Raw genomic sequence first — 50,247 nt, 5'->3', positions numbered from 1 at the left:
GGGCGAGATCGCCACGAACATCACCGGCGTCGCGTCGGCCACGGCGACCTCCTCGCAGACCCTCGGGCAGATGGGCGACTCGATCGGCGAGCTCGCGCGCATGTCCGAGGACCTGCGCGGCCGGGTGGCCCGCTTCACCTACTGAGGCCCCGGGCGCGGCCGGCCTGCGGGTCGGCCGCGCCGGCGGGCACCCGACACGTCGAGTGGGCATCCCCTGGGTGCCCACTCGACGTGTCGGGTGCCCACTCGGCGAGCGGCCGGCGAGCGGCCGCCGGCCGGCCGGCGGCCGGGCCGCGGGTGCGCCACCCGGGCGGTCGTCCCCCGTTCACCGCGCGTTCCACCCGCGGGAGCGCTCACATCCGCGCACCGGCGGTCGATCCGGTGGGCGACGTCGGGCGCCAGGGGGCGCCGGCCGGCACGGACGAGGGAGTCGAGATGAGGCACGGGAAGCGTCGCCGTGCGGGGAATGCGGTTGCCGCGTCCCTCGCCCTGGTGGCGGTCGGGGCGGTCGCGGGCTGCGGGTCCGTGGGCGCCGGCTCGGGCGCGGACGAGCGCCCCCTGGTCGGGGTGGCGATGCCCACCACGACGTCGGAGCGGTGGATCGGCGACGGCGAGAACGTGCAGGCCCAGCTGGAGGCCCTCGGCTACGACGTGGCGCTCGAGTACGCCGAGAACGACGTGCCGACCCAGGTCGAGCAGCTCGAGACGATGATCGCCGACGGCGCGGACGCGCTGGTGATCGGGTCGATCGACGGCGTCGCGCTCAAGGGCGTGCTCGCCGACGCGGCCGCCGCGGACATCCCGGTGATCGCCTACGACCGCCTGATCCGCGAGTCGCCGGACGTCGCCTACTACGCGACCTTCGACAACGCCCGGGTCGGCGTGCAGCAGGCCACCCAGCTGCTGCAGGGCCTCGGCGTGCTGGACGAGGCCGGCGAGGAGACCGGCGCGGCCGGCCCCTACAACGTCGAGCTGTTCGCCGGGTCGACCGACGACAACAACGCGACGGTGTTCTACGAGGGCGCGATGCAGGTGCTGAAGCCCTACCTGGACTCCGGCGTGCTGGTCGTCCCGTCCGGCGAGACGGACTTCGAGACCATCGCGATCGACGCCTGGGACCCGAAGAACGCCACCGCCCGGATGGAGACGCTGCTGCCGCGCTACGCGGACCAGCGGCTCGACGGGGTGCTGTCGCCGTACGACGGCATCTCGATCGCGATCCTCGACGCGGTGAAGGGCATCGGCTACGGCTCGGACGCGCAGCCGCTGCCGGTCGTCACCGGCCAGGACGCCGAGCTCGCCTCCGCCAAGTCGATCGCCGCGGGCGAGCAGTACGGGACCGTCTACAAGGACACCCGGCAGCTCGCCGAGGTCGCCGTGTCGATGGTGCGCGCGCTCCTCGACGGCGCCGAGCCGGAGACCAACGACAACGCCTCGTACGACAACGGCGTGAAGGTCGTGCCGTCGTACCTGCTGGCGCCGCAGGTGGTCACGGGCGAGAACTACCGCCAGGTCCTCGTGGACGGCGGCTACTACACCGCGGAGGAGCTGGGCTGATGACCACCACCGACCACACCCCGGCCGGCACCCGCCGGAGCCGCGCGTCCTGGTTCTGGGACCGCCCGATCGCGCTGAAGATCGCCGTCTCGCTGCTGGTGCTCGGCGGCACGTTCGCCCTCGTGGGCGGCGTCGGCGCCGTCGCGCTCTACCGCGCGGGCCAGAACCTCGAGGAGATGTCCGGCCTGACCGGCGACCTCCAGTCGGCCATGTCGGAGCTGCGCACCGCGCAGACCCGCAGCCACCTGCTCGTGCACCGCGCTGCGGAGGCGACCGACGAGTCCGTCCGCGCGCAGCTGCTCGAGTCCTCGGCGTGGAACGACCGCGACGTGGCCGCGCAGATCGACGCCATCGAGGTCTACCCGCAGTCCGACACCCGGCAGTGGGCCGACTTCGTGGACCGCTGGGCCGCCTGGACCGCGTACCGCGACGGCACGCTGCTGCCGTTCGTGCAGGAGGGCGACCTGCCCGGCCTGCGGACCGCGATCGCCGCCGACGCCGCGGCCGACCCCGACTGGGCGGGCCGCGCGCTCGCGCTGGCGCAGGGCCAGGTCGACGCGCAGGTCGACCAGATCCTCGCCGACAGCCGGGCCGAGGTGGACCGGACGATCGTGGCGCTGCTGGCGGCGTTCGTCGTCGGCGCCGCGCTGTCCGGGCTGCTGGCCGTGCTGGTCATCCGCCGGATCACCGGGGCGGTGCGCAGCGTGCAGGGCTCGCTCGAGGCGATGGCCGACGGCGACCTGACGGTGGCCACCGCGGTGCCGTGGCGGGACGAGACCGGCCGGATGGCCGAGGCGCTCGACCAGGCCCAGGCGTCCCTGCGCACGACGCTCGCGGGCGTCGTGCACGCGGCCGGCTCGGTCGAGACGACGGCCGCCAGCCTCACCGCGTCGAACGGCGACGTGGTCGCGGGCTCGCAGGAGACGTCGGCGCAGGCCGGCGTCGTCGCCGCGGCGGCCGAGCAGGTGTCCCGCAACGTCCAGGCGGTCGCCGCCGGCGCGGAGCAGATGGGCGCCAGCATCCGGGAGATCGCGCAGAACGCCTCGCACGCCGCCAAGGTCGCGAGCCAGGCGACGGACGTGGCCGCGTCGACCAACGAGCAGGTCGCCCGCCTCGGCGCGAGCAGCCAGGAGATCGGCAACGTCGTCAAGGTCATCACCTCGATCGCGGAGCAGACGAACCTGCTGGCGCTGAACGCGACGATCGAGGCCGCGCGCGCCGGGGAGGCCGGCAAGGGCTTCGCGGTCGTCGCCGGCGAGGTCAAGGAGCTCGCGCAGGAGACCGCCAAGGCCACGGAGGACATCGCGCGCCGGGTCGAGGCCATCCAGAACGACACCACCGCGGCGGTCACGGCGATCGGCGAGATCTCCTCGATCATCGCCAGCATCAACGACTACCAGCTCACGATCGCGAGCGCGGTCGAGGAGCAGACCGCCACCACCACGGAGATGTCCCGGTCCGTGCAGGAGGCGGCGACGGGGTCGGGCGAGATCGCCACGAACATCACCGGCGTCGCCGGCGCCGCGGCCCGCTCCGCGGACGTCCTGGGGGCCGTCTCGACCCAGGTGAACGACCTCGCGTCGCTGTCCGCGGACCTGCACGAGCGGGTCGCGCGTTTCACCTACTAGCAGCCCACCGGGCGGCCTCCGGCCGCTCAGGAACCGGCCGCACCGACCGATCAGAACCACGAACCCGGCCGGTGCGGCCGGTCCGCACGTGAGGGGAACTTCGTGACCAGGATCCGCGTGCTGGTGGTCGACGACTCGGTCGTCGTCCGCCGGCTGGTGACGGACTCGCTCTCGCGCGACCCCGACATCGAGGTGGTGGGTTTCGCCTCCAACGGGCGCATCGCGCTCGCCAAGGTGGACCAGCTGGCCCCCGACCTCGTCACCATGGACATCGAGATGCCGGAGATGAACGGCATCGAGGCGGTGCGCGCGCTGCGCCGCAACCGGCACACCATGCCGATCATCATGTTCTCCACGCTGACCGAGCGCGGGGCGTCCGCCACCCTGGACGCCCTCGTCGCCGGTGCGACGGACTACGTGACCAAGCCCGCGAACGTCGGCAGCGTCCAGGAGTCGCTGGACCGGGTCGCGAGCGAGCTCATCCCCAAGATCAAGGCGCTGGTCCCGCACCGCCCGGGCGCGGGCGCCGCGTCCGCCCCGGCGGCGACGGCCCCCGCCGTCGCCCGCCCGCGGATCGCGGCCGGCGCACCCGCCGCGGCCCCGCACGTCGCGTCCTCGGCGCACGCCCGCCGCCCGGTGGTCACCCGCCCGGCGCCCGCGCCGCACCCGGTCAGCGCGGTCATCATCGGCTCGTCGACCGGCGGCCCGGAGGCGCTGTCGAAGGTCATCGGCTCGCTGTCGGCGGCCCCGTCGGTCCCGGTGCTCGTGGTGCAGCACATGCCGCCGGTGTTCACCCGGCAGCTCGCGGCGCGGCTCGACCGGCTCGGCCCGGCCACGGTCGTGGAGGCCGCCGACGGCGACCTGCTCCGGCCCGGCACGGTCTACATCGCCCCCGGCGACCACCACCTCGAGCTCAGCCGGTCCGCGGGTTCGCTCCGCGTGAAGCTGACCGACGGCCCGCCGGTGAACTTCTGCCGCCCCGCCGTGGACGTGCTGTTCCGGTCCGCGGTGCGCGAGCTCGGCGGGCAGCTGCTCGCCCTCGTGCTCACCGGCATGGGCGCCGACGGCCGCACCGGCAGCGAGGACGTCGTGGGCGCCGGCGGCACCGTGCTGGTGCAGGACGAGCCCACCAGCGTCGTCTGGGGCATGCCCGGGGCGGTCGCCACCGCCGGGTTCGCCCACCGCGTGCTCCCCCTGGGCGAGGTCGCCCCCACCCTCGAGTCCGTGCTGGCCCGCGCCGGCTCCGGACGCCCCGCAGCAGCCCCGATCGGAGGTCGGCCATGAGCCTGACCCAGGACACCTTCGCCTTCGTCGCCGACGTCGTGCGGCGGCGCAGCGCCATCCAGCTCGAGGCCGGCAAGGAGTACCTGGTCGAGAGCCGGCTGCTGCCGATCGCCCGGGACGCCGGCCACCCCGGCGTCGACGCCTACATCCGCGACGTGCGCGCCGCGCGGCGCGAGTCCGACCTGGCCGAGATCGTCGAGGCGCTCACCACCAACGAGACCTCGTGGTTCCGGGACAACACGCCGTTCAGCGCGCTGCGCACGCACATCGTGCCCGGGCTGCGCGCCGACCGGCCGGTGCTGGACGGCGTGCGGGTCTGGTCGGCCGCCTGCTCGACCGGGCAGGAGCCGTACTCGATCGCGATGACGCTCACCGACGTGCTCGGCCCGGGCGCGCGGTTCGACATCACCGCCACCGACCTGTCCGACCAGGTGCTCGCCCAGGCCCGGTCCGGCCGGTACTCGCAGCTCGAGGTCAACCGCGGCCTGCCCGCGCCGATGATGGTCCGCTGGTTCCAGCGCAACGGCCACGACTGGCAGATCGCCGACGAGCTGCGCCGCGCGATCACGTTCACGAAGCACAACCTGCTGGACCCGCCCCCCGGCGGCCCGTTCGACATCGTGTTCCTGCGCAACGTGCTCATCTACTTCGACCTCGACACCAAGCGCTCGATCCTGGGCCGCGTGCACCGCGTGCTCAAGCCGGGCGGCTACCTGGTGCTCGGCGCCGCGGAGACGACCATCGGCGTCGACGGGGACTGGGAGCGGGTGCCCGTCGAGCGCGGGTCGGTGTACCGCCCGGTGCAGGCCGGCGCGCTGCCGAGCCCGCGCCCGGCGTCCGGCGCCCTCACCGGCGCGACCCCCGCGGTCCCGGCCGCGGCCGGCCCCGCGGCCCCCGCCCCCTTCGGGAGCCGGGCCCCCGCCACCAGCACGTCCTGGCCGCCGACCGCTCGGCCGGCCACCACCACCCTGCCCACCGCGCCGCGGCGGCCCGCCGGACCGGCATTCGAACAAGGAGTGACGCGATGAGAGCACTGGTCATCGACGACTCGCGGACGATGCGACGCATCGTCGCGGGCGCCCTGGAGAACCTGGGGTTCAGCACCGTCCAGGCCGGTGACGGGCAGCAGGCGCTGGACCTGCTCGAGTCGGGCGAGGAGGTCGACCTCGCCTGCATCGACTGGAACATGCCGGTGATGGACGGCCTGACGTTCGTCACGAAGGTCCGCGCCAACCCGGCGTGGCGCAACATCACGCTGATGATGGTCACCACCGAGAGCGAGCACGGCCAGATCGTGCGCGCGCTCGCGGCCGGCGCGCACGAGTACCTGATCAAGCCGTTCACGACCGACGCCATCCGCGACAAGCTCGACCTGCTCGGGCTCGTCCCTGCCGAGGAGACCGTATGACCGCCGCCGCCGTCGAGCAGGACCAGGTGTTCGCGATCGCCGAGGAGGTGTTCGCGGCGATGATCGACGGGGAGCCCGGCTACCTCCGCCCCTGGGAGGGCGAGGTGCCCGTCCCCGCCGAGCCGCTCGCCGCCTGGGTGGACGTGCACGGCGAGCTCGCCGGTCGCGCGGCCGTCGCGACCGACGTGCCCACCGCGCACGAGCTGACCCGGGCCCTGCTGGGCATGGGCGCCGACGAGCCGGTCGGCCCCGAGGACCTGCAGGACGCGTTCGGCGAGGTCGCCAACGTCGTCGGCGGCAACATCAAGGCCCTGCTGCCGACCCAGGGCACCCTCGGGCTGCCCGAGGTCGCGTCCGCGCTGCCGGCCGCCCCCGCCGGCGCGCTCACCCACGAGCTGCGCCTGGACTGGCGCGGCCGCCCCCTCGTCGTCGTGGTCTCGCTGTTCCAGTGACCCGCGGCTCCACCCAGACCCCCGCGACCACCGTCGCGGGACCCGCCACCGAAGGGAAGTGACGAGCATGATCCGCGTGCTCATCGCCGACGACAGCCGGGTGATGCGGCAGATCGTGATCCGCACGCTGCGCCAGGCCGGCTACGACTGGGACGTCCGCGAGGCGTCCGACGGCCAGGAGGCCCTCGAGGCCGTGCGGGCCGACGAGCCCGACGTCGTCCTGTCCGACTGGAACATGCCGAACATGACCGGGATCGACCTGCTGCGCGCGCTGCGCGCCGAGGGCTTCGGCACCCCGTTCGGGTTCGTGACCTCGGAGGGCTCCGAGGAGATGCGCACCATGGCCGAGGAGGCCGGTGCGCTGTTCCTCATCGCGAAGCCGTTCACCGCGGACACGTTCCGCGAGGCCATCGAGCCGGTGCTCGCATGAGCGACGCCACGCCGCTGCCCTCCGCGAAGGAGGTGCGCGAGCACTGGGAGGGCCTGATCGGCCGCGACGTCGACGTGGCCACCGGCGGCCCGATGGTCGACCCGGTGCTCAACGGGGGCGCCCTCGTCGGCGTCTACGTCGACAAGCTGATGAAGCTGTCGGCGCTGGTGCTGTTCGACCTGCCGCTCGCGGCGCACCTCGGTGCGTCGATCGCCCTGGTGCCGGCCGCCACGTCGCGGACCGCCGCCGAGGAGGAGCAGCTGCCCCCGGCCCTGGCCGAGAACGCCGCCGAGATCCTCAACGTCACCGCCGCGCTGTTCAACGTCGGCGACGCCCCGCACCTCAAGCTCGACGCCTGGTACGCCCCGCGCGAGCCGCTGCCCGCCGACGTGGCGCAGTGGGTGCTGGCGTACGTGCGCCGGCTCGACCTCGAGGTCGAGGTGGCCGGCTACGGCAAGGGCACCGCGTCGGTGCTGGTGATCTGAGGCGCCTCGCGCGCCGACGGCCCGGTGCCCCTCGGGGGTGCCGGGCCGTCGTGTTCCCGCCCGGTGAACGCTCGCCGGACGCCGCAGACCAGGCCCTCACCCGTCTGCCACACTTCCCCCCATGTCCACCACCTCCCCGGGGGCGACCGCTCCGGCGCCCACCGCGCCGAAGAACGCGGTCGACCGGTTCTTCAAGATCTCCGAGCGCGGGTCGACCATCGGCACCGAGATCCGCGGCGGCCTCGTCACGTTCTTCACGATGAGCTACATCATCGTGCTCAACCCGCTGATCATCGGAACCGTCGCGGACGGCACCGGCAGCTTCCTCGGGGGCGGCTCCGAGCCGAACATCCCGATGATCGCCGCGACCACCGCGCTCGTCGCCGGGATCATGTCGATCCTCATGGGGTTCGTCGCGAACTTCCCGCTGGCGCTCGCGGCCGGGCTCGGCCTGAACGCGGTCGTCACCTACTCGATCGCGTCGCTGCCCGACATGACCTGGGCCGACGCCATGGGCATCGTGGTGCTCGAGGGCCTGATCATCCTCGTGCTCGTGCTCACCGGGTTCCGGGAGGCCGTGTTCCGCGCGGTCCCCATGGAGCTGAAGACGGCGATCAGCGTCGGCATCGGCCTGTTCATCGCGTTCATCGGCCTGTTCGACGCCGGGTTCGTGCGGATCCCGTTCAGCCAGGCGACGCCGGTGGAGCTGGGCATCGGCGGCTCGCTCGGGTCCTGGCCGCTGCTGGTGTTCGTCGTCGGCCTGTTCCTCGCGATCATCCTGATGGCCCGCAAGGTGCACGGCGCGATCCTCATCGCCATCGTGACGTCCACCGTGCTCGCGGTCGTCCTCGAGGCGGTCACCTCCATCGGGGCGCGCTCCGCGGAGAACCCCGGCGGCTGGTCGCTGGCCGTCCCGTCGGTGCCCGACTCGGTCGTCGCCGCCCCCGACTTCTCGCTGCTCGGCCAGTTCTCGCTGTTCGGCTCGATCGAGAAGATCGGCGTCGTCGCGGTCGTCCTGCTGGTGTTCTCGGTGATGATCGCGGACTTCTTCGACACGATGGGCACGATGGTCGCCGTCGGCGGCGAGGCCGGCCTGCTCGACAAGGAGGGCAACCCGCCCCGCACGCGGCAGATCCTGGTCGTCGACTCGCTCGCCGCGGCCGCGGGCGGCGCCGCCTCGGTGTCGTCGAACACCTCCTACGTCGAGTCCGCCGCGGGCGTCGGCGACGGCGCGCGCACCGGCCTGGCGTCGATCACGACCGGCGTGGCGTTCCTGCTCGCGACCTTCCTCGCCCCGCTCGTCGGCATGGTGCCGTTCGAGGCGGCCACCCCGGCGCTGGTCGTCGTCGGCTTCCTCATGGTCATGCAGGTGTCCGGGATCGACTGGAAGAACTTCGAGGTCGCCGTGCCGGCGTTCCTCACGATCATCCTGATGCCGTTCTCGTACTCGATCACGGTGGGCATCGGCGCGGGCGTCATCTCGTTCGTCGTCATCAAGCTGGCGATGGGCAAGGCCCGCAGGGTGCACCCGCTGATGTGGGTCGCCGCGGCGCTGTTCGTCGTCTACTTCCTGCTCGAGCCGATCAAGTCCTGGTTCGGCGTCTGAGCCGAGCCTCGCACCGCACGACGGCGCCCGCCCGGACCCCCGCGTCCGGGCGGGCGCCGTCGTCTGCGCGGGCCGGCGTGCGGTGCGCGGGGAGCCGTGTGCCGGGGGTCGCCCGGCCGCGATAGGTTCGTCCGGTCCCCCGGCGTCCGGAAAGGTCCCCCATGCGCGTCTCCGTCATCGGCTGCGGCTACCTCGGCGCGGTGCACGCCGCGAGCATGGCCAAGCTCGGCCACACCGTCGTGGGCGTCGACGTCGACGCCGCCAAGGTCGCGCTGCTCGCCGCCGGCACGGCCCCGTTCTACGAGCCCGGCCTGCCGGAGCTGCTGAGCGAGGTCGGCGGGGAGGGGCGGCTGACGTTCGCGACCGACATGGCCGCCGCGGCCGGCGCGACCGTGCACTTCCTGTGCGTCGGCACCCCGCAGGTGCACGGCGAGTTCCGCGCCGACCTCACCTACGTCGAGGACGCGTTCGCGGCCGTGCTGCCGCACCTGCAGCCGGGCGACCTCGTCGTCGGCAAGTCGACCGTCCCCGTGGGCACCGCCGAGACGTTGGCGGCGCGGCTCGAGGGCACCGGCGCGACGCTCGTCTGGAACCCGGAGTTCCTGCGCGAGGGGTTCGCCGTCCAGGACACGCTGCACCCGGACCGCCTGGTCTACGGCCTGCCCACCGACGAGGACGGCGTCCCGACGGCCGACGGCGACCGGGCCCGGAAGATCCTCGACGAGGTGTACGCCGCGCCGCTCGCCGACGACACCCCGCTGGTCGTCACCGACTACGCGACCGCCCAGCTGGTGAAGGTCGCCGCGAACAGCTTCCTGGCGACCAAGATCAGCTTCATCAACGCGATGGCCGAGCTGTGCGAGGCGACCGGCGCGGACGTCACCCGGCTCGCCGACGCCATCGGCTACGACGACCGGATCGGCCGCAGGTTCCTCAACGCCGGCCTCGGGTTCGGCGGCGGCTGCCTGCCCAAGGACATCCGGGCGTTCATGGCGCGCGCCGGCGAGCTCGGCGTGGACCAGGCGCTGTCGTTCCTGCGCGAGGTCGACGCCATCAACATGCGCCGGCGCGTGCGCATGGTCGACCTGGCCCGCGAGGTGTGCGACGGCTCGATCGTCGGCCGCCGGGTCGCGGTGCTCGGCGCGGCGTTCAAGCCCGACAGCGACGACATCCGGGACAGCCCGGCGCTGTCCGTCGCGGCGCAGATGCAGCTGCAGGGCGCGCACGTCGTCGTGACCGACCCGCAGGCGATCGACAACGCCCGGAAGGCGTGGGCGGGCCTGGCGTTCGCGGACAGCGTCGAGGGGGCGGTGGCCGGCGCCGACGTCGTGCTGCTGGCGACGGAGTGGCCGGAGTACCGGTCCCTCGACCCGCACGCGCTGGCCCCGCTCGTGTCGAGGCCGGCGATCCTGGACGGCCGCAACGTCCTGGACCCCCGCGCCTGGCGGGCGGCGGGCTGGACCTACCGCGCCCTGGGCCGCCCGTAACCCGCGCGCGCCGCGCGCCCCGCCGCCGCGCCGCGCGCCTCGCCGAGATGGCAACTCTCGGCTGCGGCGCGCGACCCGCGCACAGCCGAGAGTTGCCATCTCGGCGAGCTCATCGCGCGCGGCGAAGTGCTCGACGCACCCAGGTGACCGGGCGTTCGGGGTGGCGGAGCACGTCGTCGGCCGTGCAGGCGATCACCGTCCAGCCGAGCGACTCGAGCTCGGCGCGCCGGGTCCGGTCGCGCTGCCAGGTGCGGCGCTCCGTGCGGTGCACGTCGTCGTCGTACTCGATCGCCACCTTCGCCTCGAGATAGGCCAGGTCGGGCATCGCGACCACCCGCCCGTCGGCATCGCGCACGAGCGCGTTCACCGCCGGGCAGGGCAGCCCGGCGTCGACGAGGAGCCACCTGAGGCGCGACTCCATGCAGGAGTCCGTCCCCGGCCGGGAGTGCTCCGCCGCCGCGCGGAGCCGGCGAACGCCTCGCGAACCGGCGGGCAGGGCGGCGACCGCTCCCAGCAGCTGCTCGTGCGAGCACAGCGGTCCTCTGCGCCTCATCAGGGCGTCGCCGGCCACGACGAGCTCGCACGGTGTGACCGCGGTCGCCAGCTGGAGCCAGGCGAGCTCGGGCACGAGCACGCGGACCCCGCCGGGCATGCGGAAGAACGGCACGGCGGTGGTGGCTCGACGGTGACCCACGAGCCCGCGGCGACGCGGTAGCGACCGGCCCGGGCCGACCTGCACGTGCAGGTCCCCGGACGCATCCACGCCGAACGGCAGCTCGGCGCCCTGGGCGGCAAGGGCGGTGACGTGGCAGAAGACGGCGTCGGGTGGCAGGACGGGTGCGAACTCCTGGCAGCGTGCGAGCACGTGGTTCGGATCCGGCGGGTCGCTCGTCGTCCGGACGGACGGGGTGGGTACGCGGAGGCCCGCTCGGCGGAGCGAGTCCTCCGGGAAGCCGGCGGCGAGCGCCTGCGAGGTCGTGAACGGGCCGCGACGCAGCGAGGCGGGCAGGGTGCGGTCGGGACGGATCATGCGGGACACCGTGCCGTCGACCCGCCGTCCGACGAGCACCTCGACTGCCTGACCTGTGGACGACGCCAGCCGGTCCTCCTGTGGATGGGTCGCTGCCCGGTGATCACGCCGCCGAGATGGCAACTCTCGGCTGTCGACGACTCAGGGCGCGCAGCCGAGAGTTGCCATCTCGGCGCCGGGTTTGGTTAGCGGGGGTAATGACGTAAGGTAACTGTTGTGCACACGGACCAGGTCGCCGAGCTCGCGGGGGAGCTGCGGGTCGCGCTCGCCACCTCGACCCGGCGGATCCGGAGCCGGCGCGGCGGCGCCGACCTGCCCGACCCGCAGTTCAACGTGCTGGCGATCCTGCTGCGCGAGGGGCCGCTGTCGCCCGGGGCGCTCGCCGACGCCGAGCACGTGCAGCCGCCCTCGATGACCCGGACCGTCAACGCGCTCGTCGAGCTCGGGCTCGTGCGCAAGTCCGAGCACCCGACCGACGGGCGGCAGGTCGTCGTCAGCCTCACGGACGCGGGGGAGGCCGAGGTCCGGGAGACCCGGCGCCGGCGCGACGCGTGGCTCGCCGCCCAGCTCGCGGTCCTCACGCCGGACGAGCGCCGCACCCTGGCGGACGCCGCCGGGCTGCTGCGTCGCATCGCCGCGGGGACGGCCGGATGAGCCAGACCTTCTCCTCGCTGCGGTTCTTCAACTACCGGCTGTGGTTCGCCGGCGCGCTGGTCGCGAACATCGGCACCTGGATGCAGCGCGTCGCGCAGGACTGGCTGGTCCTCACCGACCTGACGGACGAGTCGGGGCTCGCCGTCGGCATCACGACCGGGCTGCAGTTCGCGCCGACGCTGCTGCTGTCCGCGTGGGCGGGCGTGCTGGCCGACCGGGTCGACCGCCGCAAGCTGCTGATGATCACCCAGGGCGCCCAGGGGGTGCTGGCGTTCGGGCTCGGCGCGCTCGTGCTGTCCGGGCACGCGCAGCTGTGGCACGTGTACGCGTTCGCGCTGGCGCTCGGCGCGGTGGCGGCCCTCGACCAGCCCGTGCGGCAGACGTTCGTCGCGGAGCTCGTGCCGGCGAGCGGGCTGTCCAACGCGGTCGGCCTCAACAGCACGTCGTTCAACGCCGCCCGGCTGATCGGCCCGGGCATCGCCGGCCTGCTCATCGCCGCGGTCGGCACGGGGTGGGTGTTCGTGATCAACGGGGCGTCGTTCGTCGCGACGATCCTCGCGCTCGTGCTCATGCGCACCGGCGAGCTGCACACCATGCCGGTCGCCCCGCGCGCCAAGGGCCAGATCCGCGAGGGGGTCCGGTACGTCCGCGGGCGCAGCGACATCCTCGTGATCATGGCGGTCATCGGCGTGGTGTCGACGTTCGGCCTGAACTTCCAGATGACCAGCGCGCTCATGGCCCGCGCGGAGTTCGGCAAGGGCGCGGGGGAGTACGGGATCCTCGGCTCGGTGCTCGCGATCGGGTCGCTGGCCGGCGCCCTGCTGGCGGCGCGGCGCGAGCGGCCCCGCGTGCGGCTGGTCATCGGCGCGGCGTTCGCGTTCGGCGTCGCGACCGGCGTGCAGGCGCTGATGCCGACCTACGTGTCCTACGCGGTCGCGTGCATCCCGGTGGGGCTGGCGTCGCTGACGATGCTCACCGCCGCGAACACCACCATCCAGATGTCGACCGACCCCGTGGTGCGCGGCCGGGTGATGTCGCTCTACATGATCGTCATGCTCGGGGCGACGCCCGTCGGGTCGCCCATCGTCGGCTGGATCGGCGAGCACTTCGGACCGCGCTGGTCGATCGGCATCGGCTCGATCACGGCGCTGCTGGTCTCGGTCGCCGCGGCGCTGTGGGCCCGCAGGCGGTGGCACGTGCAGGTCCGGTACCGGCTGCTGAGCCGCCCGCACCTCGAGGTCGTGCACCCGGACGTGCCGGTGCCGCGCCGGTCGGCCGACGAGGTGGCGGCGCGCGAGGCGGCGGACGCGGCGCTCTGACCGACCCGGGGGGCGGGTGAATCCCGGCCCGCCATCTTGCCCGATTTGTCCGATCTGTGACGATCGACAGATGGCAGTCCGACGGCGGGTGCTCATCGCGGTGGCGGTCGTGCTCGCGGGGGCGCTGGTCGCCGGCGGCTGGCTCGCGTTCCGGGTCTACCAGGCCGGCACCGCGCTGCGGGACCTCCGGGCCGCGGCGGACGGAGCTCGCCCGGAGGTCGACGCGCTGGACGTGGGGGCGCTCGAGGCGCGGCTGCCGGCGCTGCAGGACGCCGCCGCCCGCGCCGCGGCCGCGTCCGACGACCCCGTCTGGCGGCTCGCGGAGCACCTGCCCCTGGTCGGCGACGACCTCACCGCCGTCGCCGTCGTCTCCTCTGCCGCGGACGGCCTCGTGCGCGACGCCGCCCCCGGCCTGCTCGCGGCGGTCGCCGCCGTCGTGGACGGGCGCGCCGAGCCCGCGACGAACGCCCCGTCCGGCTGGGTCGACCTCGCGGCGCTCGCGGACGCCGCCCCGGCCGCCGCGCGCGCCGCCGACGTGGTCGACCGCCTGCGTGCCGACCTGGCGGCGATCGACCCGGACGGGCTGGTCGGCCCGGTCGCGGGCCCGGTCGCTGACCTGCGCGGCGCGCTCGACGGCTCGGCGGGCTCGCTCGCCGCGGTCCAGGACGTCGCCGGCGTGCTCCCCGGCCTGCTCGGCGCGGACGGCCCGCGCACGTACCTGCTGCTGTCCCTCAACCCGGCCGAGCTGCGCGCGCAGGGCGGGATCGTCGGGGCGGTCGCCGTGCTGCAGGCCGCCGACGGCGCCGTCGGCCTGGTCGGCCAGCGGGGCACCGTCGACCTGCCGGAGCTCGCCGCGCCGAGCCTGCCGCTGACCGACGCGGAGCTGGGGCTGCACGGCGAGCGGCTCGGACGCTGGGTGCAGGACGCCGCGCTGACCCCGGACTTCCCGCGCGCCGCCGAGCTGGCGGCGGCGTTCTGGGAGGAGTCGACCGGCCAGCGGGCCGACGGGGTGCTCGCGGCGGACCCGGTGGTGGTCGCCGACCTGCTGGCCGCCACCGGCCGGACCGTGCAGGCCGACGGCGCGGAGCTCGGCGGGGACACGCTCCTGCGGGCGCTGCTGCGCGACGCGTACCTGGCCTACGGCGACCCGCGCTGGGGCGACGCGTTCTACGCACAGGTGGCCACCGCGGCGTTCGCCGTGCTGCGGGACGCCGCGGCCGACCCGGCGACCGCCCGCGCGGCGGCGGAGGTGCTGCTGCACGCGGTCGACCAGCGGCGGGTGCGCCTCTGGTCCGCCGACCCCGCGGAGCAGGCGCGCCTCGCCGCCGGCCCGCTCGGCGGCGCGTTCCTGTCCGGCGACGCGCCGACGCCCACCGGGCGGGTCGGCGGGGCGGTCGGGGTGTTCCTCGACGACGCGACGGCGGGCAAGCTCGGCTACGACCTCGCCGCCACGGTGACCGTCACGATGGAGGCCTGCGGCACGCCCGACGCCCGGGCCCGGGTCGACCTGGCGCTCGACTACCGCCCGCCCGCGGACGTCGCGGCGTACCCGGCGCAGGTGCTCGGCGACGGGCGGTCCGGCGTGCCCCCTGGCTGGCTGGCGACCAACGTGTCGTTCTGGTCGGCTCGCGACGGCCGGGTCGGGGAGGTCCGGCGGGACGGCCTCGTGGTCGGCGGCGGGCGCGCGACGGTGGCGCGGCGGGACGTCGCCGTGCTCACCTCGCGGCTGGCGCCGGGTACCGCCGAGACCTACTCCGTGAGCGTGCCGGCGCCCGGCGGGCGGGTGACGGTGTGGACGACGCCGACGCTGACGGGGCCGGGCGTCGTGACGGGGGAGTGCCCTGCCTGACGCGGTCGCGCAGGTCACGGCGGTGCCCGGCTCCGGCGCGCCGGGACACCCCCGGATCCGCGTGATCACGCAGCGGTTTTCACCCGCACCCCGGCCGTGCGGGCGCCGGACCGCGGACGTACCGTGGGCGAAATGTCCGGTTTGTACGAATCGGGCAGTCCGGCAACGACGCCGGGCGGCCAGGCGTCTGGGGGACTGACATGGCACGAGCGCGACGCATCATCGGCACCCTGGCCGCGGCGGCGGTCGTCGTCCTCGGGTCCGTCCTCCCGGCCCAGGCCGGCCCGCCGGCGGCCTCCGCGGTCGCGGCCCCGGCCCTCGCCGCGGCGGTCGTCGACCCGTGCGAGCAGCCGACCGACGGCTACGCCCCGCCGCCCGAGTGCGAGCTGCTCGTCGCCGAGGCCGCCGGCGTCTGCCTCGAGGCCGCGCCCGTGCTGCGGTACGCGGTCGAGGCCACCGGCACCACGGACGACACCCTGTCGATCACGTGGGTCGACCCGGAGGGCGCCGACATCACCCAGGACGGGCTGCCGCTGTCGGGCTGGGTGTACTGGCCCGGGACGGTGGTGAAGGACGGCGTCGTGGTCGACTGGCCGGGCTGGCACCTCACGCCCGAGGGCACCTGGTCCGAGCACGACGCCTACGACTTCACGCGGCCCGAGGTGCAGGTCGTGCTCGAGGTGAACCCGAGCGCCACCACCGTCGTCGCGTACCCGCCGGAGACCGCGGTGTGCGCGAACCCGCCGGGGGCGTCGGGCGGCCCCGGGGCGCCGGGCGGCGAGGTCGAGCAGGTCGCCGGCGTGGTCGTGACCTCCGACGTGCTGGCGGCGCCCGAGGACGTCCGGGCGGCGTCGGCGGTGCTCGCGGTCACCGGGTCGGACGCGACGCCGCTCGTGGTCGCGGCGGCGCTGCTGCTGCTGGTCGGCGGGGTGCTCGTCGCCCTGCCGGTGCGGCGCCGGCACCGCGAGGGCTGACGGGACGGCGGCCGCGAGGTCCCGCCCTCGCGTCCGCCGCGCCGCCCACCCGGGCGACCCGCCCGCGCCGCGCGCCTCAGCCCAGCCGGTCGACCACGTGGTCCAGGCACGCGGTGAGCGCGAGCACGTCGTCCGGCTCGACCGCGGGGAACATCGCCACCCGCAGCTGGTTCCGCCCGAGCTTCCGGTACGGCTCGACGTCGACGATCCCGTGCGCGCGCAGGATCCGCGCCACCGTCGGCGCCTCGATCCGCGGGTCCAGGTCGATGGTGCCGACGACGGGCGACCGCTGCCCGGGGTCGGCGACGAACGGCGACGCCCAGTCCCGCGCCTCCGCCCAGCCGTACAGGTGCCCGGCGGAGGTCGCGGTCCGCTCGGCGCACCAGGCCAGTCCGCCGTTCGCGAGCATCCAGTCGACCTGCTCGGCCAGCATGACCAGCGTCGCGAGCGCCGGGGTGTTGAGCGTCTGGTCGGCGCGCGAGTTCTGCACCGCGGTGGTCAGCGAGAGGAACTCCGGCACCCAGCGCCCGGACGACTCGATCCGCGCGGCGCGCTCGACGGCGGCGGGGGAGAGCAGCGCCAGCCACAGGCCGCCGTCCGAGGCGAACGACTTCTGCGGCGCGAAGTAGTAGGCGTCCGTCTGGGACACGTCGACGGCGAGCCCGCCCGCACCGGAGGTCGCGTCGACGAGCACCAGCGCGCCCTGGTCGGCGGACCCGGGCACCCGGCGCACGGGCGCGACGGCGCCGGTCGACGTCTCGTTGTGCGGCCAGGCGTAGGCGTCGACGCCGTCGGCGAGCGCCGGGACCGCCGACGTCCCGGGGGCGACCGAGGTCAGCACCGGCTCGTCGAGGAACGGGGCGCGGGCGGCCGCGGCGGCGAACTTCGACCCGAACTCCCCGAACACGGCGTGGGCGGACCGGCGCTCGACCAGGCAGAGCGTCGCGAGGTCCCAGAAGGCGGTCGACCCGCCGTTGCCGAGCGCGACCTCGTAGCCGGCGGGCAGCGCGAACAGCTCGGCGAGCCCGGCGCGCACCCGGCCGACGAGGTGCTTCACGGGCGCCTGGCGGTGCGAGGTGCCGAGCAGCGTGCGGCCGGCGGCGGCGAGCGCGCGCACCTGGGCGTCGCGGACCTTGGCGGGGCCGGAGCCGAACCGCCCGTCGGCGGGCAGCAGGTGCTCGGGGATGGTCACGGCGGCGGGCGGCGTGGGCGCGGTCACGCGTCGCACCCTAGCGACCCCGCTCCGGACCCCGCCGCGGCCGACTAGCCTGTGGGCGGACGTCCGCGCACGACAGGAGGGCACCGGCGTGAGTGACCTGATCGACACGACCGAGATGTATCTGAAGACGATCTACGAGCTCACCGAGGAGGGCATCACCCCGCTGCGCGCCCGCATCGCGGAGCGCCTGGGGCACAGCGGCCCGACGGTGTCGCAGACCGTCGCCCGGATGGAGCGCGACGGGCTCCTGGTCGTGTCCGGCGACCGCCACCTCGAGCTGACCGAGGTCGGCCAGAGCAAGGCCATGCGCGTCATGCGCAAGCACCGCCTGGCGGAGCGGCTGCTGGTCGACGTCATCGGGCTCGACTGGGAGTACGTGCACGAGGAGGCGTGCCGCTGGGAGCACGTCATGAGCGAGCGCGTCGAGCGGCGCCTGGCGGGCCTGCTGGACCACCCGCACTTCGACCCGTACGGCAACCCGATCCCGGGCCTGGACGAGATCGGCGAGGAGCGCACCCCGGTGGGCTTCCTCGATGGGGTCGCGCCGGTCGTGACGGTGGCCGTGGAGGCCGGCGGCTCGACCAAGGGCGTCGTGGCCCGGCTGGGCGAGCCTATCCAGACGGACGTCGAGCTGCTCGCGCGCCTCGCGCAGGCGGGCGTGCGCCCCGGCAGCGAGATCGCCGTGGAGAAGAACGGCAACACCGTGACGGTCGGCGCCCCGGGCGCCGAGACCGTGCTGGACCTGCCGCAGGAGGTCGCGCGGCACGTGTTCCTCCGCACCTCCTGACCGACGTCCGCGAGGGCCCCGCGGGCTGTGGCGAGCGCCACCCGCGGGGCCCTCGCGCGTCGGTGACCTGCTGCGCCGTGTGAGCGTTCTCGCGGCCCGGGAAACGGGCCGTGACCGGAACGTGACAATCGGCTCGGGGGTCGGGTACCTTCGGTCCTGCTCGTCGGAACCCTCCTCCGTGCGAGCCCTTGGACGGTACGCCGAGCCCTGCCGCCGCCCGAGGTTCCGTACACACTTCGCCGGCAGGGGCGGGGGAACCACATGCGGGCACCGGAGACGGTGTCCTTGGGGTGAAGCCGCGTGACGCGACCGGATCCGTCCGGGAGCGGAGCGCGGCCGGGTATCTCCAGCCCGAACCCGACAGCTCACCTCGTAGGCGCCAGGAGAGGCTGTACGTGACCGCTAGTGCTGTGCGCGCTCGACACCGTTCCGCGCGTCGCCCCGTCACCCCCCTGACCGACCTCGCCACCGCCGCCACGGGCACCCTCGCCCAGGCCGGTCGCCGCACCGCCGTCGTCGCGGCCACCACGGGGCTCATGGTCTCCGCGGTCGCCGTCCCGGCCGCCAGCGCCGCGACCACCTCCGGCGACCAGGCCGCGCTGCCGTCGGTCGACACCGCCGCCCTGACGGCCTCGGCGAAGACGGTCCTCGAGACCGCGCCGGTCGTCACGGCCCCCGCCGACGCCGCGTGGACCTTCGAGACCCCGGCCGTCACGGCCGTCGTCCCGGAGCCCGAGCCGGAGCCGGAGCCCGAGCCGGTCGTCTCCCGGTCCGCCGCCCGCGCCGCGACCGCCGAGACCGCCGCCGCCGCGACCGAGGTCGCCGCCGCCGCGGTGCCGCAGTCGGTGAGCGACAACGCCGTGCTCGAGATCGCCGCCCGCTACGTCGGCACGCCGTACGTCTCCGGCGGCACCACGCCGGCCGGCTTCGACTGCTCCGGCTTCACCTCGTACGTGTACGCGCAGCTCGGCATCACCCTGCCGCGCACGTCGTCCGCGCAGAAGGCGGCGGGCACCGTCGTCTCGGCCGCCGACGCGCAGCCCGGCGACCTGATCTGGAGCCCCGGCCACATCGCGATCTACGCCGGCGGCGACCAGCAGATCGACGCGCCCCGCCCGGGCAAGTCGGTCGAGTTCCGCAGCATCTGGCAGAGCAACCCGGTGTTCATCCGCGTCGGCTGACCTGCCCCGCAGCCCTCCCGATCCGACCCCCACGGCCCGCGCGGCCGTGGGGGTCGCGTCGTCCCGGGGGTGCCCACGGGCCGGATCGCGCCGTCGACGGTGTGACCTGCGGCACAAAGGGGAGGTCGGAATCGCCCGGGTGCGCGTACCCTGCTTGTGCTTGCCTCCCCCAGCGGGCCCGCCAGCCAGGCGGGTCCCCGAGGACCCAGGAGTGACGCCGTGCTGCTGCCCGCCCCACCCAGGACGCTGCTCCTGAACGCCAGCCTCGAGCCCCTCTGCGTCGTCGCGCTGCCCCGCGCCGTGACCCTCGTGATGTCCGGCAAGGCCACCGTGCTCGAGTCCGACGGCCGCGTGCTGCACTCCGAGCACGTCGTCGTGCCGCTCCCGGTCGTGCTGTCGCTGACCCGGTACGTGCACGTGCCGATGCGCCGGCCCCTGCCGCCGACCCGCCGCACCGTCCTGCAGCGGGACGACCACCGGTGCGCCTACTGCGGCTCGCACGCCGACACCGTCGACCACGTGCACCCGCGGTCCCGCGGGGGCCGCCACGAGTGGGGCAACGTCGTCGCGGCCTGCCGGCGGTGCAACCACCGCAAGGCCGACCACCTCCTGCATGAGATCGGCTGGGAGCTGCGCTGGACGCCGTCCGCCCCCCGGGGCGCGACGGCGTTCCTGCACGGGGCGGCGGTCGACGAGCCGGCCTGGTCGCCGTACCTCGCCGCCTGACCGCCCCAGGGCGTCCCACCCCAAGGCCGCGTCAAGCCCACGCCACGCCGAACCCCGGAGTAGGTGCGGACCAGGCATGATGCGAGGCACACTAGGGGGTGTACCGGAGGAGGTCGCAGCGATGAAGCGGGACGCGGAGATCCTGGTCGGGGTGGACGGGTCGGCGGCGAGCATGCACGCCCTCGACTGGGCGGCGGCGGAGGCCCGCACGCGGGGCCGGACGCTGCACGTGGTGTGCTCCTACACGCTGCCGTCGTTCACGGCGGCCTCCCTGGACGGCGGGTACGCCGCCCTCGACGACACCGCCATCCAGCAGGGCGCCCGGGCCGTGCTGGCCGAGGCCCGGCAGCGCGTGCAGGCGCCGGGGCTCGACGTCGTCACGACGGTCGCCACGGGCGACGCCGCGGCCGTCCTCGTCGAGATGTCGCGGGACGCGTCGCTCGCCGTCGTCGGGACCCGCGGCAAGGGCGGGTTCGCCGACCGGCTGCTCGGCACGGTGTCGTCGACCCTGCCCGCGCACGCCTACTGCCCGACGGTCGTCGTCCCGCTGCGCGACCAGCGCCGCGGCGGCGTGGTCCCCGCCGACGAGTCGACCCCCGTGGTCCGGCCCGTGCGGCGGCTGATCGTCGGCGTCGACGGCAGCCCGCAGGCAGACCTGGCGCTGCGGTACGCGATCGACGAGGCGCAGGCCTGGGACGCCGAGCTCACGGCCGTCGCCGGCGTGCCCGTCGGCAGCGGCTCGGGCGTGATGGCCTGGCTGCCCGCGACGATCGACCAGACGCAGGTGCTCGCCGACGTCACCGAGGGGCTGAACGTGGTCGTCGACCGCGCGCTCGCGGACAAGCCCGGGGTGACGGTCAAGCGGCACGTGCTCGACGGGACCGGCGCGGAGCTGCTGACCGAGTTCTCGACGGCGACGGACCTGATCGTCGTCGGCTCGCGGGGGCGCGGCGGGTTCGCCGGCCTGCTGCTCGGGTCGACCAGCCAGGCGGTGCTGCACCACGCGGCCTGCCCGGTGATGGTCGTGACGAACCGCTGCCAGGAGCGCCTCGCGGCGGCCGGCGGCGGCGCGGAGCAGGCCGCGGGCTGACGCGGCGCCCGCGCGGCGCCCGCGCGGCGCTCACGCGGCGCCCGCGCGGCGCCGAGAGGTCGCAGAACGGGTGCGTCGTGCCGTCGGAGCGCCCGGTTCGCGACCTCTCGGCGCGCCCGCGCGGGCTACGGCGCGGGCGGCGGGACGTCCGGGCGGCGGACCAGCGCGGACAGCACGATCGTCGAGCGGGTGCGGGCGACGAACGGCTCCGCCGCGAGACGCTCGACGACCTGCTCGAGGTGCCGCATGTCGCGGGCCCGCACCTGCACCACCACGTCGACGTCTCCGGTGACGGTGCTCGCGGCGACGACCTCCGGGTACCGGTCGACGGCGGCGCGCATCGTCGCGGGGCTGGTCGAGCCGTGGCAGAACAGCTCGATGAACGCCTCGGTCTCCCAGCCGAGCGCGGCCGGGTCGAGCAGCACCGTGAACCCGCGGACCACGCCGCGCTCGCGCAGCCGGTCCACCCGCCGCTTCACCGCCGGCGCGGACAGGGCGACGACCGCGCCGATGTCGGCGTAGGAGGCGCGCGCGTCGGCGGCGAGCTCGCGGAGGATCGCCTCGTCGATGGGGTCCAGGTCGCCGGGACGGGTCGGGGTCACGGCGCCATCCTCCCGCACCCGGGTCCGTGACCGCGGCGTCCGCGCCCCGGAGCGCGGGGCGCGGCGGACGGGTGCGCGGCCGGATGAGCGCGGTGGCACGCGGGGGGCTGCCACCCGGGTGGCGGGTTCACCCCTCCGGGGGACGCGGATCCGCTGACCTGCGGCTTCATCACCCCGGCGGGTGAACGCCCTGGTCGGCCGTTCAGCGCCTCCGCGGCGCCGTCGATGGGCACGGGGACAGGGGGCCCGTCGACGACAACGAGGAAGGACCGGACATGCCGGCATCCGGCAGCCAGCCGAGCGACCCCACGACCCCGAGCACCGGGCCGTCGCCGCACGAGGACCCCGCCCGCGGGAGCAGCACGCGCACGCCCGGGCCGCGTCGTGCGGCCGCTCCGGGGACCATCCCGACGCAGCGCGGGCGCGCGGCGACGGCCGTGCTCGACGCCCCGGCCGCGGCGCCGGCACCGGCGCGGACGCTGGTCGACTCGCTGGTCGACGGGAGCGTGCACGACGCGCCCGCCGTGGTCCCGGCGCCCCGCCCGCGCGTCGACGCGCCCGTGGCGTCCCCGGACGTCGCGCCCGCACCCGCCGAGGCCGGTGCGCCCGCCCCCGCCGAGGCCGGCGCGCCCGCTCCCGCCGAGGCCGGCGTGACCGCTCCCGCCGAGGCCGGCGCGCCTGCCCCCGCCGAAGCCGGCGCGCCCGCTCTCGCCGAGGCCGGCGAGACCACCCGCGCCGTGGCCGGCGCGACCACCCCTGCCGAGGCCGACGAGACCGCCCCCGCCCGGGCGACCCCCGCCGCCACCCCGGCCCCCGCAGCGCCCGCGCCGGCCCTCGCCGCCCGCCGCCCGGCCCGCCCCGGCCGCCGCCGCGCGGTAGCCGCCGCCGTGCTCTCCGCCGCCCTCGTCGGCGCGGTCGCGGCGGGCGTCGTGGTGCAGCTGCGCGCCGACGCCCGCGCCGCCGCCTGGGCGCACGCGCAGGAGCGGGTCGCCGCCGAGCACGCCGCGCAGCGCGCCGACGAGGCGTTCTTCGCCGACGCGCGCGCCGCCGTCGCCGCCGCCCGGTACGACGCCCTGGTGGCCGAGGCCGTGCGCCGCGCGGGCTCCGTCGTGACCGCCGCGCGCTCGGCCGCCGACGCCTCGCCGCACGCCGGCGACGCGAACCTCGCCGCGCTGCGGACCGCCGCGGACGCCGCCCAGCGCGCCGCGGACGGGGTCGGCTCCGGGACCAGCCCGGCTGAGCTGCGCACGGCCACCGCCGCGGTCGCCGGCCCGCAGCAGGCCACGGTCGACGCGGAGGCCGCCTGGCAGGCCGCGGAGGCCGCGCGGATCGCGGCGGAGCGCGCCGCCGCCGAGCGGGCCGCCGCCGAGGCCGCCCGGCGCGCCGCCGCGTCCGCCCCGCGGAGCACGGCCACCGCCGCCCGGTCGAACCGCGCCGGCGCGCCCGCGGCGTCGGGCGGCGGGGGTGCGGCCGCGCCGGCGGCGTCCGCGACCTCCTGGGCCGCCGGCGTCTCGTCCTACGGGGTCGGCGGGCTCGGCGCGGCGATCAACGCCGCGCGGGCGGAGAACGGCCTGCCCGCCCTGGCGGTGACGGGGTCGTCGTCCCTGGCGGACCACGCCGCCGCGATGGCCGCGGCCGGCAGCATCTGGCACTCCGGGAGCGACCACATCGTCGGCTGGGTCCAGCCGGCGAGCGACAGCGCGATGATCCGGGCGTACCTGAACTCGCCGGGCCACCGCGCGTGGGTGCTGAAGTCCGGGAAGTCCACCGTGTCCATCGGCGCCGTCACGCTAGACGGCCGCCTGTACACCGCGATGCGCTTCTCCTGAGGGCTCCGCCGGTCCCCGGTCGCGGGGGCCGGCGCAGGGCGCGCTCAGGACGCGGGCGCGCCGACGGCGCGCGGCCCCTGGAGCAGGGGAGGGGCCGCGCGCTGTCTCAGCGCAGCGCCTGCGTCAGCCGGTCGAGCGCCAGGTCCAGGTCGTCCGCCTCGATCACCAGCGGCGGCGCCAGCCGGATCGTCGACCCGTGCGTGTCCTTCGCCAGCACCCCGAGCCGCAGCAGCCGCTCGCACAGCTCCCGGCCGGTCATCCGCGCGGGGTCGACGTCGAGCCCGGCCCACAGCCCGGCGCCCCGGCTGCCGACCAGGAGCCCGGTGTCGACCAGCGTCGCCAGCCGCGCGTGCAGGTGGGCGCCCAGCGTGCGCGCGCGCTCCTGGAACGTGCCCGGCCGCAGCAGGCCGACGACCGCGATCCCGACCGCGCACGCGAGCGGGTTGCCGCCGAACGTCGACCCGTGGGTGCCGGCCGTCAGCACGCCGAGCACGTCCGGCCGCCCGACGACGGCGGACACCGGGAGGACCCCGCCGCCGAGCGCCTTCCCGAGTGTGACCAGGTCGGCCCGCACGCCCCACAGCTCCAGGGCGAACGTGGTGCCGGTGCGCCCGAGCCCGGACTGGATCTCGTCGGCGACGAGCAGCACGCCGGCCTCGTCGCAGATCGCGCGGACCGCGGGCCAGTACCCGTCCGCCGGGACGACGACGCCCTGCTCGCCCTGGATCGGCTCGAGCAGCACGGCGACGGTGGTGTCGTCGATGGCGTCCCGCAGCGCCTCGGCGTCGCCGAACGGCACCACCCGGAACCCGGGGGTGTGCGGGGCGAAGCCGTCGCGGGCCTCGGGGTCGGTGGAGAACGACACGATCGTCGTCGTCCGGCCGTGGAAGTTGCCGGCCGCCACGACGATCGTCGCCCGCTCGGGCGGCACGCCGCGCACGTCGTAGCCCCACTTGCGGGCGGCCTTGATCGCGGTCTCGACCGCCTCGGCGCCGGTGTTCATCGGCAGCACCATCGGCTGCGGGCCGTCGGCGCCCGCGCCGGCGACGACCGGGCGCGCGAGCTCGGACAGCGCCTCCGCGAACGGGTGGAGCAGGTCGTGGTCGAAGGCCCGGGACGACAGCGTGAGCCGGCCGAGCTGCTCCGTCGCGGCGGCCACCAGCGCCGGGTGCCGGTGCCCGAAGTTCAGCGCGGAGTACCCGGCGAGCAGGTCGAGGTACGTGCGGCCGGCGTCGTCGCGGACCCAGGCCCCCTCTCCGGTCGTCAGCGTGACCGGCAGCGGGTGGTAGTTCGGCGCGAGGGGGCCGGCCGCGGCGCCCTCGGCGCTCCGGCTCGGGATCGTGGCGGTCATGGGTGTCACCTTCCGGGCCGGGGCGGGTGGCCGGCCGGGGCGCCCCGGCCGGCCGAGGGGGTCAGCGGGCGGGGCGGATCTCCAGCGTGCAGCACTTCGCGCCGCCGCCGCCCTTGAGCAGCTCGCTCGTGTCGACGGGGACCGGGCGGAAGCCGCGGTCGCTGAGCTGGGCGGCGAGCGCGGTGGCGCCGGGCGCGACCACGACGTTCAGGCCGTCGCTCACGGCGTTCAGGCCGAGGCAGGCGGCGTCGGCCTCGGTCGCGAGGACCGCGTCGGGGTAGCGGCGCTCGAGCTCGGCGCGCGAGGCGTCCGAGAAGGCCGGCGGGTAGTACGCGACCTGCTCGCGGCCGGCGGTCGAGTCGAGCACGGCCAGCGCGGTGTCCAGGTGGTAGTAGTGCGGGTCGACCAGCTCGAGCGTGACGACCTCGCGCCCGGTGACCTTCGCGATCTCGTCGTGGGAGGCGCGGTCGGTGCGGAAGCCGGTGCCGGCGAGCAGCACGTCGCCGACGCCGAGGATGTCGCCCTCGCCCTCGTTGACCTGCTCCGCGGTGTGCGTGACGTAGCCGTGGTCGGCGAACCACTTCTCGTAGGCCGGGCCCTCGGGCTGGCGCTCCGGGTAGCGGAACTTCGCGGAGTACACGACGCCGTCGACGATCGTCGCGCCGTTGGCGGCGTAGACCATGTCCGGGAGGCCCGGGATCGGGTCGATGGTCTCGACCGTGTGGCCGAGCTGCTCGAACGTGTCCTTCAGCACCTGCCACTGCTGCACCGCGAGGCCCGCGTCGGTGTACCGCGTCGAGTCCATCCACGGGTTGATCTCGTAGGAGACCGTGTAGAACGTCGGCTCGCACATCAGGTAGTGGCGACGGGTCTGCTGCGGGGTCGCGGGCATGGTGCTCCTCGAGGTGTCCGGGGACGGCGGTATCGGACGTCGGGCCGCCTCGTCGGGGCGCGTCCGGCCCAGCCTACGGTTCACCCGCGCGGCACATCATGGCGCGACGTTGCGGGGGCACCACCGCTTCGTTGCGCGATCGCGGGCTCAGGCGGCGGTTCGTTGCGTGCCGTGCGCCGCCTCGCGCACCGCGCGGGCCAGGACGAGCTGCAGCATGCCCTCGACCAGCAGCGCGCCGAGCCACCGGGTCGCGGCCGGCGGCAGCCCGCGCAGGTGCACCGTCTCGGTCCAGGTCACGCGCGCCGACGACCCGGCCGCCTCGACCTCGATCCGCGCGGTGCCGAGCAGCACCGGGCCGAGCTTCTGGAACACCGCGACGCCGGGGACGGCGCCGAGCGGGCGCTCGTACCGCTCGATGCGCATCCGGTCGACCAGGCCCGGGGCGCCGCGGCGGGCGAACGGGCCGCTGACCGCGCGGATCTCGTCGCCGACCTGCGGGGACGTGCCGCCGGGCCAGCGCTCCCAGCCCGGGCCGGCGGCCTCCGCCCCGGGGCGCGTCAGGTCGACCCGGGTCAGCGGCACCCACCGGGTGTGGTGCCGCGCGTCGGCGACCAGGTCCCAGGCGCGCTCGGCGTCCAGGGGGAGCAGCCGCGAGACGCGCGCCCACGGCGTGCGGTCCCGGTCTCGCGTGATCATCGTCGCCCTCGTCCCCGGTCGGTGCGGCGTGCCCGGGGTGGGGCGGTCCGCCCCGCGTCGGCCCCGGGCGCGTCGGTGACCATCTTCCCCTCTGGCATCGTCCGCGGTCGCCCCGAATCGCGTCCGCCGAGGTCGGTGCTGGGTGCAGGCACCCAGGCGCGCCGGGGTGAATCGCGCGGGGTAGCCTCGGCCCGTGCAGACGAGGACGCTGGGCAGGACAGGACGGGACGTCTCGGTGGTGGGGCTGGGCTGCTGGCAGCTCGGCGCCGACTGGGGCGAGGTGGCCGAGGACGACGCGCTGGCGGTGCTCGCCGCCGCGGCCGACGCGGGGGTGACGTTCTTCGACACCGCCGACGTCTACGGCGACGGCCGGAGCGAGACGCTGATCGGGCGGTTCCTGCGGGAGCGGCCCGCGGACGCCGCGCCGATCACGGTCGCCACCAAGATGGGCCGGCGGGCCGACCCGCACGTCGCCGCGGCGTACACGCTCGACGCGTTCCGGGCCTGGACGGACCGGTCGCGGACGAACCTCGGGGTCGACACGCTCGACCTCGTGCAGCTGCACTGCCCGCCGAGCGCCGTGCTGAGCACGGACGCCACGTACGACGCCCTGGACACGCTCGTGGACGAGGGCCGGATCGCCGCGTACGGCGTGTCGGTCGAGACGGTCGACGAGGCGCTCGCCGCGATCGCCCGCCCGCACGTGGCGTCGATCCAGATCATCCTCAACGCGTTCCGCCGCAAGCCGCTCGAGCGCGTGCTGCCCGCGGCCGCCGAGGCCGGCGTGGGCATCATCGCCCGCGTGCCGCTGGCGTCCGGGCTGCTGTCCGGGAAGTACGACGAGCACACCGAGTTCGCCGCGACGGACCACCGGTCGTTCAACCGGCACGGCGAGGCGTTCGACGTCGGCGAGACGTTCTCCGGCGTGCCGTTCGAGGTCGGCGTGGCCGCGGCCCGGGAGGTCGCGGCGCTGACGCCTGCCGGCGCGACGACGGCGCAGCTCGCGCTGCGGTGGATCGTCGACCAGCCGGGCGTCTCGACGGTGATCCCCGGCGCGCGCAACGCCGAGCAGGCCCGCGGCAACGCGGACGCCGCGCTGATCCCGGCGCTGGACGAGTTCACGCTGGACCGGTTCCGTGCGATCTACGACGAGCGCATCAGGTCCCACGTCCACGACCGCTGGTGACCCGCTGACGCCGGGTTCCCCGCGGGGGACCCGGCGTCGTCAGGTCCGCCGAGGTGGCAACTCTCGGCTGTCGTGCGGCGCGCGCGCACAGCCGAGAGTTGCCATCTCGGCGCGCCAGGGCCGCGCGGTCAGCGGCGCGGGAGGTGCTTGCGGGGCTGCTCGATGACGCGCGGGGCGCCCTCCGTGGCCTCGACCACCAGGACGCTGTCGCTCCAGCGGTCCGGCGGCGGACCGAACGCCTTGCGGGCGCCCTGGATGACCGTGCGGCCCAGCGCGCGGCCGCCGGTGATGCCGATGACCGCGCCGACGCCGAACGGCACCATCCGGCCGAGCGCGAGCCCGCCCTGACGCGCGAGCTGCTTGCGGAACAGCTGCCGGGTGAGCCGCGCGTTGACCCGGCGGATCGTGCCCGTCGGCATCCGCGTGAGGATCGCGCGGGCGACGTTCAGGCCCCGCAGCCCGGTGAGCTCGCCGACGTCCGTGACCGCCTTCGCGCCGGACTCGCCGAGGATCGTCGCGAGCAGCAGCGCGCGGCGGCGCTCGGCGTCCTCGACGTCGATGCCGTGCACGCTGGCGACGGCGAGCGAGAACGCGGCGGACGCGCCGAAGAACGTCGCCACGTCGCCGACGGTCAGCGCCATCGCGACGCCGGTGCCGACCGCCGGGGCCGCCGCGGCCGCGCCCACGGCGCCGCCCGTGCCCTGGACGACCAGCAGGTACTCCCGCTCGAGCAGGCCGATGATCTCCGCGGGCGTGCCCTCGGGGTTCCGGCGCCGGACGGAGTCGACGTGGGCGTGGATGGTGGCGGACGGGATCGTCACGGCGCGGTCGAGGGCCGCGTCGACGATCGGGGTCCGGCGGAGCGCCATCACTCGCCCGTGATCTCGAGGTCGACGGTCGCCCCGGCCTTGAGCGTGTTGCCGACCGTGCAGTGCTGCTCGACGGCGCGGTGCACCACGCGCAGCAGCCGCTCCTTGGTGGCCTCGTCGAGGCCGGACAGGTCGACGACCATCCGCTCGTGCAGCGCGGGGTACCGGTCCTCGGGCTTGTAGTTGTCGCCGCTGACCTCGACGGTGACCTCGACGTCGTCGCCCAGCCGGTGGCTCAGCGCGGTGTCGGCGGACATCCCGGAGCAGCCGGCGAGCGCGATCTTCAGCAGCTCGCCGGGCGTGAACACGGCGCCGGCCTCGACGGGGCCCATGCGGACCTCGGCGCCGCGCTCGTTGCGCCCGGTGTAGGTGCGGGTGCCGGTGCGCTCGACCCAGAGCCGGGACGGCTGCGCGGCGGCGGGGGAGGCAGGGGGGACGGGCACGTCGGTCTCCGGCGCGAGCCCGGTGTTCGGGGACTCCATGCGCCGATCCTGTCACGCGGTCCCGGATGCGGCAGGGGGATCCGCCGTGGGCGGACGGAGCGGGCGACTCGCCCGGTCGGGTGGTTCCGCGGCAGACCGGCTGCGGCCCGGTCGCGGCCCGGTGGGGGCTCACTAGGCTGGCTCGGGTTCGGCCGGGTCGAGCGGAGGCCCGGCGGGTGCGAGCGGGGGCCGCATGAGCGTGGACGAGGACCGGGGCACGACGCCGACGGCGAGCGTGCGCGTCGACCCGGACGTCCAGCAGGTCCTGGACCGCGTGCGCGAGCACCTCGGCATGGACATCGCGTTCCTCTCGGGTCTCACCGCGTCCGCCGAGGTGGTGCTCGCGACCAGCTCCGAGACCGGCCCGATGCAGATGGCGGTCGGCGACGAGCGCGACCTCGACGACACCTACTGCGTGCGCGTGCTGTCCGGGGTCCTCCCGCCCGTGCTGCCCGACGCGCGCCGGCACCCCGTGGCGCGCGAGCTCGCCGCGACCGCGGAGCTCGGCATCGGCGCGTACCTCGGCGCCCCGCTGCGCGGCCCGGACGGGTCGCCGGTCGGGATGCTGTGCTGCCTGGCGCGCGGGGCGAACCCCATGCTCGACGAGGACGCGCTGCGGGTGCTCGGCCTGGCGGCCGCGCTGGTCGAGGACCGCATGGGCGCGTACGGCCTGCCGCACCGGCCCGCGGTCAGCGAGCGGGTGCGGTGGATCCGCGCCGTGCTCGCCGAGCGCGACGTGCGCAGCGTCTTCCAGCCGGTCGTGCACCTGGGCACCGGCGAGGTGGTCGCGGTCGAGGCGCTGTCCCGGTTCGACCCCGCGCGGTTCCCGACGCCGGTGCACGCGTTCGCCGCCGCAGCCGCGGCCGGCGAGGCGGTCGAGCTCGAGCTGCTGGCGGCCGAGTGCGCGCTGGCCCGGCTCGCCGACCTGCCGCCGGGGATGCGGATGTCGATCAACCTGTCGGCCGAGGCGCTCGCGGACCCGCGCACCGCGGACCTGGTGCTCGGCCTCGGGCCCGCGGTCGCGGTGGAGGTCACCGAGCACACGCCGGTCCACGACTACGAGGCGCTGACCGCGGTGACGAACCGGCTGCGCGCCGCCGGGCACCAGGTGGCCGTCGACGACGCCGGCGCCGGGTTCGCCAGCCTCCGACACGTGCTGCAGCTGCGGCCGTCGGCGATCAAGCTCGACCTGGCGCTGGTCCGCGGCTGCGACCTCGACCCGGTGCGCCGGGCGCTGATCCGGGCGGTCGCTGAGTTCGCCCGCGGGATCGACTCGTGGCTGGTGGCCGAGGGCGTCGAGACGGAGCACGAGCGGGCGACGCTGCGCGAGCTCGGGGTCGACTACGGGCAGGGGTACCTGCTCGGGCGGCCGGCGCCGCTCGACGTGGCGCTGCGCGGCGTCGGGGGCTGAGCCCGCGCGGGCCGCGCCGGGTCCACCTTTGGGCGGAGCGGGTCGAGCCCGCCGGTCGATCCGCCGCCGCGCGGCCCGCTCCTAGGCTCGGGGCATGCCCACCGCTCCTCCCGCGACCGCCCCGGTGGCCGCTCCGCCCCCGCCGCCGCGGCTCGGGCCGTGGTCGCGCACGTGGCGCTACCTGGCCGCCGTCGGGTTCGGCCTCGTGCTGTGGCTCGTCGTGGTCTCCGACCTGACGGCGACCGAGCCCGTCGACGAGGCCCGGGTCGGCGGGGTCATCCTGCTCGACCTCGCGGTCGGCGTGGCGACGATCGGCCTGCTGCCGCTGCGCCGGCGGTACCCGCTGCTGATCGCGGTGCTCACCTCGGCGGCGACGGCGTTCTCCGGGTTCGCGGTGGGGCCCGCGGTGCTGGCGACCGTCTCGCTCAGCACGCGCCGCCGGTGGCGCGAGGTGCTGGTCGTCGGCGGCGTGTGGGTGGCGTCGGGCATCGTCTACGAGTTCTGGCAGCTCGACGCCGGCAGCGTGGCCGAGCTCGGCCCGGTATTCACGCTCATCGCGTTCGGGGCGAGCCTGCTGCTGCTCGCGCTGGTCGTCGCGACCGGCTTCTACATCGGTGCGCGCCGCGAGCTGCTGCACACCCTGCGGCAGCGCGCGGAGGCCGCCGAGCGGGCCCAGGAGTCGCGGGCCGCCGAGGCGCGGCATGCCGAGCGCACCCGGATCGCCCGCGAGATGCACGACGTGCTCGCGCACCGCATCTCGCTGGTCGCCATGCAGGCGGGCGGGCTCGCCTACCGGGAGGACCTGACCCGGGCGCAGATCACCGCGTCCGCCGAGACGATCCGCGACAGCGCGCACCGGGCGCTCGGCGAGCTCCGCGAGGTGCTGGGCGTCCTGCGCGCCGACGACGAGACGGTGGTGCCGACCGAGCACGAGGCGCCCCAGCCCACGCTCGCCGAGCTGCCCGCGCTGCTGGCCGACGCCGACGAGGCGGGGACGCCCGCGCGGCTCGACGTGGCGGGGCTGCCCGGCGGCGACCGCGCGGCGCTCGCGGGCCTGCCGGAGACGGCCTCGCGCACGGCGTTCCGGGTGCTGCAGGAGGCGCTGACGAACGCGCGCAAGCACGCACCCGGCCAGGAGGTGCGGGTGCGGCTGGCCGGGGCACCGGGGGAGCGGCTGCTCGTCGAGGCGCGCAACGCCGTGCCGGTCGGGGTCGCCGCGGCGTCGCCGGCGCCGGGGGCCGGGCTCGGGCTGATCGGGGCGGCCGAGCGCGCGGAGCTGCTGGGCGGGTCGCTGGAGCACGGCGTCGAGCGGGACGGGCGGTTCGCCGTGAGAGTGTGGCTGCCGTGGCCGAGCTGACCCCGACCGAGCCCGCCCGCGCCGCGGCGGACGCCGTGCGCGTGGTGGTCGTCGACGACGACGCCCTGGTCCGCGCCAGCCTCCGGATGATCCTGGGCGGCGACCCGCGCCTCGAGGTGGTCGCCGAGTGCGCCGACGGCGCGGAGGCCGTCACGGTCGTGCAGCGGCTCCGCCCCGACGTCGTGCTGATGGACGTCCGGATGCCGCGGGTCGACGGGCTGACCGCGCTGCGGTCGCTGGCCGCCGCCGGGTCGCCGGCCCGGGTCATCGTGCTGACGACCTTCGACGCCGACGAGCTCGTGCTGCGCGCGCTCCGCGAGGGCGCCGCCGGGTTCCTGCTCAAGGACACCCCGCCCGCGCAGCTCGTCGACGGCATCCACCGGGTCGCCGCCGGCGAGCCGATCCTGTCGCCGACCGTGACCGCGCAGCTCATCGCGTCCGTGGCGAAGCCCGAGGACGCGGAGCGCCGGGCGGCGGCGCTGCGGGCGCTCGAGCCGCTGACCCCGCGCGAGCGGGACGTCGCGATCGCGGTGGCCGAGGGGCTGTCGAACCAGGAGATCGGCGAGCGGCTCTACCTCGGCGTCGCGACGGTGAAGACGCACGTGGCGCACCTGTTCGCGAAGCTCGGGGTGGCGAACCGGGTGCAGATCGCCCGCCTGGTGCACGACGCCGGCCTGGGCTGACGCGGCGCCGCGGTGCGCCGGCTCCCGGCGGCGCCCGCCCGCTGCGCCGCTCGGGCCGCGAGTGGGCATGAGACGCGTCGAGTGGGCATCCCGTGGTTGCCCACTCGACGTGTCCGGTGCCCACTCGGGTCCGCCGGCCGCGGCGAGCGCGGAGGGCGCGGGCGTCAGACGCCGGCGCCCGCGCGGAGCGCCAGGGCCCGGTCGAGCGCGGCGTCGCGGTCGGCTAGCGCCGCCGCCGTGGCCCGGGCGCGGGCGGCGGCGATCGGGTCGGCCGTCGGCGCGGGCACGGCGGCGCGCGCGGCCCGGCGGCGGCGGACGGACAGGTAGGGCAGGCGCAGCGGCACGGCGCGGGTGCCGTAGCTGACGTCGAAGGTCACCGTGGTCATGGCTCAGTCCTCCTGCTGCGGTGCGGGGGCGGCCTCGGCGGTGGGCTCGAAGGCCATGTCGGGGTTGATCGCGGTGAACAGCCGCATCATGCGGGCGCCGCCGGGGCGGCGTGCCGGGTCGGCGGTGCGGCCGTCGAACCGCTTCATGAGCGCGTGCAGGCCCTCGATCAGCTCGGCGGTCTCCTCCGGGGTGGCCCAGAACGCCGACGTGGTCAGCTGGGTCAGCGGGATGAGACCCGGGTCGACGACGCCGTCGTGGTCGACGTGCCGGAGGTGGTCGATGTACCGCTCGGCCTCGCGACGGACCGAGATCTCGCCCAGCTCGAGGACCGCGCGCCGGGACGCCGGGTCGAGCGGATCGGGCGTGATGTTGCGCTCGCGGGCGACGACGCGCCACGGGCGCTCGCGGCCGCGCGGCTCCGCCGGCTCGATGTAGCCGGCCTTGGCGAGCGTGCGCAGGTGGAACGAGCAGTTCGCGACGGTCTGGCCGAGGTGCTCGGCGCACTCGGTGGCCGTGGCCTCCCCGACGTCGTCGAGGAACTGCAGGAGGTCCATCCGGACCGGGTGCGCGAGCGCCCGGACGCGGGTGGGGTCGCTGACGCGCAGGGACGGGCCGGAGGTGACGCCGCGCGGGGCGTCGGTGCCGGAGGCGTCGTCCGCGGCGTGCTCGGTGGTGGTCATGGGGACGACGATAGACCCGCAACAACCCTTGCGCAAGAATCGTTGCGAAAGAACTCTTGCGATTGCCCCCGGCCGCGTCAGAGCGAGGTTGCCACCACCACCGCGTTGTCGGTGTAGCGCCCGTCGACGAACGCCCCGCTGCACGTGATGAGCACGAGCCGCGGCGGGCCGTCGACCGCGAACAGGTCGGGCGGAAGGCCGCCCTGCTTCGGGTACGACCGGACCTCCGTCACGGCGTAGCGCACGGTCGACCCGTCGGTGGTGGCCACCTCGACGGTGGTGCCGACGGGGGCCCGCAGCACCTCCGCGAGGGGGCCGGCACCAACCCCCGCCGCGTCCACGTGCGCGGCGAGCACGGTCGAGCCCTGCGGCGCGCCCGGAACCGCCCCGCTCGACCACCAGCCGACGACGCGCGGGTCGGCGGGCACCTCGAGCGCCCCGCCGTCGTCGACGCCGACCGGCACGACGTCGGCGGCGAGGTCGAGGTCGGGGACGGCCAGCCGCGCCGGGGCGGCGACGGCGGATCGCCCGAGGGCCGGGGCGGGCTGGGCCACGGGGGACGCGCCCGGCGCGACGGGTCGCGCGTCGACCGGTGCCGTCGGCTCGCCAGCCGGCGTGGCGGCCGGGGTCGGCGACCCCGCACCCGGCGCGTCCGGCTCGTCGACCACCGGCGCCGCCGCGGCCACCCGCAGCGCCGGCGGCGACGCCAGCACCGCGACCCCGGCGCCCGCGGACAGCACGCCCGCGACCGCGAGCGCCGCGACCGGCGCCCACCGGCGGGCGCGACCGTGGCCCCGGGCGCGCTCGCGCCCGGGGCCACGGTCGAGGTCCGGCAGGGTCACACCCGGCGCCGGCGCAGCACCAGGCCGCCGGCGACGGCCACGGCGAGCACGCCGGTGCCGAGCAGCGCGAGTCCGAGCGCGTCCGAGGACGCCGCGGCCTGCCCGCCGGACCCGGCCGGGACCGAGGTCGGCACGCCGAGCTCCTGTGCCGTCGCGAGCAGCCCGTCGAGGTGCTTCTGCACCACCGGGGCGGCGGCCGCGGCGAGGTCTTTGACCGTCTGCTCGGACCCCTGCGCGAGCTCCTGCTCGCCGGCCGCGAGCGTGGCGCGGTGGCCGGCGATCTGGGCCTCGACCCAGGCCCGGTCGAACGCCTCGCCGGACTGCGCGCTGACCTCGGCGAGCGTCGCCTGCTGCTCGGGCGTCGGCTCGGCGGGGAGCTCGACGCCGAGCTGCTGCGCGACCGGGGTGAGGGCGGCGTCGAGCGCGGTGTGGTCGTCGATCAGCATCTGGCCGTGCATCCGCACGTCCTCGGTGGTCGCCTTCTGGAGGGCGGCCTGGCCCGCGGCGATCTCCGCGAGGTTGCTCTGGTGGGCGGCGACCAGCCAGGTCCGGTCCTGCTCGTTCGGCTGGGCGGCGGCGCTGCCGGCGGCGAGGCCGAGCGCGGCGGTGGTGGCGACGAGTGCCAGGGTGGCGCGGCGGAGCAGTGACGTCATGACGGTCCCCCTCGGATGCCGAGGCCCGACTCTGGACCGCTGCGCTCATCGTGGGTGCGCCCGGGCGGGACCGCATCTGGGCGGCGACCGCCCGACCCGCCGGCCGCCCGGCCCGCCGGCCGCCCGACCGGCTGGCCGCCCGGCCCGCCGACCGCCCGACCCGCCCCCGGGCGCCTCACCCCCGCCCGGCGTACCGCTGCAGGAACAGCGCCTCCGCCGTCGCCAGGTGCTCGATCTCCGCCGGGTCCACGCTCTCGTTCGGCGCGTGGATCAGCGCCTGAGGCTCCTCCACCCCCATCAGCAGGATCTCCGCCTCCGGATACGTCTCCGCGAACACCGTGCACAGCGGGATCGACCCGCCCTGGCCGAGCAGGACCATGTCCCGGCCGAACGCCTCCCGCATCGAGGCGCGCATCGCGTCGTACGCCGGCCCGTCGGTCGCGGCGAGGAACGGCGACCCGGTCGCCTCGGTCTCCACCGTCACGCGGACGCCCCACGGCGCCGCGCCGGTGAGGTGCGCGGTGAGCGCCGCGAGGGCGTCGTCGGGCCGCGTGCCGGGCGGGATGCGCAGGTTGAGCCGGGCCGCGGCGCGCGGCACGATCGCGGCCGTCGACCCCACGACCGGCGGGCAGTCGATCCCGAGCACGGTGAGCGCCGGCCGCGCCCAGAGCATGTCGGCGACCGAGCCGGAGCCGAGCAGCGCGCCCCCGCCCGGGACCTGCGCGTCTGCGCGGAAGGTGTCCGGGTCGTACGGCGCGCCGCGCCAGGTCTGCGACGCGTCGAGCCCCTCGACGGTCGTGTTCCCGTCGGAGTCCCGCAGCGACGCGAGGATCTCGACGAGCGCCGCCAGGGCGTCCGGCGCGGGCCCGCCGAACATGCCGGAGTGCAGCTCGGTCGGCAGCGCCTCGACGCGCACCACCACGTTGACCATCCCGCGCAGGCTGACCGTCACCGCGGGCACCCCGACGGCCGCGTTCCCGGTGTCGCAGACCAGGATCGCGTCGGCCCGCAGCAGGTCGGCGTGCCGGGGCACGAAGTCCTCGAGCCCGCCGGTGCCCTGCTCCTCCGAGCCCTCGACGACCAGGCGTAGCGTGACCGGGACGTCGTCCCCGAGCGCCCGGAGCGCCGCGAGGTGCATGACGATGTTGCCCTTGCAGTCGGCGGCGCCGCGGCCGTACCAGCGTCCGCCCGTCTCGGTCAGCTCGAACGGCGGCGTGCGCCACGCCGCGTCGTCCAGCGGCGGCTGCACGTCGTAGTGCGCGTACAGCAGGACGGTCGGCGCGCCCTCGGGCCCCGGCCGGGAGCCGACGACCGCCTGGCTGCCGTCGGCGGTCGGGTGCAGGCCGACGTCCGCGAACCCGACCTCCCGGAACGCGTCGGCTACCCAGTGGGCGGCCTTCGCGCAGCCCTCGGGCGGGAACTGGCGGGGGTCGGCCACGGAGGGCAGCGCGACCAGGGCGGCGAGGTCGTCGCGCACCCGGGGCATCTGCGCGGCGACGCGCGCGGCGACGTCCACCGGTCAGCCCCCCACCACGTCGGCGGTGCGGAGCTCGTCCAGCTGCGCGCGGACGGCGTCCAGCTCGTCGGGGCAGTACACCTCCATGATCGCGAGCTGCCCCTGCAGCAGCCGGCTGTCGGTGATGACGGGCCGCATGCCGGGGCCGCTCGCCCCGTTCATCAGCATCGAGTGCAGGGTCGCCTGGCGCAGCCCGTGCGCGGGGTCCTGGCAGGCGGCCCCGCCGTCCTCGCCGAGCACCCGGACCACGTTCTCCCGCGACGGCAGCCGCTCGACCCCCGCCTCCTCCAGGACGGCGATGAGCTCGTCCGCCCGGTCCTCCGCCCGGGCCGTCTGCCGCGCCTCGCGGAACGTGAGCAGGGCGACGAGGACCAGCAGGATCAGCAGCCCCGCCGCGACGGCGTACACGACCGTGTTTTTCGGCGTCCGCGTGGTGTCGCCGGCGCTCATCACGCCACCTCCTCGTCGACCGCGTCGGGCTGCCGCCAGGACGGCTTGCGCATCCGGTAGAACAGGAACGGCACGAGCAGGCCGAGCCCGAGCGCCCCGCCGCCGACGATCAGCAGGTAGGTCCAGGTGCTGCCGCCGCCGAACTGCGAGGGCGGGATGAAGCCGACGAGCAGGGCTGCGAGCGACGCCGCGAAGCCCACGCCGCACAGCCCGACCAGCATCGGCGCCCGGTAGCCGCGCGGGTGGTCCGGCTCGAGCCGCCGCAGGCGCACGGCCGCGACGAACATCAGCAGGTACATGATCAGGTACACCTGCGTGGTGATCACCGAGAAGATCCAGTACGCGCTCGACACGTCGGGGATGAGCGCGTAGCCCAGCGCGATGACGGTGGTGACGACGCCCTGGGTGACCAGGATGTTCTGCTGCACGCCGTGCTTGTTCAGCCGCTGCAGGAACGGCGGCAGGTAGCCCTCCTGGCGGGAGATGAGCAGCAGGCCCTTCGACGGACCGGCGAGCCAGGTGAGCATGCCGCCGAGCGAGGCGGCGACGAGCATGATCCCGAGCACCGGCGTGAGCGCCTGCATGCCGAACACCGCGAGCACCCGGTCGAACGCCTGCATGACGCCGGCCGTCAGCGAGAGCTCCTCCGCCGGGACGATCCAGCTGATCACCAGGGCGGGCAGGATGAAGATCACCAGCACCATCGCCATGGCCAGGAACATCGCCCGCGGGAACTCCCGTGCCGGGTTCTTGAGCGACCCCACGTGCACCGCGTTCATCTCCATGCCGGAGTACGACAGGAAGTTGTTGACGATCAGGACCAGGGAGGCGAGCCCGGCCCACGCGGGCAGCAGGTGGTCGGCGTCCATCGGCGCGGCGGACTCGTTGCCCTGCCCGAGGAACACCACGCCCAGCAGCACGAGCAGCGCGCCCGGGATGAGGGTGCCGATGATCAGCCCGCCGGAGGCGAGCCCGGCGACGCCGGAGGTGCCGCGCGACGACACCCACACCCCGGACCAGTAGACGACGACGATCACGCACGCGGTCCACACGCCGCTGGTCGCCAGCGCCGGGTTGATGACGTAGGCGAGCGTGCTGGCGACGAAGCCGAGCAGGCTCGGGTAGTAGAAGATCGTCATCGCGAACTGGCACCAGACGGCCAGGAAGCCCATGGGCTTCGAGATGCCGCGGGACACCCAGTTGAAGATGCCGCCCTTGTAGCCCGAGGCCAGCTCCGCGGACACCAGCGACGTCGGCAGCAGGAACACGATCGCCGGCACGAGGTAGAGGAACACGCAGGCCAGGCCGTACACGGCCATCGTCGGGGCGGCGCGCAGGCTCGCCACCGAGCTCGTCGTCATCATCGCCAGCGCGACCCACGAGATCCACTGGGTCGCCGGGACCGCCGTCCGCCCCGTGGGCGGCCCCTCGGCGGGCGGTGCGTCGACGGGCGCGTTCACGTCCGCGTGCCGCCCGGCGGGAACATCCATCGCGCTCATCGACGCCTCCTCGGATCCGGTCCGGCCCCGCCACGGTGCCGCGCCCGCGCGGGGCCGCACCTCACCTCCGCGGGGTACATCACGACACGACCCGCAGGTCGCGCGGGCTGGTGTTGAGCCGCCGGACGCCGTCGGCCGTGACCGTGACGATGTCCTCGATGCGGACGCCGAACCGGCCGGGCAGGTACACGCCGGGCTCCACCGAGAAGCACATGCCCGGCACCAGCGGCAGCTCCTCGCCCGCGACCACGTACGGCGGCTCGTGCGTCGTCACGCCGATGCCGTGCCCGGTGCGGTGGATGAACCGCTCGCCGTACCCCGCGTCCTCGATCACGGCGCGCGCGGCGCGGTCGACGTCCTGGCACGCGACGCCGGGGCGGACCGCGTCGACCCCCGCCCGCTGGGCCAGCCGGACCACGTCGTGCACCTCGCGGACCTCTGCGGACGGCTCGCCGACGCTGACGGTCCGGCTGGTGTCCGACCCGTAGCCGGCCAGCAGCCCGCCGAAGTCGAGCACCACGCAGTCGCCGTCCCGCATGATCCGGTCGCCGGCCTCGTGGTGCGGGTTCGCGCCGTTCGGCCCCGAGCCGACGACCGTGAAGTCGACCTGCTCGTGCCCGTGCGCGCGCAGCAGCTCGGCGAGGTCGTGCGCGACGTCCGTCTCGCGCCGCCCCGCGAACCGGACGCCGAGGATCTCGGCGTAGGCTGCGTCGGCGGCCGCACCGGCGGCGGCGAGCCGGGCCAGCTCGTCGGCGTCCTTCACCGCGCGGAGCATCGGCAGCCGGTCGGTGACGGCGTGGAACGCGGCGCCGGGCAGCGCCGCCTGCAGGCCCAGCAGGTGCAGCGCCCACGCGCTGTCGGACACGGCGTACCGCGCGCCGTCCCGGAGCAGCGCGGCCGCGGCGGCGTAGGGGTCCGCGCCGTCCGACCAGTCGACCAGCGTGGTCGCGCCGGTCCCGGCGGCCGCCTCGGCGTCGGGGCGCTCGAGCGCCGGCACGACCAGGGTCGGCTCGCGGTCCGCGCCCACCGCCAGGAGGGTCAGGCGCTCGGTGATCGCGGTCGGGCGGTAGCCGGTCAGCCACACGAGGTCCGGGCCGGGGGTCACGAGCACGCCGTCCAGCCCGGCGGTGCGGGCGTCGGCGGCGACCCGCGCCATGCGCGCGGCGTAGTCGTCGCGGGTGAACGGGGCGGGGGCGGCGGTCACGAGGGGGCTCCCGGGGTGCTCGACGCCGGCGGGCGCGGGCGGTCGCCGCGGGCGCGGCGGGGCGGCGCCGTCCCGGCCGGTGCGCCGGGCGCCCCGGTCCTGCCCGGCCCGCCCGACCCGGCCGCCGACGTCGGCAGCGTGTGCAGGTGCGCCGAGGCGGACGCGGCGGCGTCGAGCACGGTGCCCTGGGCCGCGCGGTGCCGCCGGATCGCGACGACCGCCAGCACGATGCCGAGCGCGCTGAGCGCGGCCATCACCCAGGCCGCGGCGGCGAGCCCGGACGCGAGCGCGTCGGACGGCGACGCCCCGGCCGCGGTCCGGTCCGCGCCCACCGACGCGTACACGGTGGCCGCGATGGCCGTCGCCACGGCGGCGCCGACGTACCGGGCCATGTTCGACACGCCCGAGGCGGACCCGACCTGCTCCTCCGGCACGGCGGCGGTCGCCGCCGACGACGACGGCCCGTTCGACAGGCCCATCCCCACGGCGATCGCGACCAGCGGCAGCAGGAACGCCCCGTACCCCCAGCCGGCCTGCACGAACCCGACGACCACGAACCCCGCCGTGGTCAGCAGGAACCCGACGCCGATCACCTGCCGGCCGCCGGCCCGCTTGGTCAGCCGCGGCACCAGCGGCGCGATGAGCACGAGCCCGACGGTCGCCGGCAGCGTCGCGAGCCCCGCCTCCAGCGAGCTGAACCCGAGCGCCGCCGGGTCCTGGAAGTACAGGCTGAGCAGGTACATCAGGCCGTTGATCGTGCCGGCGCCGATGAGGATCGCCAGGGTCGCGCCGACCAGGATCCGGTTCCGCAGCAGCGCGAGGTCGAGCAGCGGCACGGCGACCCGCTTCTCGACGACGACGAACAGCCAGCCGGCGACGACGCTGACCGCGAGGCAGCCGATCGTCGCCGCGGACAGCCAGCCCCAGTCGCCGCTCTTGCTCACGCCGAGGATCAGCGGCGCCAGCGTCAGCGCGACCAGGACGGTGCCGAGGTAGTCGATCGACCGCGGCCGGTCCGGGTCCTTCGACTCGGCGACCGTGACGTAGGTCATGAGCATGCAGACGACCCCGACGCCGGCGTCGATCCAGAACAGCCCCTGCCACCCGGTGAGGTCGACGAGGACGCCGCCCAGCAGCGGTCCCGCCGCGGCGCCGACCGCGGCGGCCGCGCCCCACAGCGACACCGCCCGCAGCTGGTCCTCGCCGTCGCTCGCGACCGACAGCAGGCTCAGCCCGCACGCCAGGATCGTCGACCCGGCGGCGCCCTGGATCAGCCGGCCCACGATCACGCCCGTCCCGTCGGTCGACAGCGCGATCAGCACGCAGGACAGCACGAACAGCAGCAGCCCGAGCTGGAACACCCGCTTGCGGCCGAACACGTCGCCGAGCGACCCGGCCGTGATGATCACGGCCGCCCCCACCAGCGAGTACCCGGTCACCGCCCACTGCAGGGTGTCGACGGACGTCCCGGTGTCGGCGCTGATCGCCGGGAGCAGGATGCTCACCGCCGAGGTGTTGGCGTTGACCACCAGCGTGGACAGGCACGTGGCCGCCAGGACGGCTCCGGCGCCCCTCGCCGTGGTGCGCGCGTCGCTCATGTCCGCCCCCCTCGTGCGCCCTGCCGGGACGTGGCCCCGGTCCGCCCGGCTGGCTCGACGGTAGGCCGCGGGACCCCTCGTGCCGATCACCCCGCGGGGGTGAGCGATGTCCCGGGCGTCGTCGACATCCTGGTCAGGTGGCCGAACCGGGGCGTCGCGGCATCGCGCGGGCGCGGTCCGCCCTGGTCGGGCTGCTGTCCCGCCCGGCCGTCGAGGCGCCCCGCGTGGCCGAGCAGCCGCCCGAGGCCGTCCTCGACCTGCTGCGCCGGCTGGGCGTCGCGATGCAGCGGGCGGGTGATGCCGCCGACCGGGTCGCGCTGATCCTCGACGACGTCGCGTCGGTGTACGGGGCGGCGGGGGTGCGGTTCTTCGTGCTGCCGACGGGCGTGTTCGTCCGGATCGAGACCGGCGACGCCACCCGGGTCGACTTCGCGCCGGCGCCGAACGCGGCGCTGCGGCTGGACCAGGTCGACGCGCTCTACCGGCTGATCGACGACATCCGGCACGCGCGGCTGGCGGTCGCGGACGCCGTGGCGCGGCTGCGCGCGCTGCTGGCCGCGCGGCCGCGGCTGCCGTCCTGGCTGCGGGTGGTCGGGACGAGCGTCATGGTGCTCGGCCTGGGCCTGCTGCTGAACCCCACGGCCGCGGCGCTCCCGGCGTACGTGGTCCTCGGCCTGCTGGTCGGGGTGCTGACGCTCTGGGGCGAGCGGTCGCACGCGATCGCGGTCGTGCTGCCGATGCTGACGGCGGCCCTGGTGACGTGGCTGGTGTTCCGGCTGTCGGAGCCCGTCGTGGGGTCGGCACCGCTCGACATCGTGATCCCGACCCTGGTGACGCTGCTGCCCGGCGCCGCGCTGACGATGGCGACGATCGAGCTGGCGTCGGGGTCGATGCTGTCGGGCTCGGCGCGGCTGGTCTACGGGCTCGAGCGGCTGCTGCTGCTGACGTTCGGCATCGCGCTCGGCGTGGAGTTCGCCGGGCCGCCGGGTCCGCCCCCGCCCGCGGAGCCGCTGGGGCCGTGGGCGCCGTGGGTGGGCGTGGCGGTGTTCGGGATCGGGGTGCTCCTGTCCTCCGCGGTGCCCTGGCGCGCGCTGCCCTGGCTGCTCGTGGTCCTCGGCGTCGCGTACGGCGTGCAGGCCGGGGCCGGCCTGGTGCTGAACCCGCTGGGCGCGTCGTTCGCCGCCGGGGCGGTCGTGCTGCCGGTGGCGTACGCCATCCAGCAGCGCCCGAGCGGGCCCCCGGTGCCGGTGACGTTCCTGCCGGCGTTCTGGTTGCTCGTGCCCGGGGCGCTCGGTCTCGAGGGCGTGACCGAGATCGTCGGGGCGGACGCCGCCGCGGGGCTCGGGGACTTCCTGAACGCGCTGCTGACGATCGTGGCGATCGCCGCGGGCGTGCTCGTGGGGAGCGGGATCTCGGAGCGGGTCGGGCGGGCGACCGGCGGGTGGCGGGGGCTGTAGCGGGCGGGCGGGCACCCGGTGCGCCGACGACGGCCCCGGGCACGCCTCACCGCGGCGAGTACGCGGTGTACCTGGGACGGAGACGGGTACGTCCCGGTCGTGCGTCCACCGGGTACACCCGAGCGGAGGGCCCGAGCGCCTACCCCGCGGGACGCCGCGGGCACGCGTGCGCGGCACGCGTGCCGACGCCGACGAGCAGGAGGCCGAGCCCGAGGAGCAGCACGGGTCCGGCCGCGGCGCCGGTGCGGGCCAGCTCGGCGCCGCGCGCGGGTCCCGCGGCCGCGGCCACCGGCACGGCACCGGCCGGTGCGGCCGACCGGCGGACGCCGCCGCCGGTGCACGCGACACGTCGGGCGAGCATCCGCTGGACGCTCGCTCGACGTGTCGGTTGCCCGCTCGCGGGCGCGGGGTGCGGCGACGGAGCCCCGCCGCCGCACCCCGCGCCCGTTCTCGGAGGTCAGTCCTCCTGGGCCTCGGTCGTCGCCCGGCGCCGCAGCGCCACGCCGCCCGCGCCGAGCGCCAGCAGGGCGAGCGCCGCCGCGACGGCGGCCGACACCTGGGCGCCGGTCGTCGCGAGCGCGCCGCGGCCGCCCGCGGCGGTGCTGCCCGAGCCCGAGCCGGTGCCGCCCGTACCCGCGGCCGCACCCGCACCCGCACCCGCGCCGCCGCCGGCGCCCGTCCCGCCGCCGGTGCCGCCACCCGTGCCGCCGTCGACCGGCGGGTCGACCGGGTCGGGAGCCGGCGCCGCGGCGAGCGAGAACGCCACGCCGAGCGGCGCGGACGTGCGCGCGCCGAGGGCCTGCACGACGGACCCGGCGTAGTCGCCCGCGGGCAGGGCCCCGGCGTAGGCCAGGGTCCACCGGCCGTCGGTGCCGACCACGGTCTCGCCCGCGAGCGACGCCGGGGCGGCGGCCGCGGCCAGCGCGGCCGTCCGGACCTCGGCGCCGGTCGCGCCGGCGGCGGCACCCGCCACGGCACCCTCCACCGTCTGAGTCGCCGCGCCGTCCGCCACGCGCACCACGGCGCCCGGGAACCCGGTGCCGGACAGCGCGGTGACCTGCGTGCCGGCCGGCAGCGCGCCGGCGGGCGCGTCGACCGTCAGGCCGGTGAGGTCGGCGCGCTGCGTCAGCCACTCCGACGGCCCGGTCGGCCGGTCGATGACGCGGGTCTCGCCGATGCAGCCGTTCCAGCCGTTGCGGGCGGCGCCGTCGACCCAGTCGGAGCCGAGCAGCCAGGGCATGTCCGCCTGGATCGAGTGGCCGAGCGTGTCGGTGGCGTTGCGCAGCACCGGGGCGCCGTCGATGTACATCGTGGTGGTGGACGTCGCCGGGTCGTTGACGAGCGCGACGTGCGACCAGCTGTCGACCATGATCTCGCCGGACCACGCGGTGCGGTCGCCCTTGGTCGTGATCGCGGGGACCTCGGTGTACTGGAACTCGCGCAGGTTGGAGATGCCGAGCGCGACCGGGGACGCGGTGTAGTCCCACTGCGACCACGGCATGCCCGGGAGCTGCGAGCGGTCGCCGGAGCGGACGACGGCCTTGGACCAGCCGTTGGCGTCGGCGGTCCAGGACGGGTCGAGCTGGAGGAACGTCTCGATCGTGTAGCCCTCGGGGAACGTCTCGGCGTTCGCCGGCGCGTCGGCGGCGGTCGTCAGGTAGCTGAACCGCGCCGCGGAGGAGTTGGCGAAGCACACCGCCGCGCCGTCGGACGAGTAGCCGTGCACGTCGTCGCGGACGACCGTCACGTCGCCGGGCTGGGCCTCGGCGGAGCCGGACGCGGCGATGGTCGCGCGGGTCAGGTCGTTGTCCCCGGCGACGTCGGGGATGGTGCCGCCCTCGGGCAGGACGCCCGCGGGGAGCTCGTTCATGCGCCAGTGCGCGACGGTGCCCTCGGCCTCGGGGAAGTCGAGCGCGTTGCCCGGCGCCTCCGTGGTGACCGGGTCGGGGCCGACGAAGCCGTCGAGCAGCACGTCCCGCGCCTTCTGGGTCAGGGACGGCCAGACGCCGGCGCCGGGGCCGAAGTCCGGGTCGAAGCCGGCGAACCGCGCCGAGAAGTCGAGGTCGAGCGTGAACTGCTGGTTCGGACCCTCGAGGAACGGCTGGTCGTAGCTGGTCAGCGTCTCCTGCGGCTTGGCCGTGACCCACGGCGACGCGGTCTGCATCGTCAGCGTGTCGTGCGCGAGGTCGAACTCGACCAGGCCGAGGTAGCCGTTCCCGCCCTCGTAGGCCATCTGGTAGTCGATCAGCACGTTGGTGACCGAGTGCCCGAAGTCGTTCGTGCGGGTCTGCTGGGTCGCGCCGTGGAAGTGGCCGTTGAACGTGAGGAAGATCTGGTCGCTGCCCCTGATCAGCTTGTTCCAGAGCTCCTCGCCGTACTCGGTGTCCCGGGGCGAGGTCTGGTCGGCGTCGATGTTGAGCAGCGAGTGCGTCGTCAGGATGACCGGCACGTCGGGGTGCGCGGCCATCGCGTCCTTGGCCCACTGCATCGTCTGGTCCGACACCCGCCACGCGAGCGCGAGCACCATGAACTCCTGGCCCTCGGCCTCGAACACGTGGTACTGGCTCATCCCGGTCGGGTCGCTGCCGCCGTAGGTCGCCTGGGTCGCCGCGCGCGCCGGGCCGAAGTACTGCAGGAACGGCTCGTTCGCGAGGTCGTAGTCGGTGTCGTCGAGCTGGTCGTCCGAGTTCCGCACGTCGTGGTTGCCCGGGAGGATCGAGTAGGGCAGCCCGCCCTCCTCGAGCGTGCGCATCGCCGCGTCCGCCGCCTCCCACTCCCGGGTCTGCCCGACGCGGTCGACGACGTCGCCGAGGTGCGTGACGAACGGGATGTTGAGCTCGTCGGCGTGCTCGACCAGGAACCGGGTCTGCTCGCGGAACGGGTCGGTGCCGTAGCGGGGGAGGAACTGGTCCGCCGAGTAGCGCGAGTAGAACTGCGTGTCCGGCAGCACGGCGAGCGTGAAGCGCGAGCCGGGCTCGTCGGACGCGGCGGCCGGTAGGACGGGCGCCGCGGGGGCGGGCCCGGCGGCGGTCGCGGCCAGCGGCGCCGCCGCGAGCAGGGTGCCGGCCAGGGCCGTGGCGGCGACGGCCGCGAGGGCGCGGGCGGGGGCGCGCCGCGACGCGCGCGGGGGCGTCGGGGCAGGGTGAGGTCGCACGGGAGCGTCTCCGGTGGGGTGGTGGTCATGCGCCGGGTTCGGGCGCGCCGCACCACCCTGGCCAGCGGTTCTGAACACCGCGTGACGTCGCGTGGGCCCGTGCGTGACCCGCGGGTGAAAGCGGCTGCTGGGTACAGGCTGTGCGTCGCCGGAGCAGCCCGCAGCCGCGAGCCGACGCCGCCGAGGGCGTCAGCCCGCCGGCGTCGCCCCCGCGTCCTCGCCGCCGGCCCCGGCCGTCATCCGCGCGGCCCGCACCGCGCGCCGCCGGTCGACCACGACGACCACCCCGAGCACCGCCACCGCGAGCGCGAACCCGGCCGTGACGTCCGTGAGGAAGTGGTACCCGAGGTACAGCCGGCTGCCGGCGACGAGCGCGATCCCCGCGAGCGTCCCGAGCGCCCACAGCACCAGCGACCGCACGTGCGGGCTGCGGATCCAGATCAGGTAGCCGGCGGTGAGCAGGAAGGTCGCGGTCCCGACGGTGTGCCCGGACGGGAAGGAGTACGTGGTCTCGGACCCGGGCACCGTCATGGTGTCGAGCGGCGGCCGCGGGCGCGCGATCGCCGACTTCAGCACCACGGACACCAGCGTGGACAGGATCATCGCGCCGGCGAGCAGCGCGGGCTGCCACCAGGATTTCGTGACCACGCCCCACACCACGCAGGCGACGACCACGACCGCCGGCAGCACGCTCGGCCCGGTCACCGCGGACACCGCCTCCAGGAACGCCGTCATCGCGGGGCCGCGCGCCGCGACCAGCCAGTCGAGCACCGGGGTGTCCACCTCGGCCAGGTCGTCGCCCTCCTGCACGGCGTCGTGCACGACCAGGAGGACGGTGACCCCGAGGACGATCAGCAGGGCGCCGATGACGACCGCGGCGCGGGAGCTCGGGTCGCGGAGGTCCGAGCGGCGGGCCCAGACGGCGCGCGCGGTCCGCGTCGCGGTGGGGACGACCTGCCGGTACCAGGGCTCGCGGGGCATCGGGTGATCGTCGCAGGGGTGCGCGTCCCCCGCGCGGCGGAGCGTCCCGGGGTCGACGTCCCCGTGCCGACGCCCGGCCGCGATAGGCTGCACGCGTCCGCAGCGCCCCGACCCGGGCCGCCCGCGGACGACACGGCGCCGGTCGGACGTCCACGGTCTCCCACCGGTCCCGTGCGCCTGTAGCTCAGTGGATAGAGCACCGCTCTCCTAAAGCGGGTGTCGGCAGTTCGAATCTGCCCAGGCGCACTCAGTGTTGGTGCACTTCAGGCTGGGTTTGGTTCGTCGCTGCGGATCGTCTCGCTGACGCTCGGACCTGGGTCGGTGAGCACATAGTGAGCGGCGCTCGCATCGAACGCATCGGACATGGTTGCCCCTAGCGAGTCGAGGTCCGACTCGAACAGCCCCGCGTAGGTGTCCAGGGTCAGCTTGGCGCTCTCGTGGCCCAGCATCAGCTGCACGGCCTTCACGGTGGCGCCGTTGGCTACAGCGAGGGAAGCGGCGGTGTGACGAAGATCGTGGAACGTCAGGGAGGCGAAGTCCTCAGCCCCGGGCGCAAGCGTCATGCGCGTGAGCGTGGCTAGTTGCCTCGTGCGGCTCACCTTCTCGCCCTGGGTCATCCCGGCTCTGCACTGACGGTCCTCCGTTGCGAGGTGCGCCCACGTTTCGGGGTCGCACACGCCCGTCGGGCTGATGCCGCCCCGGGCTTGCAGCTCGATAACTGACAGGCGAGTGCGTTCGTCGTAGACCCCTGTTACCGACGCCTCGGGGAGCCCGAGGGCTCGCTGAAGGGCGGTCACAGCACCACCAGCTGCACGCACGGCTGGCTGGAAGGTGCTTCGGGTAAACGACTCGCGTCGGAGTGGCTCTCCCGTGCGGCTGGTGAAGAGCAGCTCGGACTTCCTCTTCCCCGCGAGTAGCGGCTGCAGGCGAGCGCGTAGCGTTCCTCCGATGGGCACCTCCCGCCGAGCGTGCGTCTTGGTGTCGCCAAGCACGAGCGCACCGCTGTCCAACCTGGTGTACGCGCGGCGAACCGACACCCGCCCCCGCTGCAGGTCGACGTCCTCCACCAAGAGCGCAGATAGCTCGCCCCAGCGCAACCCCGTGAGGCCGGTCAAGAGGATGAGCGCGCTCCCTTCCCCGGCTCCGGCAGCGTCGACCAGACGCCGGAGCTGCTCGTTGGAGAGGTAGCGGTGTTCCTTCGATCTGGAAGCGCGGGGGAGGTAAGGAACCTTGCCCGACGGCGTGCGAGCGGGGTTATGGCGAAGACGTCGAGAATCGACGGCCCCGTCGAGGATCTGGACGAGCAGGCGCACGGCGTCACGTCGTCGGGCCTGTGAAGCGACGTCACCCGTGCGCTTGCTGCGCATGGTGGCGGCCCATGTCGCGATGTCGCTGTAGTCGAGCCGCCGCAGGATCGTGGAGCCGAAAGCCGGCGCGATCAAGGAGGCATATCGCTCGGTCTCGGCCTCGGTGGTTCGTGGAGCGCGTCCGGATCGAGCGCCCTGCCACAGTCTGAACCACTCGTCAACGGTCACCCTCGCCAAGCTGGGGTCGACCCACTCGGACGACTTGCCTGCCCGCTCCTGGGCTTCGGCTTCCGCAAGTGCGTCTCGCTTCACCTTGAAGGTGCGCGTGCTCTTGAGTCGGCCGTCAATGCGGTAGCGCCCGACGTAGCGCAGCTCAACCTTGCCGCCGGCGCCTGCCCGCTTCCGCTGTTCCACGTATGCCACGTGAGCACTGTAGCGGGTGTCGCTGGTTTGCGGTGCGTTAGGCCGAACGGGTGAACCTCGACGAATCAATTCGGTGTGGTTGCCCGGGATGATCCGCACGACGTACGGTCTGCAACCGAGAACCGCTGACACCTCCAGCTACTGGAGGTCGAGGCTTGGTGACTGGCGTATGCCAGAGACCGCTGCACGGAGCCGACCTCGCGTGCAGGGGAGCCGACCCAGGGTCACGACGCAGCGAGGAGCGCCACGGCGCTCGGTAGCAGACGCACCCGGCGCGACGGGATTCCGCATCGTGATCGACGAGCGCCTCGACGCGCTCGTCCGGCCCCTGGAGTGATCCATGTCGTCTTCGTTGTATGACCGCGCGCCGAAGGCGCTGTCCCCGTCGCCCGAGCGGTGGGTCGATATCCACCGTGCTGCTGAGCACCTGAGTGTGACTACCCGCTGGCTGTACGCGGAGGGTGATCGTGCTGGGGTGCCGTGTGCGCGCGTCGGCCGCGCGCGGCGTTACCTGCTGAGCCACCTCACCGCCTTCATGATTGAGCGGGAGGGCGCGGCGTGAGCGCCAATCCGCAGCCGCGTCCGTCGGCTACGACTCTGCCCGAGACGATCGAGCAGGCCCGCACCTGGGAGCGCGTGAAGAACCACGCGCTCGCCTTCGGGATCTGCCACGCGTGCGCCGCCCAGCTGGCGTGGGGACACCAGCTCGGGTTCGCCGAGACCACCCGGCCGCCCTGCGACTCTTGTCTTGCGGTGGTGGCTCAGCTCCCGCTGCAGAAGCTCAACGGATGGCGCTCAGTCTCGGGCAGAGCTGTTCGTGCTAGCGCGTGGAGGATCAATCCGTCTGGCGAGGACCCCAGCGAGTACCCGCGCCCGGACAGCGCGGACGTCCGGGGTCCGCAGCCGAGCCCGAGGGCTGGCGCGTGAGCGCCCGCTCGCCGGTCGGGCGCGAGGCGTGGCTCGCAGCGTGGCATGTCGCGCCGCATGGACATCAGACTCCGGCCGAGCAAGCGTCGATCATCGCGCTCGCGCTCTACGCGGACCCGGCCACGGGTCAGTGGATTTGGCCGTCACAGGCAACGATCGCCGCGCAGACCGGATTGAGTGTCTCGACCGTCGGGAGGGCCATCCGCCAGGCAGTGCGCGACGGCTGGTTCATCGAGGTGTTGTCTGGCCGGGGCCGTTGTTCTACGTCGCACTACCGACTCGCCAGTCCCAGTGCGTCTTTGGCCGACGTGCAGGACTCAGTCCGATCGGCGGCTGCGGAGGCATCCGCGGTCCAGCTGATGCCGGACAACTTCCAGGATCGGACGCGCTCGATCGTGTAGCTGTGGCCCGAGCGCGTCGTCGTCCGACGCCAGCGTGGTCAAGCAGATTCGAGCGCCGGCCGACGTAAACACGTCACCTGTGCCATATGACGTAGGTGTAGAACTCTGGCTTAGAGCCTGCTCCCAGTCTCTACGCATGGGGCCCTACGGGCCCATAGAGCTCTGTACCAGAACACCAGAGCAACGTTTCGCAGCCCCTACTGCCCTGTGGGGCTTGGGGTTGTTGCTGGGGCCCTGCGGGCCC

Annotated in this window: 46 protein-coding genes, 1 tRNA gene and 1 riboswitch; of the genes, 26 read left to right on the top strand and 21 right to left on the bottom strand. The window is 75.4% G+C overall.

Translation table 11 applies throughout. The features are described 5' to 3' along the window. Positions 1-435 precede the first annotated feature (435 nt). The 10 genes from chvE to Cpa01nite_RS16970 all read left to right on the top strand — a co-directional run bounded on the left by chvE (position 436) and on the right by Cpa01nite_RS16970 (position 10,337). Positions 436-1,557 carry a multiple monosaccharide ABC transporter substrate-binding protein gene (chvE, locus tag Cpa01nite_RS17015; RefSeq protein WP_203670052.1) on the top strand — a complete coding sequence of 374 codons (1,122 nt, stop codon included), beginning with the start codon at positions 436-438 and terminating at the stop codon, positions 1,555-1,557. Continuing rightward, entirely contained in the window at positions 1,557-3,185 is a 1,629-nt protein-coding gene (locus Cpa01nite_RS17010) for a methyl-accepting chemotaxis protein (protein ID WP_203670051.1), read from the top strand. The genes chvE and Cpa01nite_RS17010 overlap by 1 nt, the downstream gene beginning before the upstream one ends. Positions 3,186-3,287: 102 nt before the next feature. Further along, entirely contained in the window at positions 3,288-4,469 is a 1,182-nt protein-coding gene (locus tag Cpa01nite_RS17005; RefSeq protein WP_203670050.1) for a protein-glutamate methylesterase/protein-glutamine glutaminase, read from the top strand. After that, entirely contained in the window at positions 4,466-5,497 is a 1,032-nt protein-coding gene (locus Cpa01nite_RS17000) for a CheR family methyltransferase (RefSeq protein WP_203670049.1), read from the top strand. Before Cpa01nite_RS17005 ends, Cpa01nite_RS17000 begins: the two co-directional genes overlap by 4 nt. Beyond that, positions 5,494-5,877, top strand: coding sequence for a response regulator (locus Cpa01nite_RS16995; protein WP_203670048.1), 384 nt, complete (start codon positions 5,494-5,496; stop codon positions 5,875-5,877). The genes Cpa01nite_RS17000 and Cpa01nite_RS16995 overlap by 4 nt, the downstream gene beginning before the upstream one ends. Then, a complete protein-coding gene (locus tag Cpa01nite_RS16990) occupies positions 5,874-6,329 on the top strand; it encodes a chemotaxis protein CheX (protein ID WP_203670047.1) in 456 nt (151 codons plus the stop codon). Before Cpa01nite_RS16995 ends, Cpa01nite_RS16990 begins: the two co-directional genes overlap by 4 nt. A 67-nt stretch (positions 6,330-6,396) precedes the next feature. Then, the gene (locus Cpa01nite_RS16985; protein ID WP_203670046.1) at positions 6,397-6,759 is read left to right on the top strand and encodes a response regulator; all 363 of its coding nucleotides are present in this window, start codon (positions 6,397-6,399) and stop codon (positions 6,757-6,759) included. Beyond that, positions 6,756-7,244 carry a hypothetical protein gene (locus Cpa01nite_RS16980; protein WP_203670045.1) on the top strand — a complete coding sequence of 163 codons (489 nt, stop codon included), beginning with the start codon at positions 6,756-6,758 and terminating at the stop codon, positions 7,242-7,244. The genes Cpa01nite_RS16985 and Cpa01nite_RS16980 overlap by 4 nt, the downstream gene beginning before the upstream one ends. 121 nt (positions 7,245-7,365) lie before the next feature. Next, on the top strand, positions 7,366-8,850 hold the full coding sequence (locus tag Cpa01nite_RS16975; RefSeq protein WP_203670044.1) for an NCS2 family permease: 1,485 nt from the start codon (positions 7,366-7,368) through the stop codon (positions 8,848-8,850). Positions 8,851-9,011: 161 nt separating this feature from the next. Next, positions 9,012-10,337, top strand: a complete 1,326-nt coding sequence (locus Cpa01nite_RS16970; protein WP_203670043.1) for a UDP-glucose dehydrogenase family protein — start codon at positions 9,012-9,014, stop codon at positions 10,335-10,337. A 109-nt stretch (positions 10,338-10,446) separates the two neighbouring features. On the opposite strand, the gene Cpa01nite_RS16965 is transcribed toward Cpa01nite_RS16970, so the two are convergent. Beyond that, positions 10,447-11,367, bottom strand: a complete 921-nt coding sequence (locus tag Cpa01nite_RS16965) for an endonuclease domain-containing protein (RefSeq protein WP_203670042.1) — start codon at positions 11,365-11,367, stop codon at positions 10,447-10,449. Between the two features lie 216 nt (positions 11,368-11,583). On the opposite strand from Cpa01nite_RS16965, the gene Cpa01nite_RS16960 reads away from it, so the two are divergent. The 4 genes from Cpa01nite_RS16960 (at position 11,584) to Cpa01nite_RS16945 (ending at position 16,163) form a co-directional block, all read left to right on the top strand. Continuing rightward, positions 11,584-12,021 carry a MarR family winged helix-turn-helix transcriptional regulator gene (locus Cpa01nite_RS16960; RefSeq protein WP_203670041.1) on the top strand — a complete coding sequence of 146 codons (438 nt, stop codon included), beginning with the start codon at positions 11,584-11,586 and terminating at the stop codon, positions 12,019-12,021. Then, positions 12,018-13,340, top strand: coding sequence for an MFS transporter (locus tag Cpa01nite_RS16955; protein WP_203670040.1), 1,323 nt, complete (start codon positions 12,018-12,020; stop codon positions 13,338-13,340). The genes Cpa01nite_RS16960 and Cpa01nite_RS16955 overlap by 4 nt, the downstream gene beginning before the upstream one ends. 70 nt (positions 13,341-13,410) lie before the next feature. Next, complete coding sequence (locus Cpa01nite_RS16950) at positions 13,411-15,189, top strand: DUF4012 domain-containing protein (RefSeq protein ID WP_203670039.1); 1,779 nt, start codon at positions 13,411-13,413, stop codon at positions 15,187-15,189. A 200-nt stretch (positions 15,190-15,389) separates the two neighbouring features. Beyond that, positions 15,390-16,163, top strand: a complete 774-nt coding sequence (locus Cpa01nite_RS16945) for an LAVTG motif-containing sortase-dependent surface protein (RefSeq protein WP_203670038.1) — start codon at positions 15,390-15,392, stop codon at positions 16,161-16,163. 76 nt (positions 16,164-16,239) lie between these two features. On the opposite strand, the gene serC is transcribed toward Cpa01nite_RS16945, so the two are convergent. Beyond that, complete coding sequence (serC, locus tag Cpa01nite_RS16940; RefSeq protein WP_239068876.1) at positions 16,240-17,382, bottom strand: phosphoserine transaminase; 1,143 nt, start codon at positions 17,380-17,382, stop codon at positions 16,240-16,242. An 88-nt stretch (positions 17,383-17,470) separates the two neighbouring features. Here serC and Cpa01nite_RS16935 point away from each other — a divergent pair, with 88 nt between their 5' ends. From Cpa01nite_RS16935 to Cpa01nite_RS16920, 4 genes are all read left to right on the top strand, one after another. Beyond that, a complete protein-coding gene (locus Cpa01nite_RS16935; RefSeq protein ID WP_203670037.1) occupies positions 17,471-18,169 on the top strand; it encodes an iron-dependent transcriptional repressor DtxR in 699 nt (232 codons plus the stop codon). 227 nt (positions 18,170-18,396) lie between these two features. Further along, positions 18,397-18,562: riboswitch (cyclic di-AMP (ydaO/yuaA leader) on the top strand. Positions 18,563-18,564: 2 nt separating this feature from the next. After that, the gene (locus Cpa01nite_RS16930; protein ID WP_203670036.1) at positions 18,565-19,350 is read left to right on the top strand and encodes a C40 family peptidase; all 786 of its coding nucleotides are present in this window, start codon (positions 18,565-18,567) and stop codon (positions 19,348-19,350) included. Between the two features lie 219 nt (positions 19,351-19,569). Then, positions 19,570-20,076: an HNH endonuclease gene (locus Cpa01nite_RS16925; RefSeq protein WP_203670035.1), complete on the top strand. Its 507-nt coding sequence runs from the start codon at positions 19,570-19,572 to the stop codon at positions 20,074-20,076. 121 nt (positions 20,077-20,197) lie between these two features. Continuing rightward, positions 20,198-21,166 (top strand): universal stress protein, encoded by a 969-nt coding sequence (locus Cpa01nite_RS16920; RefSeq protein ID WP_203670034.1) that lies wholly within the window; start codon positions 20,198-20,200, stop codon positions 21,164-21,166. Positions 21,167-21,291: 125 nt separating this feature from the next. Here Cpa01nite_RS16920 and Cpa01nite_RS16915 read toward each other — a convergent pair whose 3' ends face one another. Beyond that, positions 21,292-21,768 (bottom strand): Lrp/AsnC family transcriptional regulator, encoded by a 477-nt coding sequence (locus tag Cpa01nite_RS16915; RefSeq protein ID WP_239068875.1) that lies wholly within the window; start codon positions 21,766-21,768, stop codon positions 21,292-21,294. 275 nt (positions 21,769-22,043) lie between these two features. Between Cpa01nite_RS16915 and Cpa01nite_RS16910 the strand changes: the two genes are divergently transcribed. Continuing rightward, entirely contained in the window at positions 22,044-23,597 is a 1,554-nt protein-coding gene (locus Cpa01nite_RS16910) for a spore germination YkwD domain-containing protein (protein ID WP_203670033.1), read from the top strand. 106 nt (positions 23,598-23,703) lie between these two features. Here the strand turns inward: Cpa01nite_RS16910 and rocD are convergent, their stop codons facing one another. From rocD to Cpa01nite_RS16895, 3 genes are all read right to left on the bottom strand, one after another. After that, entirely contained in the window at positions 23,704-24,948 is a 1,245-nt protein-coding gene (rocD, locus tag Cpa01nite_RS16905) for an ornithine--oxo-acid transaminase (protein WP_203670032.1), read from the bottom strand. Positions 24,949-25,009: 61 nt separating this feature from the next. Continuing rightward, positions 25,010-25,840, bottom strand: coding sequence for a dimethylargininase (gene ddaH / locus Cpa01nite_RS16900; RefSeq protein WP_203670031.1), 831 nt, complete (start codon positions 25,838-25,840; stop codon positions 25,010-25,012). Between the two features lie 147 nt (positions 25,841-25,987). Next, positions 25,988-26,536, bottom strand: coding sequence for an SRPBCC family protein (locus Cpa01nite_RS16895; protein WP_203670030.1), 549 nt, complete (start codon positions 26,534-26,536; stop codon positions 25,988-25,990). Between the two features lie 193 nt (positions 26,537-26,729). Between Cpa01nite_RS16895 and Cpa01nite_RS16890 the strand changes: the two genes are divergently transcribed. Continuing rightward, positions 26,730-27,722 carry an aldo/keto reductase gene (locus tag Cpa01nite_RS16890; RefSeq protein WP_203670029.1) on the top strand — a complete coding sequence of 331 codons (993 nt, stop codon included), beginning with the start codon at positions 26,730-26,732 and terminating at the stop codon, positions 27,720-27,722. Between the two features lie 128 nt (positions 27,723-27,850). Here the strand turns inward: Cpa01nite_RS16890 and Cpa01nite_RS16885 are convergent, their stop codons facing one another. Together Cpa01nite_RS16885 and Cpa01nite_RS16880 are read right to left on the bottom strand one after the other, a co-directional pair. Continuing rightward, complete coding sequence (locus Cpa01nite_RS16885; RefSeq protein ID WP_203670028.1) at positions 27,851-28,591, bottom strand: hypothetical protein; 741 nt, start codon at positions 28,589-28,591, stop codon at positions 27,851-27,853. Next, positions 28,591-29,073: an OsmC family protein gene (locus tag Cpa01nite_RS16880; protein ID WP_203670027.1), complete on the bottom strand. Its 483-nt coding sequence runs from the start codon at positions 29,071-29,073 to the stop codon at positions 28,591-28,593. Before Cpa01nite_RS16880 ends, Cpa01nite_RS16885 begins: the two co-directional genes overlap by 1 nt. A gap of 193 nt (positions 29,074-29,266) precedes the next feature. On the opposite strand from Cpa01nite_RS16880, the gene Cpa01nite_RS16875 reads away from it, so the two are divergent. The 3 genes from Cpa01nite_RS16875 (at position 29,267) to Cpa01nite_RS16865 (ending at position 32,524) form a co-directional block, all read left to right on the top strand. Next, positions 29,267-30,484 carry a sensor domain-containing phosphodiesterase gene (locus Cpa01nite_RS16875; protein ID WP_203670026.1) on the top strand — a complete coding sequence of 406 codons (1,218 nt, stop codon included), beginning with the start codon at positions 29,267-29,269 and terminating at the stop codon, positions 30,482-30,484. Between the two features lie 94 nt (positions 30,485-30,578). Next, positions 30,579-31,841, top strand: coding sequence for a sensor histidine kinase (locus Cpa01nite_RS16870; RefSeq protein WP_203670025.1), 1,263 nt, complete (start codon positions 30,579-30,581; stop codon positions 31,839-31,841). After that, the gene (locus tag Cpa01nite_RS16865; RefSeq protein ID WP_239068874.1) at positions 31,829-32,524 is read left to right on the top strand and encodes a response regulator; all 696 of its coding nucleotides are present in this window, start codon (positions 31,829-31,831) and stop codon (positions 32,522-32,524) included. The genes Cpa01nite_RS16870 and Cpa01nite_RS16865 overlap by 13 nt, the downstream gene beginning before the upstream one ends. 164 nt (positions 32,525-32,688) lie before the next feature. Here the strand turns inward: Cpa01nite_RS16865 and Cpa01nite_RS16860 are convergent, their stop codons facing one another. From Cpa01nite_RS16860 to Cpa01nite_RS16820, 9 genes are all read right to left on the bottom strand, one after another. After that, a complete protein-coding gene (locus Cpa01nite_RS16860) occupies positions 32,689-32,910 on the bottom strand; it encodes a hypothetical protein (RefSeq protein WP_203670024.1) in 222 nt (73 codons plus the stop codon). A gap of 3 nt (positions 32,911-32,913) precedes the next feature. Further along, complete coding sequence (locus Cpa01nite_RS16855) at positions 32,914-33,591, bottom strand: ArsR/SmtB family transcription factor (RefSeq protein ID WP_203670023.1); 678 nt, start codon at positions 33,589-33,591, stop codon at positions 32,914-32,916. Between the two features lie 77 nt (positions 33,592-33,668). Then, positions 33,669-34,433, bottom strand: coding sequence for a class F sortase (locus Cpa01nite_RS16850; RefSeq protein WP_203670022.1), 765 nt, complete (start codon positions 34,431-34,433; stop codon positions 33,669-33,671). Beyond that, on the bottom strand, positions 34,430-35,086 hold the full coding sequence (locus Cpa01nite_RS16845; RefSeq protein ID WP_203670021.1) for a DUF4142 domain-containing protein: 657 nt from the start codon (positions 35,084-35,086) through the stop codon (positions 34,430-34,432). Before Cpa01nite_RS16845 ends, Cpa01nite_RS16850 begins: the two co-directional genes overlap by 4 nt. 175 nt (positions 35,087-35,261) lie before the next feature. Further along, positions 35,262-36,602: a dipeptidase gene (locus Cpa01nite_RS16840; protein WP_203670020.1), complete on the bottom strand. Its 1,341-nt coding sequence runs from the start codon at positions 36,600-36,602 to the stop codon at positions 35,262-35,264. A gap of 3 nt (positions 36,603-36,605) precedes the next feature. After that, on the bottom strand, positions 36,606-37,052 hold the full coding sequence (locus Cpa01nite_RS16835; RefSeq protein WP_203670019.1) for a hypothetical protein: 447 nt from the start codon (positions 37,050-37,052) through the stop codon (positions 36,606-36,608). Beyond that, positions 37,052-38,551: a glutamate/gamma-aminobutyrate antiporter GadC gene (gene gadC / locus Cpa01nite_RS16830; protein WP_239068873.1), complete on the bottom strand. Its 1,500-nt coding sequence runs from the start codon at positions 38,549-38,551 to the stop codon at positions 37,052-37,054. Before gadC ends, Cpa01nite_RS16835 begins: the two co-directional genes overlap by 1 nt. Before the next feature lie 79 nt (positions 38,552-38,630). Continuing rightward, a complete protein-coding gene (locus Cpa01nite_RS16825) occupies positions 38,631-39,707 on the bottom strand; it encodes an aminopeptidase P family protein (RefSeq protein WP_203670054.1) in 1,077 nt (358 codons plus the stop codon). A gap of 44 nt (positions 39,708-39,751) precedes the next feature. Beyond that, a complete protein-coding gene (locus Cpa01nite_RS16820; RefSeq protein WP_203670018.1) occupies positions 39,752-41,353 on the bottom strand; it encodes an MFS transporter in 1,602 nt (533 codons plus the stop codon). Between the two features lie 137 nt (positions 41,354-41,490). Between Cpa01nite_RS16820 and Cpa01nite_RS16815 the strand changes: the two genes are divergently transcribed. Beyond that, positions 41,491-42,810, top strand: a complete 1,320-nt coding sequence (locus tag Cpa01nite_RS16815; RefSeq protein ID WP_239068872.1) for a threonine/serine exporter family protein — start codon at positions 41,491-41,493, stop codon at positions 42,808-42,810. Positions 42,811-42,949: 139 nt separating this feature from the next. Here the strand turns inward: Cpa01nite_RS16815 and Cpa01nite_RS16810 are convergent, their stop codons facing one another. The 3 genes from Cpa01nite_RS16810 to Cpa01nite_RS16800 form a co-directional block, all read right to left on the bottom strand. Beyond that, entirely contained in the window at positions 42,950-43,171 is a 222-nt protein-coding gene (locus Cpa01nite_RS16810; protein WP_203670017.1) for a hypothetical protein, read from the bottom strand. Positions 43,172-43,267: 96 nt separating this feature from the next. Further along, positions 43,268-45,964 (bottom strand): metallophosphoesterase, encoded by a 2,697-nt coding sequence (locus tag Cpa01nite_RS16805; RefSeq protein ID WP_203670016.1) that lies wholly within the window; start codon positions 45,962-45,964, stop codon positions 43,268-43,270. A gap of 189 nt (positions 45,965-46,153) precedes the next feature. Further along, positions 46,154-46,945 carry a phosphatase PAP2 family protein gene (locus Cpa01nite_RS16800; RefSeq protein WP_203670015.1) on the bottom strand — a complete coding sequence of 264 codons (792 nt, stop codon included), beginning with the start codon at positions 46,943-46,945 and terminating at the stop codon, positions 46,154-46,156. Positions 46,946-47,118: 173 nt separating this feature from the next. On the opposite strand from Cpa01nite_RS16800, the gene Cpa01nite_RS16795 reads away from it, so the two are divergent. Beyond that, positions 47,119-47,191 (top strand) — tRNA-Arg (locus Cpa01nite_RS16795). A 17-nt stretch (positions 47,192-47,208) separates the two neighbouring features. Here the strand turns inward: Cpa01nite_RS16795 and Cpa01nite_RS16790 are convergent. Further along, positions 47,209-48,675 (bottom strand): site-specific integrase, encoded by a 1,467-nt coding sequence (locus Cpa01nite_RS16790; protein WP_203670014.1) that lies wholly within the window; start codon positions 48,673-48,675, stop codon positions 47,209-47,211. A gap of 923 nt (positions 48,676-49,598) precedes the next feature. Between Cpa01nite_RS16790 and Cpa01nite_RS16785 the strand changes: the two genes are divergently transcribed. After that, positions 49,599-50,003 carry a helix-turn-helix domain-containing protein gene (locus Cpa01nite_RS16785; protein WP_203670013.1) on the top strand — a complete coding sequence of 135 codons (405 nt, stop codon included), beginning with the start codon at positions 49,599-49,601 and terminating at the stop codon, positions 50,001-50,003. The last annotated feature ends 244 nt before the right edge of the window (positions 50,004-50,247 follow it).

The sequence above is a fragment of the Cellulomonas pakistanensis genome (assembly GCF_016862755.1).
In the GTDB taxonomy this organism is placed as follows: domain Bacteria; phylum Actinomycetota; class Actinomycetes; order Actinomycetales; family Cellulomonadaceae; genus Cellulomonas; species Cellulomonas pakistanensis.
Note: the sequence above shows the minus strand (reverse complement) of the source record. Positions and strands in the feature narration are given on the sequence as shown.

Excerpts from the sequence above, each read along its gene's own strand:
- Cpa01nite_RS16920 (WP_203670034.1), top strand. The coding sequence starts at position 20,198 with ATGAAGCGGGACGCGGAGATCCTGGTCGGGGTGGACGGGTCGGCGGCG.
- Cpa01nite_RS16825 (WP_203670054.1), bottom strand. The coding sequence starts at position 39,707 with ATGGCGCGGGTCGCCGCCGACGCCCGCACCGCCGGGCTGGACGGCGTG.
- Cpa01nite_RS16950 (WP_203670039.1), top strand. The coding sequence starts at position 13,411 with ATGGCAGTCCGACGGCGGGTGCTCATCGCGGTGGCGGTCGTGCTCGCG.
- gadC (WP_239068873.1), bottom strand. The coding sequence starts at position 38,551 with ATGAGCGCGATGGATGTTCCCGCCGGGCGGCACGCGGACGTGAACGCG.
- chvE (WP_203670052.1), top strand. The coding sequence starts at position 436 with ATGAGGCACGGGAAGCGTCGCCGTGCGGGGAATGCGGTTGCCGCGTCC.
- Cpa01nite_RS16870 (WP_203670025.1), top strand. The coding sequence starts at position 30,579 with ATGCCCACCGCTCCTCCCGCGACCGCCCCGGTGGCCGCTCCGCCCCCG.
- Cpa01nite_RS16875 (WP_203670026.1), top strand. The coding sequence starts at position 29,267 with ATGAGCGTGGACGAGGACCGGGGCACGACGCCGACGGCGAGCGTGCGC.
- Cpa01nite_RS16860 (WP_203670024.1), bottom strand. The coding sequence starts at position 32,910 with ATGACCACGGTGACCTTCGACGTCAGCTACGGCACCCGCGCCGTGCCG.
- Cpa01nite_RS16980 (WP_203670045.1), top strand. The coding sequence starts at position 6,756 with ATGAGCGACGCCACGCCGCTGCCCTCCGCGAAGGAGGTGCGCGAGCAC.
- Cpa01nite_RS16885 (WP_203670028.1), bottom strand. The coding sequence starts at position 28,591 with ATGGCGCTCCGCCGGACCCCGATCGTCGACGCGGCCCTCGACCGCGCC.
- Cpa01nite_RS16880 (WP_203670027.1), bottom strand. The coding sequence starts at position 29,073 with ATGGAGTCCCCGAACACCGGGCTCGCGCCGGAGACCGACGTGCCCGTC.
- Cpa01nite_RS16845 (WP_203670021.1), bottom strand. The coding sequence starts at position 35,086 with ATGACGTCACTGCTCCGCCGCGCCACCCTGGCACTCGTCGCCACCACC.
- Cpa01nite_RS16955 (WP_203670040.1), top strand. The coding sequence starts at position 12,018 with ATGAGCCAGACCTTCTCCTCGCTGCGGTTCTTCAACTACCGGCTGTGG.
- Cpa01nite_RS16835 (WP_203670019.1), bottom strand. The coding sequence starts at position 37,052 with ATGAGCGCCGGCGACACCACGCGGACGCCGAAAAACACGGTCGTGTAC.
- Cpa01nite_RS16810 (WP_203670017.1), bottom strand. The coding sequence starts at position 43,171 with ATGCTCGCCCGACGTGTCGCGTGCACCGGCGGCGGCGTCCGCCGGTCG.
- Cpa01nite_RS16820 (WP_203670018.1), bottom strand. The coding sequence starts at position 41,353 with ATGAGCGACGCGCGCACCACGGCGAGGGGCGCCGGAGCCGTCCTGGCG.
- ddaH (WP_203670031.1), bottom strand. The coding sequence starts at position 25,840 with ATGCCCGCGACCCCGCAGCAGACCCGTCGCCACTACCTGATGTGCGAG.
- Cpa01nite_RS16965 (WP_203670042.1), bottom strand. The coding sequence starts at position 11,367 with ATGATCCGTCCCGACCGCACCCTGCCCGCCTCGCTGCGTCGCGGCCCG.
- rocD (WP_203670032.1), bottom strand. The coding sequence starts at position 24,948 with ATGACCGCCACGATCCCGAGCCGGAGCGCCGAGGGCGCCGCGGCCGGC.
- Cpa01nite_RS16910 (WP_203670033.1), top strand. The coding sequence starts at position 22,044 with ATGCCGGCATCCGGCAGCCAGCCGAGCGACCCCACGACCCCGAGCACC.
- Cpa01nite_RS16995 (WP_203670048.1), top strand. The coding sequence starts at position 5,494 with ATGAGAGCACTGGTCATCGACGACTCGCGGACGATGCGACGCATCGTC.
- Cpa01nite_RS17000 (WP_203670049.1), top strand. The coding sequence starts at position 4,466 with ATGAGCCTGACCCAGGACACCTTCGCCTTCGTCGCCGACGTCGTGCGG.
- Cpa01nite_RS16990 (WP_203670047.1), top strand. The coding sequence starts at position 5,874 with ATGACCGCCGCCGCCGTCGAGCAGGACCAGGTGTTCGCGATCGCCGAG.
- Cpa01nite_RS16800 (WP_203670015.1), bottom strand. The coding sequence starts at position 46,945 with ATGCCCCGCGAGCCCTGGTACCGGCAGGTCGTCCCCACCGCGACGCGG.
- Cpa01nite_RS16855 (WP_203670023.1), bottom strand. The coding sequence starts at position 33,591 with ATGACCACCACCGAGCACGCCGCGGACGACGCCTCCGGCACCGACGCC.
- Cpa01nite_RS16985 (WP_203670046.1), top strand. The coding sequence starts at position 6,397 with ATGATCCGCGTGCTCATCGCCGACGACAGCCGGGTGATGCGGCAGATC.
- Cpa01nite_RS16945 (WP_203670038.1), top strand. The coding sequence starts at position 15,390 with ATGGCACGAGCGCGACGCATCATCGGCACCCTGGCCGCGGCGGCGGTC.
- Cpa01nite_RS17010 (WP_203670051.1), top strand. The coding sequence starts at position 1,557 with ATGACCACCACCGACCACACCCCGGCCGGCACCCGCCGGAGCCGCGCG.
- Cpa01nite_RS16975 (WP_203670044.1), top strand. The coding sequence starts at position 7,366 with ATGTCCACCACCTCCCCGGGGGCGACCGCTCCGGCGCCCACCGCGCCG.
- Cpa01nite_RS16970 (WP_203670043.1), top strand. The coding sequence starts at position 9,012 with ATGCGCGTCTCCGTCATCGGCTGCGGCTACCTCGGCGCGGTGCACGCC.
- Cpa01nite_RS16895 (WP_203670030.1), bottom strand. The coding sequence starts at position 26,536 with ATGATCACGCGAGACCGGGACCGCACGCCGTGGGCGCGCGTCTCGCGG.